The following is a 50097-nucleotide window of genomic DNA, read 5'->3' as shown; positions in this document are numbered from 1 at the left end:
TAAGCTTTGTTCCTTGACAATAGAATCGACATGAGGTTGTTGCGCTGAAATCCCGCGCAACGTAAAGTCGCTTGGGTGTCCTTGAGATAGGAAAATACCGAGAGCTTCGCTCTCATGGCCCGGACGGGGCCTTGTGCAGCGAACGTAACGGGTTGCCGTATGCGTTTGCACAGAAGCCGCTGCTGCTTTAGCTGGCGGAGTCGTCACACAGTATCCTCTTTCAGTCATTTAAAAAGTGCGGATTCATTATGACATACTTGCCGATCCAGCGTCATTTTATTGCCGTTGGAATTCAGTCAGAATTCAGAGCCTTGCTTGGCCTGAGCCAAAGAGCCGGGGCCTTGAGATAGGCCGCAAAACAGAGAACCAAAAGTAAAAACGTGAAGAATAAATCCTGAAGGGGCTCCCAAGTTCCACTTTGGGTCTTGAGCCCCCCTTGTGAAGCCAAAACAAGCAGCCCCCAAACCCACCCTGCATGCAGCCCCCAAGCCCAACCCAAATGGCTTGTCAGCAAACGGGTCTGTCCTAAAAAAAAGCCCAAAAGAAAAAGATTAAAGGCCACTTCAAAATGCTGCCAACTGGCTCCGTGAACAGCTGAAAAACACAGCGCCTGAAAAGCCAATGCTGGCAAAGGTTTGAAATCAAGAAAAAGATTCAGCAGCAAGCCGCGAAACAAAACCTCTTCGGCTCCCACCAAGGCCAAAGCTGGCAACAAAAAAATCAAGAACAGAGGCCCATCTTTGGCTAAAAGAAACGGAAAACTTAAGAGTCCTTGAGCAGAAGCACGCATACAAAAACCGAGAAAGAGCAAAAGCCCGGCTCCCAAAGCCAGCGGTAATTGACGCCAGACAATTCGTGAAAGGCCCCAATCAGACCATTTCTCTTTTCTCAAACGACGAAAAAGGGATAAAACAGCGATCAGCCCCCCATAAAGCCCCACAAGATAAATATTTTGCCAAAGTGTTGGAATAGGTCTTCCATTGAGCAGATCCTCAATGCTTATCTGCGAAAAATACAAAAGAGTCCCTCCCCAGCCCAAAATAAGCAAACAAAGAGTGAGAATAAATATCAGAAACTGAAATATGGCGGGATAACGGAAAAATAACATAGGTAAAAACTTTTCTTAGCAAGCTAGTTTTAGCGCCCCATCTCAACCGGGCAAAACAGCGACAACAAATTTCAAAGGGCACCAGCTATCGCTCTCCTGTTACAATAATATCAGTCTCGCCAGAGCTCAACTGAGAAATCAGTCTCGCCAGAGCTCAACTGAGAAATCAGTCTCGCCAGAGCTCAACTGAGAAACCCGTCTCACCAAAGCTCAACCGAGAAACCCGTCTCGCAAGAGTTCAACCGAAAGGAGAGGAAATGTCACAGGCAAAATCAGATTTGGAAATCAGCCGCTTGCTGGTAGCCAAAGGCTTGATTACCCAAAATCAATTGACCACCGCATTGGAGTATCAGTGTCGTTTACCTCCCGGTCAGTACGTGCTTTTGCCTCAAATCCTCGTCGACTTTGAATTTGTTACCGAAGCCCAAATTCGCAGCGCCCTGGGCGAAGAATATAACGCCATGGAAGACCCGATTGCGCAAATCCTGATTCAGGAAGGCATTATCTCTTCTCAGCAATTGGAACAGGCCATGGGCGTTCTCAATGCTTTTGCCACGCAACATGTGGTCGATATTCTGGTGGATTTGGGATTGGTTTCTGCGAAACAAATTGAACAGGCCATTTCAAATTATCAACTGACACAGAGTAAAAGCACGACCTTTAGCAGCCAATCAAGCCAAAAGGGCTTGGAACCCACCAAAGAGAAAACGCATTCAGAAACGCCTGAAAAGAATACGGTTCCCGATACCTCCTCCCCTATCCATTTACCCTTGGGCCGCATTCTCATGGCCAAAGGCTGGATTCGTCAGGAAGAACTTGATGACGCCTTGGAATACCAAAAACGCTTGCCCAAAGTCATGCACAAGCCCATTGGTGAAATTTTAATGCAACAGGGCTATATCACCCCCCAACAACTCGAAGAAGCGCTTGCTGAACAACCTCCCAAAACTCAAAACAGGGTAGGAGATCGTCTCGTTGAAGCCGGTATTATCGACAAAGCTCAGTTGGCACATGCCATGCGTTTACAGTTCAGTCCAGAACATGCGCATAAAAAATTAGGGGTGCTTCTATTGGAATTGGGATATACCACCCGAGAAGCGATTGAGGCCGTGCTGGTGCCTGGAAGCGCCCCCTCCCTCCCCCCTGTAGCTCCCCAAGTGCCGCCAAAACCCCCAGCAGTTCAGCCTCCTCCCTCCAATTCCCCCAAACCTTTGGGACAAATTTTATTGGAGAAAGGGGATATCAACCAAGCGCAACTCGACGCCGCCTTGAATTTTCAGAAACAGGAAACAGGCAAAGGGTACCGTCCACTGGGAGATATTCTCGTTTTAATGGGAGCGATTAACGAAACCCAATTGCAAGAGGCCCTCGCCGACCAGCCCGCCTTTCATCAGGAACCCATCGGCCAGATTTTAATCCGGCAGGGTGTGATTCAGGAATGGCAACTGGCCCATGCCCTCTGTGTTCAGCATGAGCCTGGCCGCCCACATCAAAACCTAGGCCCCTTACTGGTTGAATTGGGCTATACCAGCCAAGAAATAATCGAAGCAGCCCTGATCAAAAACCTGCGCCAAAAAAGAACTTAAACAACTGACTGACGGGCTCAAAGCCCTTTGCCCCAAAAGTTTGAGTTTGTTAAACGCTTTGCGATCAAATTCGCAGAATTCTTAATCAGGCTATAATAGACTCAGGATGTAATCCTTTTGAAAAGGTAAGGACTAGATTTTGCTGCCTAAACGAACTGAATCGATCGATCGTATTTTGCTGGAGAAGGGGCTCATCACCCCCGAACAACTAACCTCAGCTCTTCAGTATCAGTGTCGGCTTCCGCGAGGTCAGGAAATGACATTGGCTGAGGTCGTCGTCGCGCTTGAATTTGTTTCTGAAGATGAGATTCAAGTTGCTCTGGGCGAAAAACCCCCCATTGAAGATGTTCTTCTGCAACAGCTCATCAAAGACGGACTGATTCAGCAAAGTCAGCTTGAAGATGCCTTGAAAAACAGAGAGTCCAGTGGCGAAGAAAAACGCATGGGCACCGTCTTGCTGGAAATGGGTTATACCACCAAAGAAATGATTGAAGCCGCGCTTCAGCATTACTATAAAAAACAGCCGCATACATCCAGCACCCCCAGCTACAACACCCCGCCCACCGTCAACACAGCGGAACAATTCGTTCAGCCTCAAGCACCTCAACCCCCAACTTCTCAAAACGAAGAAGAAAACACGCCTTTGGGCCAAGCCTTGATCCGCAAAGGCTATATCACGGCAGAAGAACTTCAGGACGCCATTGATTACCAATTCCGCTTGCCGCGTATTCTGCATAAGCCGATCGGTGAAATTCTGGTCTTATTGGGTTATATCAGTCAATCACAGTTAAATGAAACCCTTAAAGAACAAAGTGCCCCCGCCAGTGATTCTCTTGGGCAAGTACTCGTGACCCTGGGAATTATTCAACAATGGCAGCTTTCCCATGTTTTAACGCTCAAATACCAACCCGAGCATGCCCACAAAAAAGTAGGCACCCTATTGGTTGAAATGGGCTATGCCCGTCGCCATGAAATTGAAGCGGGAATGAAAGAATATTTGGCACGTCAACAGCAAAGATCTAACTGATTCATGTTTTAAAACAGGCTCTACAGGGTAAAATTGAATCAGTAACAGGGTAAATGCAAGGACAGAAAATGACAAGCACACAAGGTTTAACCGACGAACAGGTAGAAGAATTACTCCACGCCCTCTTGGATTTTCACAGTTTGTTGGTGGGATTAACCGATCGCTTTCATTCCCGTTTGGCCCAACTTGAACAACAATTTTCACAGGAGCGTTCGGCAGCACCTGTTTTGGGCCAACCCATTCCAAGCGGCCCATTGCCACGCCCTGAAACAAGAGCCGCAGAACCCGAGACTCAAAGTACACCCGGTTCTATTTCACTTCTGAAAGAACTGGAAGATGAAGTTTTCGAACCTGATACGGGTGAGGAATTTGCAATCGTCGATTTCGATGACGACGAGTTCTAATTCCTGTCCCCGACGGTTTTAGTTCAAACAAAAAGATTTCTTTTGCTCTCTCAAGACATTCAGATCCAAATCCCAAATGAAAACCGACCCCCGAAAGGGTCGGTAAAACATGGAATTGGACAAAACGCCCAAAAACTATTTTTCTTCTTTGAAGTTTACATGGCGACGCACTACGGGATCGTACTTTTTGAGTTCAAGACGATCAGGAGTATTGCGCTTGTTCTTCATGGTGTAATAACAAAAGTGGCTCTCAGAACTTTTCAGTTTAATCTGTAATCGTGCCGCTGCTTTGGCCATGATCTGCTTTCCTTTCAGTAGGTTTGGGCGTTATGCCTGTTTATTTCTGGACCAGGGCAGAATCAGCCCCATACCGGCGAATCGTGGACAGCAAACCATATTTGGTAATGGTTTTCATGACCTTGGTAGAAACACGCAGGCGCACCCAGCGCTTTTCTTCAGGAATCCAGAAACGTTTCCACTGCAGGTTGGCTTGCTGACGATGCTTGGTCTTCCGGTTGGAGTGGCTGACTCGGTTGGCATTGTTATATCTTTTGCCGGAAATGTCACACGCTCTCATGATGCATCGTTCCTTTAAAAATTCATTAATTTGAAGTTAAAACTATAACACAGATTTTCTTTTTCGTCAAAAGGAAACACAGAAATCTTGGCGCTTTCGATCGGCGCTTCAGAGACGTAATTCCACCGTAGTTTTCTACGTATTTGGACACTTTCTGGAAATTCTTCGATGAGATCTTCATGTATGAGGATCTTCAAGCAGATTCTCCAGGCACTGTCCAAGCAACAAAACAGAATATCTGGAATGAAGTTTCAGATCAGGATACCAGATCCTGATCCAAAAACGGTAGCATTTGTAAAAGAATCTCGCAAAGATCAGCTTCCCTTTAATTTGGCAAGCCGCTTTTCTCTGCGCAAACGGCTGTCGATCTCTTCAATCGCAATCACGGCTTCTTCCCAAGCCGTATAAAGCTGCATCTTCGTGCCGGCGACCAGATCTCCCACTGCAAAGATACCGGAGACAGACGATTCAAATTTGGCCGAGGTATGGATCCGGCCATCGCTTTCAAGCTCGGCTCCCAAATCGGCCAATAGTCGATTGTAGACCAGACTGCCCAGGGCCACCAAAGCACAGGTAGTGGCAACAGAGGTTCCATCAGCCAGCACAAATCCCTCTAAGCCGGTTTTGGGATCGCCCAGAATTGCGTGAATGACCTCTGAATAGACCTCCATGCCATAGGCTTTGACGATTCGCCAGGCTTCTTCAGAAAAAATCGGCTCTGCACCATGGGTGAATAGCTTGATCTGCTCATGTCCATAGCGCTCATGCATCATGGCTGCAATATACACTCCCTTCTCCTGATGGGAAATGACCGAAAGCTGTTTACCCAAGGTGCGGTGTCCATCACAGCGAATACAGTACAAAACATGGCCTTGATTGGCGAAGGGCAAAATCGGTAGGATCGAACCGCCAATTTCAGGCTGAATATCCATCACCCCCGTCGCCAGCACCACATAACGGGCCAGGAGGGTGTGCTCAATTCCTTTCAGCTCATAGTGCAAGCAAAAAACAGAATCCTGCGGCACAATCCGGGTCACCATGCCATTGATCACAGTTCCACAGGCAGCCAGTTGAGGTTGAGATTCAATCCACTTTAAGGTGCCTCGGGCCGTCGTCGTGATCGGGTTTTTCATGCCATGCATTCCAGGAATATTATCCACCTCTGCCACCCAAGTGGCACGCCCTTTACGACGGGTTTCAGCATTGCCCTGAAAAAGTACGGCTTGATTGCAGTTGAGAATGGCTCGCAGATAGGCCATCATGCCTGCTCCGCCAGCGCCAATTACGGCAATTTCGGCAATTTCGTGAAGAGGTTTAGTCATTTTGGGATACGCTCGCTTCTTGATTTCAAATCATGAAAGCAAGCCCTTCAAGCTGGAGGGGATTTTCTTGCGATCACTTCAATTTCTAATTTCATCTGCGGATCTAAAAGCCCAGCGATCAAGAGCGTTGCCGCAGGCTTGACCTCCCCGAGATATTTTTTCAAAACAGGCTTACAGCGCTCAAAATCCTGACGATCAGTAAAAATATAGCGCACGCTGAGAATATCTGCAAAACAAGCTCCAGCCTGAGCCAGTGTTTTTTCAATATTTTGAAAGGCCTGCTCCGCTTGTTCTAAGGGATCTGCAGCAATCGAATGGGTTGCATAATCATACCCCGTGGTGCCTGAGACGAAGATCAAATCACCGACGATTACAGCCCGAGAATAGCCTATTTCAGACTCAAAGACCGAACCACTGGAAATGCGCTGCACTCAAATTAAACGATGCGCTTTAAGCGCAGTAAGATAGGCCTGTTGCAAACGCAAAAAGCGATCATGATGGCCGCCTTGATCGGGATGCAGTTTTTTGGCCTGTACTCGGTAAGCCTGTTTGATCTCTTTCAAACTGCAGGGATGATTCAAGCCTAAAATCTGCAAGGCCTGGCGCATCGCGGGCGTACAGTCTGCCAAACCCAACTCGGTGTGACGGAAGGTTTCCATCGAAGCCAGATAGGCTTCGCGTTCTGTGGGTTTCATTTCTGCAAGCAGCTTCAGTTCACGCACAAAAACTCGGCGGTTGCTTTCAGAAAGGGTTTCAAACTGGGTGCGCAGTTCAGGGCTGAGGTATTTTTCTTCATCGGCAAATTGCTCAAGTAAATCCTGCAATTCCTGCAATTGCAATTCTGGGGTCAGGTGCAGAGACAAAGCACGGGAATGCATTTCGAGCCGGTGACGCAAATGATCCGGCAAACGGCGGCCATGATGACGCACAAAGGTGCGCACATGATCTTTGGCAACAGGCCCAGTAGGAAGTGTTTTAATGCTACGACGCGACATGCTCTGATTATACCTGGACAGACACTGTTTTACGACAGCATAGCGCAAACCCGCTAAAAAAGCCGTAACCCATGCACATTCTCAAGGTTTAAACACGCCATTCCGGTTGTGCGGGCAAATGCAGTTCACGTCGCACCTCGTCAATCGGGCGCTCAAAATAATCTTCCCACTTCAGTCCCAAAAACACAGGACATTCTTTGCCCCGGCTCCAGCCCAGAAAGATCGCGTTCATCAATTCTTCAATCCTACGTGGCTCGCGCAGAATTGCGTAGAGAAAACCAAAGCCAATCAAAAGAGCCGAAAGCGGGATATTGTTCTGTGAAAGATAAAAAGCTGAAATGGCCATTTCCCCCGTATCAATGGCAGGAAACCCCAAAACCACATGGTGAATATCGTGGGTCTGGCGGGCCCGTTTGCGCAAATAGGCGATGTCATCATCCTGGGTATCTTCCAAAGGGGGATAAAAAACCACATCCAAATGATTTTCACGCATATGGCGTGCGTAGACATGGCCCAAACTCTGTTCAGGCAAGCGCAGCAATTCATCCAAGTCAAAGGGGGCGGGCGCAAGATAACGGGTGCGCATCAGTTCTGCACAGGCCGGATCGGCATATAAGGACTCAAGCGCCACCTGAAAACTCAGATGGTTGCGAAAACTGCCCCCCTTAAAAATCGGTGAAATATCATGGGGGTTGAGAATCAATTTTGAAAAGCGCAGCAGCAAAAGAACGATATCCAGCCCCAAGCGGCCTTTGCGCTGAAATTGAACAAATGCTTTCTGAAGCCCTTCTTCCAGTTCAGGAATTTGTCCAGCCTGTGGCTTAAAATAGACCTGTTTTAAAAATGCATTGCTCATTCATTTAACCCCATCCAATTTCAAGATGAAACAATCCGGGCCGGGCCGCACCGAAATCTGCGTTACTCAATAAATATAGATCAGAAGTCGATGCAATAAAATGTTTTAGCTCATGATTCAAGGGGTCCTGCAGATCCAATGCCATTCCCAATAAAAGCGCATCTTGTTTGCGCAAACCCGCCAAAGCAGAAGAAAGCAGCACCGACAAAGCCCGGCGATGCTCGGGCGCAACACAGAGATTGAGAACCTGACATACGGGCAAAATCTGGCCTGCCCCCGGCAAAAGCGGCAGTCCCCAAACACCGTGAAAGGTATTCCAAACCGTCCGCAGACTGCGCAAGGCAAAACCAGATTGAGTCAGGCGAATCCTGCGCAAAGCCTGCTGATTCCAGACCGCAAAAAAGCCACAGAGTTCCCCTGCCTGATTACGGGCCAATAAATAATCTGAGATCTCGAGCTCTGGAACCGCCTGAATCCAAGCCAGCCAATCGTCATAACTCCAAGCCCGAGCCAAGTTCTGGCCTCGTTTGACCCGAACCCACAGCGCGTGCATTTCACGCAGGTCAGAGACCTGGGCTGGGTGGCTCTGGTAGGCACCTGGCGCTTTCAAGCACGGCAAAGCCAGAAAAAAATAAAGCCGAATCTCAGCCACTTTGCGCATTTCAGCAATGCCATCGCGGGCCAGATTGGCATTCATTTTCAGCCCCACAGGATTGTCTTTCATGACCACGGTAAAAACCGGTTGATCTGAAGCACCACGGGCCAAAGCCATAGCGTTCTGCATCAAACGATCCCCCAACCCCAAACCACGGGCCCGCTGAGAAACCCGCAAATCAGCAGTATAGGCCACCGGCTGAGGTTGGCCGCGCAACCATACCCGATCATGCACCACAGAAATGGTTCCCAGAACCTCTTTTTCAGACGAATGCGCCACTTGAATCTGGGTTTTCTCGCCCTGAAAGCGTGAAAAAGCAAAATAATCGGGCGCACGATCCAAAATATAGCTAAAAGCGGGTGTGACAACAGGCGCTTCAGCTACCAGTGCCAAAAGGCCTGTATTGTCAGCACTTGAAGCTCGGTCTAGATACAAAGATGCATTTTCCAGCCTCATGGTTTCAACGGCAAGAGCCCTTCTTGAAATAGCTCTATTATAGTAGAAGAGCTTCCTGATTTAATGCGAAGGGGTTCTTGCGCGCGCCTGGCCCGTAACTCACTCAGACCAGATTTTGCTCTGGGTCACACCATGACAGGAATTGCATTGACCCGAACTTAAAGGAGAACTCATAAACTGAGTTTTTCCTGCTCCATTGCTGACAGAAGGATACAGATCCTGCTTCAAATCCAGTGCTTTGGCCGTATAAAAATTCCCTGTCGCATCCACTGGCATTTCAAGCACCAGTGTTCCCCCGCCATTGGGCTGGGTTCGCAATTGAATCCTCCCCCCGGTTTTAACCGCTGCGCCCGCTTGATCGTAAACCGTACCTGCGGCAAAAAAAGCGTGCTCCCCTGCTGGCTGACCCGCAGAATGGCATTTCATACAATTTTGGCCTGAATTGTGGCTCTTGCTGGAAAAGCCTGAGCCCCCCTCTTCTCCCTCCGGCCCTTCATTTTCAGACTCGCCCTGCTCACCTCGCTCAGCAAAGGACTGACGTGTCGCGCTCCCCGAGTCAGAGCCATTCTCTGCACGCAGAAGAGATCCCGGACTCAAGGGCGTACAACCCAATAATAAAAAAAGTGTTAAACCTATTTGATAGTTCAACTTCATTGCGTTCCTCCATAGATTACATCCCTATTGACTTCATTTTAGGCAAGAAAAACAGAGGTTTTGGCCTTGAATTTGAACTCATCGCCCAGGATCTTTTCCTGTTCTGATCCTGTTTCAGTTAAAATACCCAGCATGTTTATGCTTCAAGCCACTGCTCAACCCGTGCTTTTTCTTCAACCCCAGGGAAAACTGCTTTTGCTGGCACATGCCCTGATGGCGATCCTGCTTTTGGGCTCAATGACACATAATTGCTTGATTACGCTGCGCTATCTCGGCGGGCATTTTGCCAAAATCAGGCTGGAAAAGCTCTATGTCAAAGTCGCTTTCGTGGCCTATCTGCTGAGCTTTGGTCTGGGTTCCCTGATCTATCCCAATTACCGCTACCATGTCAGGGCCCGCTATTTCGATCAAACCATGCCTTGGGCCAGCCAGCTTTTTGATATCAAGGAACACTGGACCGGCATTGGCTTGGCTTTGTTTATCGTCTTTTTTCTGTTTAGCCTGATTCTGAACCCCAAAGAAGATCGCACCCCTCTGTTTGTATACGTCTTTCTCTCTTTGAGCCTGACTTTGATCGTGTGGTTTGCCCTGATCAGTGGTCTCTTGCTGAGCAGCTACCGGAGTGTTTAAAATGCAACGCGAAAATTATTTTTTACTGGGAAGTCTGGCCCTCTTCAGTTTTTGCCTGAGCTATTTTCTCTCGGAGGTCTTTCCCACTCCCCTGTGGTGGTATTACCCCTTAGACCAGCACTGGGAATATGGGGTGCTCACCACCCCAGGTCTGCGCATGGGCTGGTATGGAAAAGTATTGTTCAGCTTTGAGGTCAGTCTTGCCATCTCCACACTCAGCTTCTGCTTAGTCAAACTCACACGCCGACAGACTTCGGCAAGCTTATTACAGGGCCTGAACCTGGCAGCCATGAGCATAACCGTATTCATTCTTTATTATTTTGCCCGCACCCTGATTGCCCGTATGTAAATAAGCAGACGGCCTAAGCACAGGCTCCATTTGCTTGACAGGCACTAAGGGCTGTACTAAACTACTCTATAGCTGTCAAAAGTTTTCTACTTTAGAATAGCTCATGCCGAACAGCATGTAAGCGAGCATCTGTCTCCTCATCTTGACAGAGTCCAGATCTCCCTAATTCCTGAATCGTGGGTTATTAGCTCAGTTGGTAGAGCAGCTGACTCTTAATCAGCGGGTCGTAGGTTCGAACCCTACATAACCCACTTTTTCTGGTTATTTTTTATAGTTTTGTTCAGTACTTTTCAGATCTTGTTTTCAATTCAACCCACCGGAAAAACCGGTCTTCACGGAGATATCCAAACCAATGTCATTTACAGTACCCAAGAAGGATATGAGACGGAATAACAACAATAACAGGCCCTTCAAGAAGCGCCATCCGCAACAGCACCACCATCCGCATCATACAGCCCGGCCTCAGGAATCCTACCCAGAGCCGGATCTCTCTATCCTCATGGATAAGACCCTGAAAGATCTCTATGATATCGCCCGGGGACTGTCAATTCACAACCCTCTGAAACTTCGAAAAAGTGATCTCGCGCTGCGTATTGCCCAGGCCCAAGAAGCCAGAGCGAATACGCGCAAAGGAATTCTCGAAATCATGCCCGAAGGCTATGGTTTTTTGCGCGTAAACGGTTATTTCCCAAGTTCTGATGATGTTTATATCTCTCAAGCCCAGATCAAACGCTTCAGACTGCAAACAGGCCACAACCTGGTGGGTCAGATTCGCCCTGCCAAAGAGGGAGAAAAATACGCCAGTCTGGTCAAGATTGACTCTGTCAACGATCTGGAACCCGAAAAAATTCAGCATCTGCGCCCCTTTGACAGCCTGATTCCGGTTTACCCCGAAGGCCAGATTATGCTCGAAACCCCCCGCCATGATTTATCGATGCGCTTAATGGATATTTTCAGCCCGATTGGACGGGGGCAACGTGGCTTGATCGTTTCACCGCCCAAAGCCGGTAAAACCACCCTGCTCAAAGGCATTGCCCACGCCATTGAAGCCAATCACCCTGATATTGTGCTGATTGCACTGCTGATCGACGAACGCCCTGAAGAAGTCACCGATTTCGAGCGTTCGATCAAAGGCGAAGTCGTCGCCTCAACCTTCGATCGCCTGCCCGAGCACCATACCCGCATTACTGAACTGGTACTGGAAAAGGCCAAACGTCTGGTCGAAGCGGGGCGCGATGTGGTCATTCTCTTAGATTCGATTACCCGCATGAGCCGTGCCTATAACCTGATTATCCCCCCCAGTGGCCGTACCCTTTCAGGCGGTTTGGATCCCAATGCTATGCATTCTCCCAAGCGCTTTTTTGGGGCCGCCCGTAAAGTGGAATTTGGCGGCAGTCTGACCATTCTCGCCACCGCACTGGTAGATACCGGCAGCCGCATGGACGAAGTGATCTTCGAAGAATTCAAAGGCACCGGCAATATGGAGCTGCGTCTTGATCGTAAACTGGCCGAGCGCCGCCTCTTCCCCGCAATAGATATCAAGCTCTCTGGCACCCGCAAAGAAGAGATCTTGCTCGGCAGCGATGTCTTGCGCAAAGAACACCTCTTGCGGCGTATGCTTTCCAATGCAGATACTGTGGAAGCCACCGAATTCATTCTGGAACGCTTTAAAAAGAGCAAAACCAATGATGAGTTCCTGCAAACCATTGTTGATGACAGCCTGAACCCGCTTTAAAGCCTGCGTTCAAGTTTTCACATGAAAAAACATGAAATTCTGGAACTGGAAATCAAGGGTCTGGGTCCGGCAGGTCAAGGCTTGGCCCAGCACAAGGACTGGCAGGTGCTGGTGCCCTATGCCCAGCCCGGACAAAAAGTAGCAGCCCGAATTCTCAAACGCCGACAGAAAAAGGCAGAAGCCCGACTGACGGAAGTATTGGAAACCCGCCCGGATCAAATCAAGCCTGCCTGTGCCCATTTTGGGCAACCGCCAACAGAAGCAGGAACCGGTTGTGGGGGCTGCATTTGGCAATCTGCCAGCTATGCTTTGCAACTGGAGTGGAAACACCAGATTGTTACGCAGCTCTTAAGCCCCCTGCTCGGCCCAGAAATGCAGATTCAGCCGGTCTTGCCCAGCCCTCAGATTTGGGGTTATCGCAATAAGTTTGAACTCAGCTTTGGCGATAAAATCTACCTCTCAGACGAAAACTACCAGCGCTTCCGGGCAGCGGGAGAACCACTTCCACGTGGCTCCTATCTGGGTTTTCACGTGCCGGGCTCCTTCGGTACCCTGGTGGATATCACAAGCTGTCAGCTCATGCCTGAACCACTGCGCAAACTGCATCAACTGGTGCGGGAAGTTTTACCCGCTTTGGGGGGAGAAGTCTACAGCCCCCGCTTTCATACAGGCTATTGGCGCCATCTGGTTTTACGCCACGGGGTACGCAGCGGCGATCTGATGCTGCATTTAAATACCGCCGCCGGCCATGCCCCCGATTGGTCACTGCTTTTAGAGAAATTAGCGTCTTTTGAGTTTCCTGGCACCCAAATCCGCAGCGTGCTTCACAGCGAACATACCGGTGATGCTCAAATCGTGGGCTACCAACCGGTAACCGTTTTGCAAGGAGAAGCCCTGATTCAGGACAGCCTCTGTGGCCTGGATTTTGAGATCTCGCCCTATGCATTTTTTCAAACCAATACCCAAGCTGCAGAAGTGCTTTATACCCAAATCCAAAAAATGGCAGCCCAGGTTCAAGCTCGCACCATTTACGATCTCTACAGTGGAACCGGCACCATTGGCATGGTTTTATCAGGTCAGGCCGAGCAGGTCTTTGGCATTGAAGAAATCGAATCGGCTGTGGCAGATGCCAAAAAAAATGCAGCGCGCAACCAAATTCAAAACTGCCATTTTCAAGCAGGCAAAGTAGAACATCTCCTGCCTGAGTTGATCGAAAAACATCCCGCCGATCTCGTGATTATTGACCCTCCACGAGCAGGTTTACACCCCAAAGCCTTAAAAACGCTCTTGCAGCTTCAAGCCCCGGCCTTGATCTATGTCTCCTGCAACCCCGCTGCCTTGGCCCGCGATCTTGAAACCCTGCTGCCTCTTTACCAAGTAGAAGCCATTCAACCTGTCGATTTGTTCCCTCAAACAGGCCATATTGAAACCATTCTCAGCCTGCGCTTGAAAAACCCGTAAAGACTTCCTGGCTCCCCTCGCACGGGACATCATGACAGGCCCTTTGTCCTGTGTTAGGATAAAGCCATGAATACAGACCCCTTTTCTGAACTCTTTGATGAAGCACAAGAAAGCGTCTTGGCTCAGGAGGAGCCCATCCTGCTTGCGGCCCCCGAGCAAGAGCATGAACCCGTGCACCTCCTGAAAGCCCGGCTTGAAATTCTGGTGCGCCATCTGCAGGCTGGAATTGTCGTGGAAACGTCTGAGCGCCGTATCACTTTGGCAAACAACAGCTTTTGCAGAATTTTTGCCTTGCCTGACGCTCCTGAAAACTTGATGGGCAAAGATGGAAACAGAGCGGCCAAAGCCTCTGCCCCCTTGTTCGCAGAACCCGAACAGTTCTTAAGCCTGACAGAAACCCATCTGCGTGAACGCGTTCCTGTTCTCAATGAAACCCTGCCCTTAAAAAATGGCAAAATTCTGGAACGCGACTACCTGCCCATTATCGAAGCGGGCCACTACCTGGGACATTTTTGGGTCTACCGTGATATCAGCCCTTTTCAACAGGAAGCAGAAAATCTTTCCTCGCTTTCCCGTTTCCCAGAAGAAAATCCCAACCCTGTTTTTCGCGTCGATCATCAAGGGCTGTTGCTTTATGCCAACCCCCATGCTCAAAAACTTTTGGATACCTGGAACTGCAAGGTGGGCCAGCCTTTTCCTGAGCCTTGGCAAGGCCCTTTACAGGAAACTTTGAATACTGAAAGTACGCGGGAGAGTGAAATTCAGCTCGATAACCGTTTTTTTCATTTTTATTTCGTGCCCGTTCAAGAACAAGGTTATGTCAATATCTACGCTTCAGATATTACTGAAAGCAAACTGGCCGAAGCTGAATTGCAGCAAGCCCGTGACCAGGCGCTTCAAGCCTCTAAAGCCAAATCTGAATTTTTGGCCACCATCAGCCATGAAATTCGCACGCCCTTGAATGCCATGATGGGCATGCTCGATTTGCTTGAAGAAACCCAGCTGGATACAGAACAAGAAAAGTATCTGAATGTCTGTAAAAACGCCAGCAGTACCCTGCTCAATCTGATCAATGATGTGCTCGATCTTTCACGGATTGAATCGGGCAAATTCACACTTGAAACCCAGAATTTCAGGTTTCGTCCGATTGTAAATGGTATTCTCACCATGTTTGAGAAACAGGCTAAAACCAAAGGTCTGACCCTGCGCGTTCAGATCGCGGATAGTTTGCCTGAACAAATCAACGGAGACCCTGGTCGTTTTCGTCAAATTTTAATGAATTTAATTGGAAATGCAGTTAAATTCACATCAAAAGGCGGTGTTACCGTTGAGATATATGATTATCAGACGCTTTCACGGGAAGGTGAAATTTGTCTGATGGTCTCTGTCCGCGATACAGGGGTGGGCATTTCTGCAGAACAGCAATCCCGTATTTTTGAAAGCTTCCGCCAGGCAGATTCATCCACCACCCGGCGCTATGGCGGAACCGGCTTGGGCCTGGCGATTACGCGTCGGCTGGTCGAGCTCTTTCGGGGGCATATCTGGGTCGAAAGCACACCCGGTATGGGAAGCACCTTTTCATGCACCCTGCGCTTTGAAAATGGGGAGGGCACGGTGCGCACAGCTCCCAAACGCCAGGGCTTGCCCAAACCACCCGCAGCGATGTCAGGCACGGCACCCGACCGTGATTTGCGCTTGCTCTTGGTGGAAGACTCTCCCGATAACCGCCTCTTGGTGCATTTATACCTCAAGGGCACCCCCCATTACAAAATTACCGATGCCCAAAACGGAGAAGAAGCCGTCCAACTCTTTACCACATCTCCCTTTGATCTGGTCTTGATGGATATTCAGATGCCGATCATGGATGGCTATACTGCCACGCGAAAAATTCGTGAATGGGAGCAAAAACAAGGTCGAAAACCGGCTCCGATTGTCGCCCTGACAGCAGATGCCCTGACCAGTGTTCGGGACGCCATTCTGGCAGCAGGCAGCAATCTCTATCTGACCAAACCCATTCGCAAACAGGATCTGCTCGATACCCTGGCCTTTCTCTCCTGCGTGGCCACAGCTGGCAGCGAACCCGCTCCAACCAGCGCTCAAGAGCTTGAGATTCAGGAAATCGACCCGGATATTTTCGAGTTGGTGCCTCAATTTCTCGATAACCGTGCCGGCGATATTCCCAAACTACGAGAACATCTCCAAAATTCCAATTTTAAAGAACTGACACGCCTGGGGCACAGCATGAAAGGCAGTGGAACCGCCTATGGTTTTCCCAAAATCACGGCCCTGGGAAAAGAACTGCAAGAAGCAGGAGAAGCCTGCGATCGCAACAAAACGCATACCCTGCTGAATGAATTGGAAACTTACTTAAGCCAGGTCAAACATTATTTTGCGCAAAAACAAGGCTGAGTTCAACCCGGCAAAAGCGCCTGACTGGCCTGTTGAATAAAACTGGAAAACCTTCGGTTGGCCAAAGCATCCTGTTGAAAAATTTTAAGAATCTGCGCGCGTGTTTCGCGCTCTGAGGTCTGAAAAAAGAATTCACTGAGGGTTTCAAGAGATTGCTCTGGGCGCATGCGGTAGAGCACCCAAATCAGAAAAAGAGGCGAACTCTTAAACTGGGGCTGAAATAATTGCGTGATCGCCTCTTGATACAACGAAGCATCAGCCTCTGGGCGCAAATTGCGGGCAATTGCCAAACGCACTTCAGAATGCGTTTCGGGCTGAAACAGAATCTGACCGACACGCCGCCAGGCCACAGCAGAACTGCGGCGATAGGCTGAACGCAGCCATTGGGGAACCTTGCTGGCAAAGGCCGAAGAACGTGCTGCCAAAACCAGCTCAGCAGAGGAATCCTGATCATAGAGCACCTGCAAAGCCAATTCTGCATGTGGGTCTTCACTGTCAGCGAAACGCTCAAGCGCTTCCAAATCGCCAATCATTTTTAAAGCCTCTGCCGCCTGTAAAGCCACCCAATGAGAGGGATCGCGCAAAAGGGGCTCTAAAAGCGCTGCATCTGTCATATCTCCATTTTGTGCCAAGGCTTTAATCGCATGCAAACGAATCACAAAATCCGCATGTTCACATTTGCTGCGAATCAAGGGCTTGTAGTCACTTTGCCCCAAACGGGCCAAAAGCTGTAAAGCCGCAACCTGCACCTCTCGCTGCGCATCTTCACGCACCAATTGAGCCGCCAGCGGAACCGCTTCCACACAACTGAGCTGGGTCAAAGCCTTGAGAATAATCGCCTGAACCCAATCTGGATATTGTTGTTCTTTAAAAAAAGCCAAAAGTTGCGTAGGTGCGCTGCGAGCCAGAGCATCCAGCATCGAAGTCAGATAAGATGCGCTCCAACTGCGAAAAAGGCCAATTTTCGCCAAAACAATCTCGAGATAACGAATCGCCCCTGTGTCGGCCAAAGAGCGGGCAGCCAACATCGCAACCACAGGCGAGGTATCGTCCATGGCTTTGACAATCAGATCCTGGTAACGATCGAACCCCATGGTATTCAGGGTTAAAATCGCACGGGCCCGCTGTTCATCGTCACCAGTTTCCATTCTGGCCGCCAAACGATCCAGATAGGGAGCAGCCATTTCACACAGGGTGGCACGGGCCTCTCCCTCCAATTTCGGCACATAGCGCATCAAATAATCCACAAAAAAAAGTTGCTCATCTGGCCCGACTTTATCGAGCAAGGCTTGGGGGGTCATAAAGCCCGCAATAATGCTAGAGGTGAGGGGATCCCACTTGGCTTCAAGCGCTTTCCATTTTTCTGCCTTGTGCGTATTGGCTTTGTGCAGACGTACGGTCAAAACAACCAATCCCAGCGCCAAAACCAATAAAAGCAAGATATAGACAGTCAAGATCAGTAAGAACTGATGTGCCCAATCACCAAAAATCCATTTGGCTAAAAATTGCGTCCAAAGCTCATTCACAACTTAATTTTCCGTTATCCAGCGAATCGATTTTTAAATCAATTCTAAATCTTTTCATCTTAAACCACAGGGGGACAATGCTATCATTGTAAACGATTTCGCAAACGAGACAGAGCAATGAAACCGATTTTTATTTTCCTGATGGTCTTGAGCATTACCAATTTGCTCTATATGTTTTTCTTAAACAGTATGTATGTGGTGACCAGCATTCTGTCCTTTGGGGCCTTGCGCAAATATTCGCGCCGTTTAAAATCTGTCAGCATTGAGTATTTGCTGACTTCAGCAGGGGCTCCGCCCATCACCATGGTGGTTCCCTCTTATAACGAAGAATCCACCTGTGTAGAATCAATACGCGCTCTGCTCAACCTGCAATACCCTGAATATGAAGTGCTGGTCGTCAATGACGGCTCCCAAGACAAAACCCTGAAGCGTCTGATTGACGCCTACGATCTGGAACCCGCCTACCGCACGCCGCTTTCCAATCTGAAAACCCAAGAAATTCACGCGGTCTATCGCAGTCTGAAATTTAGCAATCTGTGGGTGCTGGACAAAGCCAATGGAGGCAAAGCAGATGCCTTGAACGCGGGCATCAATATGTGCCAAACCCCCCTTTTCTGTGCCATTGACGCTGACAGCCTGCTGGAGCAGGATGCTCTTCTGCGCGTGGTTCGCCCCTATCTTGAAGAGAGTAAAACCGTGGCGGTAGGAGGCATTGTGCGTATTGCCAATGGTTGTGTGATCGAAAGCGGGATTGTAAAACAGGTGCGTCTGCCCAAAACCTGGCTGGCCCGCTTTCAGGCCCTGGAATATTTACGTTCGTTTCTCTCGGGTCGTATGGGTTGGAGTGTAATGGGGGGCACCCTGATTATTTCAGGTGCCTTTGGACTGTTTAAACGCTCTTTGATCGTGGATATCGGCGGCTATGCCACCGATACGGTCGGTGAAGATATGGAGCTGATTGTGCGTCTTCACCGCTATTGCCTGGAACAGAAACTCTCCTACGATATTGCCTTTATTCCAGATCCCGTGGCCTGGACCGAATGTCCTGAAGACATGAAAACCTTGGCCAACCAGCGCGACCGCTGGCAAAGAGGCTTGATGGAAGCACTTTGGATACACCGGGGCATGTTTTTTAATCCCCGCTATGGACGGATTGGGCTCTTGGCTTATCCCTATTATTTTTTCCTGGAAATGCTGGGCCCCGTGATTGAGTTAACAGGCTATCTTTCTATTTTGGTCACAGGCCTTTTGGGCATGCTTTCGGGTTCTTTTATGATGGCCTTTTTTCTGGTCGCCTTCGTCTATGGCAGCATTGTCTCGATTTTCGCAATCGCGCTTGAAGAGTTGACTTTCCGCCGCTACCTGCGCATGAAAGATTTGCTCAATCTGATTCTTGCCTCTTTGCTTGAAAGTTTTGGCTATCGCCAATTGCTCACCCTCTGGCGCGCACGGGGCATGTGGCGAAAACTCACCCGTCGCAGCCACTCTTGGGGCAAAATGGAACGCAAGGGTTTTGGGGTGCGGCAAGCCAGCCCCTGATCCAAGGCCGAGAAAGCAGCTTTCTCAGCCATCGCCATACCCTTGAACAGAGGGTCTGTGGTATACTAATTCCTTGAAGATCTTTAATACCTCAGCGGGAAAATCAAGATGAATACACTCAAACGCGTTGGAACCTGGGCCTTCCTGATCAGCAGCACTCTTTTACTGGCTGCCTGTCGCGCCAACCTGGGAAATTTCTTCGACCTCTATTAAGTGTCGTCGCCTTCTCTGCAGCAGGATTATCACCTCTCTGCTGTTACTTATCAACTGCAACGCCTGTTTGAGCTAAAATCAGGCAATTTGCTTTTTTCTGAAACAGGCAAACTGCTCGACAGCCTCAATTCAAAACAGATCCAATCCCTGCTTACCTCCAATCAAGTACAGGGTCTACAGGAAATGGGCTGCATCTACCTTTTGGTCAGACACTTCGGCAAAGCCGGTTTGACAGGTCTGGATGTAGGAACTGAAACGCTCTTCAGTATTTTTGCCCGTGAATTTGTGCCCGTACTTTGCGCCGAATTGGAAGAATTGCTCAAACAGGCCAAATTAGGCAATTATCTCTTGGCCCGCAACCTGCTGCTGCATGAAATTCAGTTTTTGGAACAGGTGATGCAGCATTTTCAAATCAGTCCCTCGGCCCAGGAAGTCAAACGCCAATTCTTTTTAAACCACAGCGGCATGTATCTTGCGCTTTTACGCCAGAACAGTCCGCAGGCAGGGATTGGCCCTCTGCTTTGGCAACTGTTAAACGAATATGGCTGGATTCAACGCTGGCAAAGTGAAACCCCCATACAACAGAGCATGCCCACCCCTCATGCAGCCCCCAAACAGGAAATCGCCCGTTATAAACTGCCTGAAACGGGCAAACTTTTATTGGCTTCGCTCGAACCCCATGAAATGCTTTCACCCGCTTACCAAGAAGCGCTCCACCACCATATCAGCCAGCGTCTGAAACAGGTCAATCTCGGTCTGAACTCAGAACTGGAAGCCGACTTTCGCGAAATCACCCAGGTGGTGATGCAATTGGCTGCCCGCAAACACCCTGCGGTCGAAAAAATCACCTCCGATCTGTTTGATACCGCCCTGCACTATCTGCCCCATGAACAACCCGCAGCCCGTGCGCTTTTTCTTTTTTGTTTAACCCAAGAGCAGGTACTGGGCACGCAAAACCTAAAATACCGCCTCAACGACTGCACCCGAGGCATTGCCGTGAGCATGGCCCGCCTGCTGGATGCCCACCCCGAATGGGAAAGTGATTTGATTTGGCCGCTCAATGCCCTGCTCGATGGGGTGATTGAAATTTATGAATCCTTTAATCTGGCAGACAATGCCCTGCGCTCATTTTCTGAAGCCTTTGTGCAGGAGCGGGAAAAACTGCTTGACCAACGCTGGCAACGGGAAAAACCTGCTATTCAGGCTGTTTTGGCTGCGATTTAGTCAGGTTTTGGCCTTTGATTTTTCAAGCCCGTATAAGACCCTTTGAAATCAAGCTTGAAATCTATTGAAATTTAAAGCCCAGATCCGCTGAAAACTTCTGTTCCCAGGTACTGTCAGCTTTGCCGCCATATTGGTATTGCTGGGTAGCCCCCACCCAGATACTCTTCTTGTCATTGACATAATAACGGCCTGAAAGACGAACACCCACATCGGTATTGGCCCAATCTGCCCCATTCTGCATGGGGTTAAAGGCATTGACCTGGGCTGTACCCTCCAGGCGATCCAAAAAGGTGACGTTTTCTTCTTTAATGCCCGTGGCTTTCACAATCGGAGCTTTCATAAAGCCCATGCTCTGTTTGGCTTCAACCACCATTTCAACGCCAACTTCATTGTTCCACTGGCGGGTAGCGGGATCATTGGTCTGCTGTATCCCAGCCCCCACTTTAACTGAATACTCACCCTGCTTATCATCGGTGGTATAGGTCACCTTGGCGCCCGTGGTTTCACGGAACTTGCGGCCCTCAATCTCGGTCAGCGGGCCTTTGGTATAAAGTGAAACATAGGGAATTTCAACTTTCAGATTGCCCTGTTCACCAATTTTATGAGCCGCTTCAGTGGTCACTTCAAGATTATTCCGTGAAATCGCGCGCTCCTGCTCCCCTTTGACAAAGGTATTGCCATACTCTAGCAAAATCCGGTTTTTCCAGCTGGTACGGCCCTCTTCGTAATCTACCTGGGCTTGAAAAGAGCCTTCTACTTTGGTGGCTGTCTTTTCTGAACCATACTGATTGGTCCAGCCTGAACTCACGGAGGTATGGTTGAGATTGCCCTGAATCGAATATTCTTTTTTCCAGGGGCTGGCCTTTTTCTCGGCTTCAGGGGTCTTGACGGCCTCAGGCTTGGGGGCTTCAGCTGCTGGCGCAGCAGGTTGGGCAGGGGTCTGCAGGCCCTGAGAAACAAAAGAAATCACAGCGGGAACAAGACTGCCTTCAAACTGCCCTTGGGTCAGGGCATCCATCAGCATTTGATTCTCTTCAGGCGAGATTTTCTGATCTTTCAAAATCTCGGCTTTGATCGGCGCAAACTCAGCAGCATTGATCTTCTGATCATTCTGCAAAGCTTGGGTCATCATTTGTCTGAGCGGCTGCAATTCCATCGTCTATCTTCCATTACCGTGATACAGATCTTATAGCCTGTTTCGCACTCTGACTGCTCTAAAGACCCGATAAATCTTTATTAAATGTGTATTAAAGCTACTTGGCTTTGGCGTCAATTCGACCCGAGGTCAAACTCTGAATATCAAAACCGAACTTTTTCAGGCCTGCGTTTTCAGAGAGCAAATCCGCCAATTGATCGGCTTTGCCTGCATATTCAATTTCGTACTGTGCTTCCTGGTTACGATAGAGTTTGCGGGTCAGTTTACGAATCCCGCTGACCTTGCGCATGGCTTCCTGAAACTGCTTTTCACGGGCAAAGCTCAGGCCTTTGACCACCAACTGCACGTGCTGGGTGGTAGAAGCAGGCAATTTGGCGACCTGAACCGAAAAATAATGGCCCGCTGCGCTTGCCGCTTTTTCAATCGCCTTGGCTTCAGCAATCGCCTGAGTGGAACCCCCAGCCACGCCATTAAAGGATTTAGCCGCTAAAATCTCACCCGTATCGACCCGAATCGCGCGGGCATCGATCCGGCCTTCGGTCAGAATGGTCTTAATGCCGCCATAGGTTTCCATGGCACCGGTTTCAGTCGGACGGGTAAAAGTTTTGCCAGCCAGCAGCACGTCTACACCACTGTCACGTAAAACAGGCAGAGCCGCCATATAATTGCCCTTGAGAATCTGATTCATGATCGCTGGCTGGTTGAGTTGCACCAGAGCATTTTCATCTGCCACTTTAAAGCCCATTTCAAGAATAGAGCTATTGAGCTGGGTTCTGGCGGATTCTGTAGATTCCTGTGCGGTTTTGCCATCGGGGGGGGCCAAAACCACAGCCACTGTCCATTCACGCAGAAGGCCCATTTTCGCCAATTGTTCCACCAAAGGCTCAACTCCCACAGTCGCCTGAAGTTTTACCTTGTAGATCTGGCCCTGGGCCTGTTCAGAAATGATTTTATAACCGCTGACAAAACCACTGGCCTTGGTCAGGATATTGTCTTTGACCACCACAGCATTCTCAACCAGGGTTTCAGAAACCACATAGACGCCCAAAGCCTGTTCCACGGCCAGACGGTTGGCCTGTGCGATGGCCTGCTCACGGGCTGTCGCACGTGAGGATTCGATCGCAGCTTCGCCTTCAACCGTCACCACCTGACTTTCCTGCACTGCTGCCGTAACAGGCAGGCTGCAAGCCAAAACCAAGAGTGAAGTCATGAGCATCTTGTGGAGTTTTTTCATGGAGAAGATCCTTTTTAGCTTTTATAAAATACAGAAACGGTGGTGTTTCCGCAAAGATCACCGTCTTCATCGGCTACGGCACTTTCGCTCTGAGTAATACGGACGATTTCCAGCTCAGGATGTTCCCCGAACCACTCATTCAATGCCACTTGCAATTCTTCGGCGTCTCCCGCCTCAAAAATACGAACCTGATACATAACTTACCTTGCCTGTGCAGTCTTTAGCTTGAAGTATAACATATCCCGAAAAGGGCTCTGAGCACTCAAACACAAGCCTCTTCGCAGCCCAAAGCGAGCGCATTTATCGGCAAAAAATTGACATAGCTCATACAATTTCAGGGAACAGCAGAATAAAATCAAAATGGAGGCTCACAATGAATTTAAACAGTTTAAATGCCATTCAAAATCTCCGCCAATCCCAGCAGGATGCAAGAACTGAACGTTCAGAAAACTTCTGTAAAAGTGGTTTTGAGCATCTACAAAGCGCACTTGAAGCGAAAGAAGACCCCCTCAAAAGAGAACATTTGAAAGCTGCCAGCCAAGATTTTGGTGAGGCCATACAAAATGCGCGCAGTCATATCGACGCCTATATCGGCATGGCCTATCTTTTAATCAGTTTGCACGATTATCGTCGGGCCTTGGACTATCTCAAAGAGGGCCAACGCATCTCAGCCCAGGATCCAGATATTTTACTGATGCTGGATATCCTTCAGACAGGCTCAGCACTCTCCACGCAACCCTCTAAGCCCCTCATTTCTGCCCCTGTTTCTCAGTCTGAAAATCCTGAAGTTGTTTTACAGGCACTTGAAAAAACCATTGTTCAGGCGCTTCAAGCGCTGATGCAGGAACCTCCCTTGCCCCCACAGCCTGTACACAGCCCCAAAGATCTGCATCACCTGATCCAAAACTACCAAGCCTGGAAAAAACGAGAACAGCAATTGCGTCTTCAATTGCAAGCTCTTTCTGAGGAGATGGAAGTGCTCGCACTTGAGCAAAAACTTCATCCCTTAGAATTGGCTCTCAACCGTCAATTACAGTTTATCCGCCTCTCCAAACAAATTCTGCAACTGGAAGATCGAATCCGTTCAGAAGAAGAACGGGTACGCACCGATCTTGAAAAAGCACAGCTCTTGCTCTCTCCTGAAGAACACCAGCGTCTGAATCTCGATCTTGAAGAATTTTTTGACGATTGTGATCATTTTGCGGATGAACTGGATATGCTTGAACAACAGAAAATTCAAATTCCAGAAATTCTTCGGCATTATGAAGCCCTGCTCGAAGAAGTTGAAAACTTCCACGAAACCCTGGACAGAGTGGAAGAGGTAACCCCAGCACCCTAAAAAGAGGAGACTTTTAAAATGAGTGATCTCAGTATCAGCCGAAGCAGCAGCAGTTTTCAACTGAGAGGGTTAAGTCAGGTCTCGCGTCCCCGCCCCCAACCCTCCTCTCCCCCGGAGCATGTGCAGGCCTCCCCCAAATCCTTCAGCCAAACCCGAACCCCAGCACTGGGAAGCAAAGCTCAAATCAAAGATATTCTCAAAGAAATCGAAACCATTGATCTCAGAGCCCTCTCAGAACAATCCCCATCCTTGGGCAAGCTCAAAACCTTAAAAAAATATTTGGGCAAGCCCGTTGGCATGCTCGACAAAGGCGTTTTTGGTGGATTTTATCGCAATGCCGATCACCGCAAACTGGCCCAGAAAATTCAAGAGTCTGGACATCAACTCTCCAGTTGGATTGAAGGAATGCACGAAGACCGCAAAACCCTCGGTAGTCTGGTGGATGCAATCAGGCAGGAACGGGAATTGGATTCGCCTGATGAACTGAAAATTTCCCGCTTGCTGGGTGAAGGCCAGCAAATCCTGAAAAAACAGGGCCTCGATCCACAGGGCACGCTCTTGCTCGGAGCGATTAATTCCCCACAACTGCCCGACCGGGTACTGGATGCGCTCAGTATGCTGAGTTCAGCACAAGAGGTCCTTCAATTTCAGGCCCAGGGATTGAGCAAGGATCTGCGCCAGATTGCGGAAAGTGCAAGTCCACTCAAAAAAGAAAGCAAAGTGGGATTCACCAGTGAACGCGCTGGACTGCTTCAAAAAATTTCTCCGCTGACTTCTTTCGCCAATCTAATCGCCCAGATCAGCCGGGCCAAAAGCCACACAGACTCCTGGAAAGAGGCTCTTACCCACCTGGACAAAGCCGACAAATTGGTTAAAGGGGCCCCCCTCAATATCATCGCAGGTGTAGCCGGCGGCCTGCAAATCATCGCCGAAGGGGCCGAACTGGTCCAAAATTACTCCAAACGCAAACAAGCCCTCAGCCGCATGGAAACAGCCCGCCTCACGCTGGCCTCACCTGAAGAGCGTACACAGTATGTGAGCAAGCTGCAGAAACAGCTGGGTGAAGTACAGAGTGGTCATTGGTACACAAGCAAAAGCAGCCGTCTGAAAAAGGCAGAGGCCTTGCAAGAAAAAATTGCTGGCATTCAGCAACTGCATCGCCACCTGGAAAGCCACCCTCTGTCAGATCAGAGCAAACAGGTCGCCCAGCAGATTATCAGCCGAGGCGACACCAAATTCAAGGCCGCCAAGATCATCAAAAACCTGGTCGGCATGACCGCCGGTGCAATTGGGATTGCAGTCGCCGTGGGCGCGCTGGCCACACCCGTAGGCTGGATCGCAGCAGGGGTCGCACTGGCAGGAACCGTGGGCTGCTTCGCCTACGCCAAATACCGGATGGGACAACGCGAGAAAAAGATTGGGCATTTGATGCAGGGCCAGGCACAGGCCAAACTCAAAATTCAGGATGGTCAACAGGAACGGGGCAAAACCCAGGAACAGATCCAGAATTTGAAACACAATATCAGCCTGAAAATAGACCATTTGCATCAGGAGATGAGCCGGGGAATTCTTCCCCAGGATTCAGAAGAAGCACAACAGCGCAGTCAGGAAATTGATGCCATGAAAGAATTGCTGGGCCGACTGGAAGAACATGAGCAAGCACTGGGGGGCTCGATTGAAAAGCTTCAGGGCATGCAAACACAGTTAACCCTGTCGCTGCTGGCCACCTCACCCAAACATGCCAGTGAAGCCATCTATGAAGGCGCAACCGCTTCGCCACCAGATCAGGGCATGCTCTATCTGGCTCAAACAGTTCTGCATGTCAATCTTAAACTGCCCAAAGAACAGGCCATGGCTCTGATGCAACGCGGCATGACCCTCGATCCCCGTTTCTAATTCAACCCAAGGAGAAATCACCATGAACAGTTTATCCACAGTCGCCTCCCAAGGACACACTGAAACCCCTTTAAAACGTCTGCATCAGATTTTAAGTTATGTGGGCTTCAACAGCCATCTGATCCCCCAGGGGGAAGAAAATCATTTTGATGCCCTGCTGGTTGCTTTAGATGAGGATCAAGAGCCCGACCAAGAGGAGTTCAGTACCATTGCGCAAATTTTTTTCAGCGAAGATTTACTGCGCTCCGAAGCCTTGCCCGATATTCAAGAAGAACTTGAAAATTCTGTCACCTTGCAGTTTCTTGTGCATTCTTCTTTAGATGCGGCAAATCTGAACGCTGAACGCTTGCTTGGGCTCTATCAGTTTCTCACCCGCTGCAATCGCATCATGCCAATCGGCCATTTTGACCTGGATCCCGAACAAAAAATCTTTTTTCACTATGGCCTCAAAGCAGAAAACCGGAATATCCCTGCAGCCTTAATTATCGATAGCCTGGAAAACTTTGGTTTTTTTATCAACCGCATGGCTCCGCTGATTCAAGATTTTATTCAAAGCGAGCGCAGTCTGGAAGACCTCAGCACACAGCTTGAAGAAGACTTGAGCCATGCCATTCAACAATATTTGCCAAGGGCAGAGGAAGCCTAAGTACGGGGATACAAAAACCGGATCAAAAGCTCAAGGGCATCCAGTACTCGCGGTGCTGGCCGCGAGATCAAATCATCGTTGATACGCAAGATGCGTCCTTTTTTAACCGCTTTGAGGCGCTCAAAGGGAGGGCGCTCTAAGTGAATACGGGGGGCGACAGTTTCAGGAAGAATCAGAACATCGGGATCGCGGCGCAATAAGTGTTCCAAACTGACATGTGGAAAAGCGGCCTGGCTTGGGGGAGCGGCATTTTCAGCGCCTGCCAGGTTCAGAATATCTCCAATAAAACTGTGGGAACCTGCTGAAATCAAAGGTTGATCCCACAACAGATAAAAAACACGGGGAGCTGTTTTTTGATGCGGAATACGGGCTCTTAAACGCTGGAGACGCTCTTGAAAAGCCTGAGCCGCCTGTTTTCCCTGCGGTGCATGGCCTGTGACCTGCCCCATCAATTCAAGATTGCGTCCGATCTGAGCTACAGAGGGAGTTTCTAAAGCCAAAACAGGAACCTTCAAACGCTTTAAAGGCGCAAGCACCCGCTTCATATCAGCAGTGACAAGTATCAGATCGGGCTTGAGCTTGACCAAAGTCTCAAGCGGAACATTGCCAAAGCGCCCCAATTGCTTTTTTTGACGGGCCTGAACAGGATAATTACAATCAGAGGTAACCCCGATGAGCTGTGCCGAAGCTCCCACCGCATAGAGCATTTCGGTAGTAGCAGGCGAGAGCGAGACAACTCGCTGGGGATGGGCTGGCCAAACCAGCGAGCGCCCGAAAAAGTCATCAAACGCCCAAGCGGGAAAACTGATAAAAAGCCAAAGTCCGAAAACGATCAGAAAACGCATAAATTTACTTCCTGTGCGCGCAGAGTATTTCTCTTTGGCAGTCTGGCTTCCTTGGCAGGTTACAGTTGCGGCACAGCCCCGGATTTACACCGGTGTTCCCCAAAAGAGATGTGTATCAATCTTGCAAAAATTTTAAAAATTACTGGCACTCAGCACTTGAATACGGGAATTGCCCTTATCCAGCACAAAGATTTCGCCTTCATCACTAACGGCAATGCTTTCAGGCCCCCAGAAATCATTGGGACCACGGCCCTTCGAGCCAAAGGACTCAATAAATTCACCCTTGGGTGAAAAGACCTGTACACGGTGATTCAAGGTGTCGGCCACATAAATCCGGCCTTTCAGATCCACTGAAATACCACGAGGAATACTGAACTCTCCATCGCGCACCCCACGCTTGCCGAATTCAAGGCGACAAATCCCGTGGCGATCCAAAACCTGAATCCGAGGAATGCCATAATCTAAAACATAGAGGTTGTCTTTTGAATCCAGGGCAATCGCATAAGGGGTTTTGAACTCACCCGGTCGGGTGCCAGGGCGGCCAAAAATCTTGGAAACCTGACCATTGCTATCCAAAACCTGAATACGCGAGTTTTCTGTATCCGCTACATAGATTTCATCCTTGGAACTGATCGCCACTCCATAGGGGTTCGAAAACTCACCCTTGGCCTTGCCAGTGGAGCCAAAGGCTTTGATAAATCGGCCTGAAGTGTCAAAGACCGCAATCCGACAGGTTCCAGAATCGACGACATAAATCAATCCTTGCTTGCTGACTGCCACATTACAGGGGGCTTTGAGATACTCCTGCTGACTGCTTGAGCGGATCAGATACTGCCAGTCCCCCATTTTATTGAAGACCTGGATACGCTGATTCTGGGTATCCGCGACAAAAATCATGCCCTGATGAATGGCCAGACCACGGGGTTGGTAGAATTGACCTTTACCCGCACCGACTTGTCCAATTTTATGAGTAAAGCGTACCTGCAAAGAGGATTTGTCAACTTCGCCGCCGCCACCTACTCCGCCCACACTGCCAGGGTGCGTGGCCCGCAAAGTAGGAGAGGGGCCAGGCTGTGTTGCCCCAGTATTCAAATGAGCAAAAGGACTGGAGGTTTCAATCGTGGAACGTTGGGCGGCATGATAGGTTCGGCGTGCGCCCGGAGATTGATCCGCCTCCTGCCTGGGATCTTTGGGCCGGGCAGCAGCACTTTGCCCCATGACACGGGGCGTGCTTTGGAAGGTCGTCGCCAAATCCATTAAATGGGTAAGACGTGAACGGAAAGCGTTGGGCTTTTCTGTTTTCTCAGGCTTTTTGGCAGGCTCCTCTTCCGGGGTGCGCAGCATGGGGCGATTCATCGCGGCGGCACGATCAAAGTTTTCTTCACGGGGCGAAGGCACCGTTTGGATCACGGCCGGACTTGCAGGGGCCGCAGCCGCCATTTGATCCAGGTTCAGGCCACAATAGGGGCAAAACTTAGCCCCTGCAAAGATCATGTTTTTCTTTTCACAGGGGCAAACCACCATGCCGGAAGCATCAGGCATGCCTGAGGCGGGAGCTGCTGCGGCTCCACTTTTTAACTGACGGATTGCATTCGCAATTTCCCCAGCTGACTGATAACGATAATCAGGCAGTTTTTGCAGGGTTTTCATGATGATCGTTTCCATCCGAGGATCCATATCTGGATTCAGACGGGTTGGAGGTACGGGATCTTCTGAAACGATTTTAAGAATGGTTGCACCTAAATTGCCGCCATCAAAGGGCAATTTACTGGTATAGAGTTCATACATCATCGCGCCGAAAGAGAAGAGGTCGGCCCGGTGATCGACAGCGCTGGAATTTTGCAGTTGTTCAGGGGAGATATACCCCAAGGTACCCAACATGGTTCCATCCTGGGTCATTTGCATCATGGGATTGCTGGTCGACATACGGGCAATCCCGAAATCGGTAATTTTTACAACGCCCTTCGAAGTAATCGAAATATTATCGGGCTTGATATCGCGGTGAACGACCTTGCGTTCATGGGCGTGCTGAAGACCTTCACAAATCTGAATCAGAATATCGTAAAGCTGGTCTTGGGAAAAGGAATGACCATCTTCCATATATTCCTTGAGGTTCTTGCCCTCAATAAATTCCATGGCAATATAGTGCTTGCCATTGTCTTCGCCAAAATCATGAATAGTAACAATATTGGGGTGCTGGAGGCCGCCAGCAGTCTGGGCCTCACGGTGAAAACGGGCAATAATTTCCTCTGCCGCTTTGACCAGGGCCGGATTAATCAATAATTCTTTAATCGCAACAATACGATCAATCCGAACATCTTTGGCCTTGTAGACGACACCCATACCGCCACGGCCAATTTCTTCAATGATCTCGTATTTGCCGAGAATCAGACTGCTATTTGTCATTTACAATAAGACTTCTGGTTCAATTTTTCGATCCGCATCTTAATTCAATCAGTCATTATACAAGAGCAGAACAGTGATATTATCTGTCCCACCATTTTCATTGGCAAGGGCAATCAGTTTTTCACAGGCGGGAAGCGGATCTTCATTGGCCAGAACAACTTCTTGCATCGTTGCATTGGTGACCATATTGGAAAGACCATCCGAACACATCAAAATGCGATCGCCCGGTTGTAAAACAAGCTCCATGGTATCAGGCTCAACATTGGCCTGCATTCCCAAGCAACGGGTAATGACGTTTTTATAAGGATGAACAGCGGCTTCTTCTTCAGAAATCGCGCCAGCTCGCACCAATTGTTGAACAACAGAATGGTCTTCTGTCAATTGTGAAAGCTGTTGATTGCGTATTAAATAGGTTCGGCTGTCGCCTACATGGCCAATAAACACACTGCCATTATAGGCAATCGCGACAATCGCGGTGGTGCCCATACCTTGGAGATGCTGATTGCTGAGTGAAGCCAAAAGAATCTGCTCATTGGCTTCCTGCAGGGCATAGCGAATAAGTTCTTCAATTGCCAAAGGGCTGTTTTCTTCTGCATCCAGGGCTTCTGTCGAAAAATCATAGGCAGACAAAATTTCATTGATGGTTTTCACGGCAATCCGACTGGCTTGATCACCAGCGGCGTGCCCGCCCATGCCATCTGCGACAATATAGATATGCTGATCTTCCAGAATTTCAAAGCTATCCTGGTTAATTTGACGAACTTTTCCTACATCTGTAACTCCAGCCGCTCGTACCACGTTCTTTCCTCACTCATTCAGCAAATCATATTTTTTTTGAAGCGAACTTCCGTAAAGGAACCGGACTCTGAGGGCCCTGCTTCATAATTCCACCGATAAAAAGTATTTACATACAGTCATCAGTTAAAACGGTAACTGAATTATAGCATACCGTTAAAAGCAGTCAGAGTCCGGCATCCTGATCACAGGAGTTTCTTCAGATAATCAAACAATTCCTGCCATTGTTGCTGTGAAAAACTGGCAACCCGGCTTTTAAAACCATTGTGAGAAGCATCAGCCAACGCGACCTTAGAAAACTCTTGCACATTGACTTTCCAATGGCGGGAGTGTTTTAAGAGCGTCAGAGCGCGCTCAGGATCATAAACAGCCAATTGAAAAAGCTTGGCACCAGAGGAGGCAGATTGTCCCTTGATCTGATTCATGGCTTTTTCTACCGCTGCGCGTTCACCGGCAGCTTCAGCAACCAGTTTTTCCATGGCCACCGCCACAGGAATCACCTTGCTTTTACCACTGGAAGCCAAAGCTTTCGCCAGCCCAAAGTCTTGATCCAGCTTATTCACTTCTGTTTCAGACAAATCTGAATAAATGCTTTTGTTCAAACTGCGAATAAAGTGAATAATCGCCACGCGATCCCCTGCGGGAATATGCGCATAGGACGACATTGGACTTCCGGCAAGGCCTTCTTCCAGGGTTTTATACAAACCTGCAAAAGAAGTGCCATTCTTCCAGTTGGCGTTGGCGTGAAAATTACGGGGTTTGGGATTCAGGGCGGCTGCGGCCAAGCCATCGCCTTTGCCTTGATCCCCATGACAGGAATTGCAATTGTTTTTCAGAAACAATTCCTGCCCCTTTTTAACCTGGGCATCCGAAGATTGAACCTGTTTCAAGAGGGCCGCATCGGCCAAGGCTTGGCCACTACTCAGATGAGCAGCGCCAAGTATCGCGATGCAGGCCATCACAGCCGCAGGCAATTTGCGTGTCAGTTGAGATTTCAAAAGTTTCATATTTCGTTTCTCCTACAGACGGAATGCCAAACCACGTTGCAGCTTGGGATCTCCAATTGCGACCAGGTTTTTCTTTTTGGCCTGCTGGGTGACCAGCACGATCAGGAAGCCCACAGCGATGGCGATAAAACCAAATTCTGTCAGCGCCAGGGTAGGACCTTTGGGTTGGAAAACAGGAACCACAATCCAGTAGAGATCCAGCATATGCGCAAAGATGACCCAGGCGGCCATGAAAAGCATACGATGGGGATTGCGTTTGTTTTTACGTTGAATCAAACCAAACAGAGGCCCAATAAAATGCACAAGAATCAAGGCAATGGTAATGACCTTCCAGCTGCCTTCCCAACGATGCAGAAACCAGGGGGTTTCTTCAGGCAGGTTGGCATACCAAATCAGCATGCCTTGGCTGAAAGCGGTATAGGTCCAGAAAACACAACCCGCAAACATGCCAAAACCCAGACTGTAATAATGATCACCGATAATCCCCTTGATCAAATAGCCATTTTCATTGAGCAAAATGACAGCAATCGTGAGCACGCCCAGAGCTGCCACCAGGGAGCCAGCAAAGAAATTGACGCCAAACATGGTTGAAAACCAATGGGGCTCCAAACTCATCAAAAAGTCAATCGCCAAAGCCGTGATTGAAATTCCGAAAACAGGAATAAACAAAGCTGACATTTTGACATTTTTATGAGTCATTTGCTGATCGCCGGTCGTATCCTGTTTCAGCGAACGACTGGAATAAAGCTTATAGAAGAGAATCCAGATCCCCAAAATCAAAGCCAGACGAATCAGGAAAAAAGGCTGATTCAAATAGGCTGCTTTACGGGCCAGAATTTCATCGGTTTCATGGGTCCAGAGATAGAGATCCTGCATAAAGGGCAGAATCGGCAGGGCAAACAGTGGTAAGAACAGCACTGTCGAAGCCAGAATTTCAAAGACACGGCGCAGGGGAGTGCTCCAGACTGCACCAGCCAGATATTCAATCGCTACCATAAACAGGGAGCAAACACCCACACCGGCCAGAAACATAAACAACATGATGCTGCTGTATTTGGCACGCAGGGGATCCATGGCAAAAGAGGCACCAGCCACAGCAAGACCAGCGATCAGGACTCCCCAGCCGATGGTCCCGGCCAGGGCCGGAAGGTTTTTCTTTTCGTAGTGTATAGCGTGTGTTGTACTACTCATTGCACGTCAGTTTCCTTCGGCTTGAGAGATCTTTGGAGCGCGCGGACATAGTGAACGACCGCCCAGCGCTCATCACGGGTCAGTTGCTTAGCATAAGAAGGCATCAGATTCTGACCATTGGTAATCACGTGGTAAATATTCGCGTCTTCCCACTCTGTCACTTTTTTGGAGTGAAGGGTAGGCGGTGCAGGGAATAAACCACGCAAACGGCTGTCACCTTCGCCATAATAACCATGACAGGCACTGCATTTGGATTCAAATTGCATTTTACCGGTCTGCAAAACGGCTGCGGTAACAGGCAGGGGGTTGGCCATGTATTTACCGGCCATGGCCTGCGCTTGGTTGGGGTCATCCAACTTGAATGGATAGGGCATCAATCCACGGGCGACAGTCCCCTCAACAGGCAACTGCATTGAGCGGCCATCAGCAAAAATACCATTGGGCGTTTGTGCCACAACGCGTTCCTGCTGATTCATAAAGGTAAAGGGCGGCATAAACACCATGCGGTTGAGGGCGAAATAGGCCAGGGTCGCAATACCCACAGTCACAAAAGCGCTGACCACGAGAAAAACAGGGCTGGTCAAAGAAAGACCTGACTTTTCTTCAACGGGGTCAAAATAAACAGGCTGAACCTGCTTGGCACCTAATTGCTCAAGCAACCCTTTGGCTTCAGCTTCATCAAAAGCAGCATCTGCGGCTTCAAGACAAAGACCAAATTTATCGTCAGAGGTGCGTTGCATATAAGGCGTATCATGCAGGGGATGATTGTTCCGGGGAAAACCCGAGACAATGAAGAACAGGATCAGAACGGTTGAAACCGCTCCGGTCAAAACCGTTACTTCAAACAGAATCGGGATATAACCCGGCAGGTTGAAATAAGGCTTGCCAGCCCAAATATTGGGATAATTGACCAGAGAAACCCAGGCAATAAAGCCCAGGAAAAGGAGCATACAAGTGGTCCCAATAATCAAGGTAACCCAACCAATTGGTGACTCACCCAAGCCCATGGCATCATCCATGCCATGCACCGGATAGGGAGTATGCACATCAAACTTGCGATACTTTTTAGAAGCTTCGCTCGCGGCATGCATAATCTCGTCGGGCGTATCAAATAAGCCCGTCATTGCGAAGAGTTTATTGTTTTGTTTTTGTTCGCTCATAACTGTATTCTCAGTTTTCTTGCTCATCAGTGGTCACCTCCGTGGTGACTGGGTTTGGCTTCATCCGTCACACTCTTCACTTCCGCGATTGAGATAACGGGCATGAACTTCACAAAGAGCAGAGTCAAGGTAAAGAACATCCCAAAGCTGCCCAGCAAGAGACCGAAGTCTACCAGTGTCGGATTGTACCAACCCCAGCTGGAAGGCAGAAACTCACGGGCCAGTGAAGTTACGGTAATGACATAACGTTCAAACCACATCCCAATATTCACGAAGATGGAGGCAATAAACATTACAGGCACAGAACGGCGCAACTTACGGAACCAGAACATCTGTGGGCTGATAACGTTACAGCTGATCATGATCCAATAGGCCCAGGAGTAAGGACCAAAGGCTCGGTTGATAAAGGTGAACTGTTCAATCAGATTGCCACTGTACCAGGCGATGAAAAACTCCATCCCGTAGGCATAGCCGACGATGGTACCGGTCAAGAGAATAATCTTGTTCATCTTCTCCAGGGTATCAATGGTAATCAGGTGCTGCATATCAAAGATATAGCGAATAAACACCAAGACCGTAACCACCATGGCAAAACCAGAGAAAATCGCGCCCGCAACGAAGTAGGGGGGGAAGATCGTGGTATGCCAGCCTGGCAATCCTGAAACCGCGAAGTCGAAACTTACGATCGTGTGTACAGAAAGTACCAGCGGCGTTGAAAGGCCTGCCAGAATCAGGTAAACCCGTTCATAGTGGCGCCAGTGGCGGTTGGAAAAACGCCAACCCAAGCTGAGCACAGAATAAATGGTCTTTTTAATTTTGCTGATCAGGTCTTTGCCCAAGGTGCGATCCCGCAGGGTCGCAAAATCGGGAACCAGACCGGTATACCAGAAAAACAGAGAGACGGTGAAATAGGTCGAAACCGCAAACACGTCCCAAACCAAGGGAGAAAGAAAGTTTACCCAAACCGCATGCTTATTGGGATAAGGGAATAAGTAAAGCGGCAACCAGGGACGGCCGGTGTGAAAGAGCGGAAACAAGCCCGCGCACATCACCGCGAAAATCGTCATGGCCTCTGCGAAACGGGCAATCCCGTTCCTCCATTTCTGCCTGAACAAAAATAGAATCGCAGAGATCAAGGTTCCGGCGTGACCGATCCCGATCCAGAAAACGAAGTTAACAATTGGGAAGGCCCAGGCGACGGGGATATTATTCCCCCACATGCCTGTACCATAATAAAAGCTGATTCCCCAGCACACCATTTCAAGCATCAACAGGGAAGCGGAAATTGCCAGGGCAATATACCACTTCAGGGTCGCCTTGCTTTCAATCGGGCGGGAAATCACCTCAGTAATGTCATGAAGACTCGGACTTTTGCGAACCACCGAGGGTTCAACAGAAAAGTCCCGGATAGTGCCATCGGGATTGATGGCGTCTGAACTCGGTCTGTTTGCTACCTGCATGGTTGGTTTCCTACGCGTGTGTATTTCTATGGTCGTGTGTATTTCTAAGTTTTGCGACATAGGTCACGTTCGGGCGGGCATTCACCTCTTCCAGAACATGGTAACCAGTCACATGCTTGCGATATTTCATAATGGGAGACTCTGAATCATTCATATCTCCGAAGACAATCGCATGGCTCGGGCAACTTTCCTGACAGGCAGTCGTGACATCGCTGCCTTTCAATGCCCGTTTTTCACGAATGGCTTCCTGGCGAGCCCACATCAAACGTTGCACGCAGAAGGTACATTTTTCCATCACCCCACGGGAACGGACAGTCACTTCTGGATTGTGCTGAAGTTGGTGGACTTCTTGACGGTAATAGGCCTTGGCAAAGCGATTGCGATAATCAAAGAAATTAAAGCGGCGCACCTTGTAAGGACAGTTATTGGAACAATAACGGGTGCCTACACAACGGTTATAGGCCATCTGATTGAGGCCATCCGGGCTGTGATTGGTGGCATTGACCGGGCAAACCACTTCACAGGGCGCGTTATCACAGTGCTGACAAAGCATGGGCTGAATTGAAACCGTCGGTTCTTCCGGCGTACCAGAATAATAGCGGTCCAAACGCATCCAATGCATTTCACGGCCTTTGTCTACCTGCTCAGGCCCGACTACGGGAACGTTGTTTTCAACATTACAAGCCATCACACAGGTGCCACAACCTGTACATTTATTGGCATCAATTGCCATTGCCCATTTCACACCCTCATAGGTATGCATTTTGGTGACATTGATCAGATGGTGGGTATGCATCGCTGCAGAGTGGGGATCTTTGACATATTCAGGATAATTGGCCTCATGGACAATACCCCGTTTGATATGCAGATCCTGTTCGCGCTCCAGATCGAAGGCGTGGTGCAATTGGGTGCAAACAAGATGTTTCTTGCCATTGCCTTTGCTCAAAGCGCCTTTCAGAATCCAGGGATTGTTTTGATCGGCTTTGCTCAAAAGCTGATGGGCATTGAAACCCACCTCGGAGCCAATCATTCCAGCGACAGAACGGCCATAGCCCAACTCAATCGCAATCACCTTATCCGCCATACCGGGTTGAACCAGGGCTGGGAGTTCAAGGGTACGGTTACCGACCTGAACCTGAACCAAATCATCGGTTTTAATTCCCAATTCATTGGCTGCAGTCACAGAAATCGCAGCATAGTTACTCCATACCACCTTGCTGACAGGGTGAGGAATTTCTTGCAGCCAGCCATTGCCAGCGAACTCGCCATCTCCACCGACCGCATAGCTGCGGCCCAGCAAGACGACAAAATCTTTACCGGTTTCAGGGGCTTGAGCTTCTTTTAAAGCCGAGGCTTTAAATGCACCAGGCTTTGCAACAGGCTCGGCATATTGCACAAAGCCGTCATGCAAAGCAGAATTCCAGAAGGTTTTAAAATCAGCCAGCGGCTTGACTTTGGTATAAACCTGTTTTTGCCAATAGTCTTGAAGATAGTGAAGATACAGATCCTCGGAATAGCTTTCACCCTTCAGCCAGGCCAGGAAAAGACCTTCTGCTTGGCGAGAATCATGAATTGGGCGAATCACAGGTTGTTGCAAAAGATGCAAGCCGGTACGGGATTTGAAATCACCCCAAGATTCGAGATCATGGTGCACGGGTAAAACATGCGTGCTCTTGGCAGTGGTTTCACTGACCTGAGTGCCAAGGGTGGCAATCAGGGGAACCTTCGCAACAGCCTCTGCATAGCCCAAATCAGTGGGCAGTTCAAAGACCGGGTTAGAACCCAAATGCAGAACAGCCCCCACGGCTCCAGATTTCATATCTGAAACGAGCTTTTCCCAATCCTGAACAGAGCTGCCCTCAAGCTGAGCAACAGAACTTTCCTGACGGTAGAGTGCACTCGCCCCCAAATGATCATTCAGGGCATTGACTGCAATATGGACAGCCTCCGGCAAACGATCACCGGCATAGACCAAAGCCTTGCCGTGGGAATTTTTCAAATCTTCAACCAAATGTTTGAGCACAGCTTCTGAAAGGCCATGCGCTTTGGCGACAGAGGCCAAAGTCATTGAACTGAGTGAAGAACCCAGTTCATTCAAAAGCCCCATCACCAGAGAATACTGGGCATCGGGCCGCAAACGCAGACGATAATCTGCATTCATGCCTGTCTGGCTCAGATTGCCTTCGGCCACATAAAAGCGGTTAAAGCTGGCTTTGTTCATAATGTCACGGCGATCGGCAAAAAGTCTTGCCATTTCAAGATCGCCTTCAACACCCAGGAAATCAGACTCCAGGGCCAGAACAACATCGGCCTGATCCCACTGCAAAGCGGGAAAAACGCCCTGGCCATAAGATTTTTTCCAGGCAGCCTGCCGCATGCCATCATGGAAAGTATTGTGGGTATAAACCTTTACATTCGAATAATGCGCCTGAAAATCTTTCAGCAATTGGCTGAAAGCAGGAGATAAAATGCTGTGCGCAATCAGGGCGACCTGCTTGTCTCCCTGCAAGGCTTTCCGAATCGCATCATCCGCCTCTTGCCAGGACAGCTTGGAGCCATCGGGCTTATGGGGTTTGCTCAAACGCTCAGGATCATAAAGCGCGGTCACGGAAGCCAGGAACTGGCTGTTAATATGCCCTTGGTTAAAGGGGTTTTCAGGGTTGCCCGCCAAATTAATAGGGCGCCCTTCCCGTGTACGTACCAAAACGCTACAGGCGGCATCACGGGTGCGAACAGCAGAAGCAAAGAATGTGGGGCGGCCCACAATAACTTCTTCTGTCTGGTGATTGTAGGGAACCACCTTGCCGTGATCCATGTAGGATTTACAGCTGGTCAGGGCAAACGCTGCGGAAGCGCCCATCGCGGCAAGAAAACGACGCCGTGAAACGGCGCCCATTTCAGAGGGGTCAAAATCATCGGTGACCCCTTGTTTAAATTCATGGCCTTTGGCCTCTAAAACTTCAGGAGAATCCTGTAATTCTTCGAGGGCCTGCCAATATTTCAGTGTAGGTTTATTCTGCTGCATTTCTCAGTTCCTCATTTATTTCGCTTCACTGCCTTCGGATGCACAGCAATACGCGCAGCATATCTGTTATTCGGCAAAGAATTTGAACGTTTTTTTAAGGGCAGGGGCAAAGCCAAGGCTTCGGTAGGCAGGAGTTGCAGCAACCAAGCTCCCAAAGCAGTTTTGCCCATCAGGGCCAGAAACTTACGACGTCCCAGACCTGACGGGGATTTTCCGTTTTGAATGTTTTTTTCTTCCATGGTTATCTCCGTTAACGGTGGCACGCTGTACAGTTTTCCGGCCCTTTTTTCAGACCGGTCAAATTGACCAGATGCGGATATTTCTGGGGCGCAGTACGGTGGCAGGCCAAACAATCAGCCATCATAAACGGCTTGGCTTGAGCCACGACAGGCATGGTTTGAATCTGACCGTGGCATTCCTGGCAGGCCAGACCTTTGTTGACATGCACGCTGTGGTTAAAATAAACATGCTCTGGAAGCTTGTGAATTCGCTGCCAGGGGATCGGTTTATTTTCCTTATAGAAGGCCGTCAGCTTTTTAATCTCAGGACGATCCGTTCGGGCCACAGTATGACAGTTCATACAGGTTTCGACGGCAGGCACATTGGCATGGCGTCCTTTTGAAGCTCCTGTATGACAATACTGACAATCAATTGCCAACTGCCCTGCATGGAGTTCGTGGGAATAGTTAATGGGTTGAGTGGGTTGATACCCGACGTGGTAACGCTCATCTCGAGATACAAAATAAGTCACTGTATAAGTTACAACGACGATCAGGAGCGTTACAGGCAAGTATATCCGGAGGATATAATCAAGAACAGACTTTCTCATGGGTCACCTGAAACATCTTTTTTTCTTAAATATAGCTTCAAACTTGAGTGCGGTTTCGATCAAGAGACCGATATCAGGATACCATTAAATCATCTCTGCGCCAGTGTATTTCATTACAAAAGCTTGGATTTTGGCCTCGGTTTCCTGAACAAACTCTTTAAGGCACCTGAATTTTCTCAAAGATCTTCTGCACGATCTGTTCTGAGGTAATTTCCTCAGCTTCTGCCTCATAAGTAATACTGAGACGATGCCGTAAAACATCCAAACCAATCGCCTTTACATCTTCAGGAATCACAAAGGCCCGCTTGTTTAAAAAGGCGTGCACCTTGGCACAGAGCGCAAGATAGATCGAGGCACGGGGAGAAGCGCCACAGCGGATCAAATGCTGGAGGTCCAATTGGTAGCGCTCGGGCTCACGGGTGGCAAAAATCAGATCCACGATATAATCGGCGATGGCTGGATCCAAATAGATCTGTCTGACCAGGGTGCGTGCCCCCACAATATCCTCGGCTTTTAAAACCGGCTGAACTTCTAGTTTTTCATTCTGATTGACCTGCTGCAGAATAATCGCCTTCTCCTGCGCTGGCGTCGGGTAATTGACCTGAACTTTGAGCATAAAACGATCCAACTGGGCCTCAGGCAAAGGATAGGTTCCCTCCTGCTCCAAAGGATTTTGGGTGGCGAGCACCAAAAAGGGGGCAGGCAGGAAATAGGTTTCCTGGCCGATGGTCACCTGGCGCTCCTGCATGGCCTCAAGCAGCGCACTTTGAACCTTGGCGGGCGCACGGTTAATTTCATCTGCCAGCAGAAAATGGGTAAAGATCGGCCCCTGTTTGACCTCAAAACTGTTGTTCTGGGGATTGTAGATCCGGGTGCCAATTAAATCAGCAGGCAAAAGATCGGGGGTAAACTGGATCCGTTTAAACCCCACATGCACAGCCTGGGCCAAGGTACTGATCGAAAGCGTTTTGGCCAAACCGGGCACTCCCTCCAGCAAAATATGCCCATCCCCCAAGAGTGCAATCAGCAAGCGCTCTACCAGGTTTTCCTGCCCCAGAATCACGCGGTGGATCTGCTGGCGCAAAGCTTCAAAATAAGGAGTGACCTGTTGCAACTGATCCTGCAGGCCGGAGAGATCGGGATGTTTCATAAAAATGGCTCCAAAGGCAAAAAATTAATTAAAAGTTTGAACTGACTTAAACTGAATTTTAATTTGCCCTGACAAGTTTGGTCAATCAAAGCTGGATAATCATCCTATAACGATGACGGATGAGAGAGTAAGAGGAACGCAATCATGAAGAATATTAAATTTTGGGCACTCGGTTTAACCCTCGCGGCTTCATTGACCGCTTGCAGCCGCAGCAATACCCTTCCCCCTGTCCCCTATTACCCTACCAGTCTGATGAATGCCCAACAGAATGATCCCAATCTGATGAATGTAGCTCCGGTTGCAGATCCCCTCAGCAACAATACCCTGCCGACCGATGTCACCCTGGGTCAGGTAGGTTCGATTGTCGGTCAGGTGGTCAGCAGTGGTGGCCAGCCCTTGCACAATGTTGAAATTTCTCTCGAAGGCAATCCCGACATCAAAACCACCAGCCGTCAGGGCGCTTTTACCCTGATGAATATTCCCGCTGGCACACAAACCCTGGTTTTCCGTTTTGGACAACTGGAAACCAAAGCCCAGGTCACGGTTGTTCCCAACCGGGCTGTTCCTCCTCAAAATAACCCCATTCGCATGCAGGGTGAAATCGGCTCTAAAGCCCTGGAAGCCGCCCTGCCCAACAAACAGATTGGCGCCTTTAAAGTCGACCAGGATTCTCTGCTCAACCTCTGGCAACCTGTCGGCCTTGCCGCTTCAGGTGGCACCCTCTATGTCGCCGCGATTGATACCCGCAGCCTGATTAAAAAAGGCACCGTGATCAAAATGAACAGCAGCGATGGCTCCGGCTGGAAAAACATGGCTTCTACCTGGTTGGGGCTGCGTCATCCCCTCAATGCCACCACCCGTGGCCTGACCCTCAACAGCGCAGGCCAGATTCTGGTCGTCGACGAAAAAAGCGGCACCTTTACGATTGATACCAGCAATGGCAGTGTGACCAAAGCCGATTCTGATGGTGCTCTGGATATTGCCAGCGGCGGCAACAAAACCTATGTTTATGGTCTCGGCGGTGTGGCTGAATCTGATGATACAGGCGTCAGCCGTACCCTGGTTTCTGGAGTCAATGCCAGTGGCAATCTCACTGTCGATAAAACAGGCAATGCCTATGTACCCGTACAGAACAAAATTTATAAAATCGAAGGCAGCACACCCTCTGTCTTTATTCAGGAATACCTCAATGCGCCCAAAGATGTGGCCGTCGATCCCCGCAATGGCGATCTCTATGTTCTGGATGGTGGCGAAATCAAACGCTTTGATAAAAATGGTGAATTCATTGTCAATTTTGGCAGTGGTGCGCTCGATGCGGTTTCGATCTGCATCGATGAAGAAGGTACCCTGTTTGTGGCGGATTTCTCCCGCGATTACCGCTCTGCTCAGGTGATCAAATTTGAACCCGCCCCTGTGGTCGATGCCAGCAGCGTAACCGCTCCTGCTGCCATGGACAGTGGCATGACCGATACCCTGCCCACCGATACGGGCAGTGATCTCTCTCTGGATCTACCAGAACTGCCCCAGTAAAGACACAAAAAAACAGGTTTTGGAGAACTCCAAAGCCTGTTTTTTATTTTTTGCAGGGACAGAAACTTAGTCCAACCCCCAATTTTCAGCGCCATCGGGATCGATCATTTCAAGCTCATTATAGAATTCTTCAAGCAATTCCTCACGCGATCGCATGGCTCCGACATCTTCATAGCTGTCGTGATAGCCCATTTCCTCTTCTTCTTGATAGCCGGGCACCGCCTCGTCAAAATCACTGAGAGAGCCCAACATTTCCAAACTGAGTTGAAACATACGCAAGAACTGAAAGAAAGAACCCGCCATACGCAAATATTGGCGACCGGAGGCTTTGAATACCCCCGCATCCCCCTCTTCTGAATCAGAAAGTTTCAGCAAAAGCGGCTGTTCATCATAGAGCCCAATCACCAGAAAGCCATCCTGGCTGTAGTTTTTCGACTGCACCAACTCCAATTCATCCTGAAGATAAAAGGTCAGGGCATGGTATTGGGCAAAACGGATTTCAGCACCATTCGGCGCAAAATGTTCAAGAAACAGGCGATAGCTGACAGGCAGGTCAACCGAGCCTACCCGCTTCAGTCCACCAGCGGGATGCCTGATCAATGAATAATCATGGCCCAAACGATCTAATACAGCTTTCAGATCGTCAATAACATCTATCAGGACATTCTCCTGCATGGCATTTCACTCCTTGGCTTCGTCTAAACCATTGAAATATATATTTAAGGATTCAGCAAGCCAAACCGCTCAGAAATTACAAAGAGATTCTCTTTTTATGCACACCCTCTTCCTGAAATCAGCCCCCTCCCCTCTGAATTTCAAACAGCATGACTGCCCCCCAACTCTCAATCGAGAATTCAGAAATTATGCATAAATTTACGCCGAAGTCTGTTTAGCAGCTCTGAAGTTTGGGCATAATAGTCTGTATACACAGGGTAAAAAATTATAAATTTTGAGGGCTGCGCTCTCAAAATGAGCAGACAAAAAAAGCGTAGATAGCCAGGGAGTTAAAATGAGCATAAAAAAAACAGCAGCACAGAAAATACCCGCCAAAATCCTCTTAATTGATGATGACCCTATTCTTTGTCAGGTATTTCAGGATATGTTCGTGACTGAGCCCTGGAAAATTGAAACCGCTCTGAATGGCGCCCAAGGTTTGGCAAAAGCAGCCCAAAACACTCCTGATATCGCCATTTGCGATATCATGCTGCCGGATATTAGCGGTATGGAAGTCTGTCGCATGCTCAAGAAAAAGCATCCCCAAATGCAGGTGCTTTTTTTAAGTGGCCTGGATGCCACCACTGAGAAAGTGATTGGCCTGGAACTGGGGGCCGAAGATTATATAACGAAACCCTTTGGCATGCGGGAATTACGTGCCCGGCTTCGCGCCGCTGTGCGCCGCAAAGGAAAATATTTTCCAGAGCTGACAGCCTTTGCCCCGCCCCAAGCTCCCATTAAGCGCAAACTCTATGCAGCAGGCGAATTGGTCTTCAATACACAAACGCGCGAAGTTTCGGTTCGCAATAAAATCCTTCACTTAACCCAACGTGAATTTGAAATTTTTAAAATTCTGGCCCTGTCTCCAGATAAAATATTTACCCGTCTGGATCTCACTGATCTACTCAAAAACAAAAACATCAACGAACGCACTATCGACGCGCAAATTCGCAGGCTCCGTGATAAGATAAAGAGCGAAGACTTACCCCAATATATTCAAACCGTCCGGGGGATTGGCTATCGCTTTCACCCGGGTAGATAGAGGAACACTATGAAAATCTTGATGTTGACCTGGGAATATCCCCCACGCGTCGTTGGCGGCCTGGCCCGACACAGTGAAGAAATTTCAGAAGCTCTGGTACATGCCTGGGAACAAGTCGAAGTGGTCACTGCCGATCATCCGGGGACTCCCGCTTTCGCACAGGTCAAGGGTGTCAATATTCACCGCGTCAAAGATTTTCAATTTGAAGCGCCTGATTTTTTCTCTTGGGTTCTCCATTTTAATTTTGGGATCCTGCGTAAAGTTCAGGAACTCATGCAAACCCAAAGTTTTGATATCATTCACGCCCATGACTGGCTGGTGGCCCATGCCGCCATCACGCTCAAGCACATGTACAATCTGCCTTTGATTGCCACCATTCATGCCACTGAATCGGGCCGTTGGAGCGGAATTCACAATAAAATCCAAGCCTATGTGCACAGCATGGAATGGTATCTCAATTATGAATCCTGGCGCACGATTGTCTGCAGCCAGGCCATGAAAAGTGAAGTCATGGGCAATTACAACCTGCCCGCCAGTAAAATAGATATTATCCCCAATGGGATTAAACGCGATAAATTTCTGTTTCCCTTTCCCGATGCCATGGATTTTCGCCGCCGTCTGGCGGCCGATCATGAGCCCTTGATTGTCTCCGTAGGCCGCATGGTTCCTGAAAAAGGCTTTCAGATTCTGGTCGAAGCCGCCGCAGAGGTTTTGCGGGAAGTGCCCCATGCCCGCTTCGTAATTGCAGGCAAAGGCCCGATGCTCGAAGAGCTGCGCTACAAAGCACAAGCCCTGGGCATTGCCGATCGGGTGATTCTGCCCGGCTATGTTTCAGATGAAGACTTGCTCAAGCTTCTGCGTGTGGCCGACGTTGCCGCCTATCCCAGCCTGTATGAGCCCTTTGGCATTGTTGCACTGGAAGCCATGGCAGCCCATACCCCCGTCGTGGTTTCAGATACCGGCGGATTGGGAGGCATTGTTGAGCATGGCGTCACCGGCATGAAAAGCTATACTGGTTCACCGGATTCTTTGGCCTGGGGCATTAAACAGGTCCTCTTCCATCCTGACTGGTCCAAATGGATGGTGGATCAAGCCTATCAGCGCCTGATTGACACCTTCAACTGGGATATTATCGCCGATCAGACCAAACAGGTTTATCAGCGTGTTCATCAGGAATTTCAAGCCTAAATGCACATCTTAATAGCAGAGGACGATCCTGTCTCTCTGCGAACCACCAGCAATATGCTCCGCCGTTGGGGCTACCGTGTCAGTGAAGCAAAAGATGGGCAAGAAGCCTGGCAGATGCTGGAAGAAGATCCCGCTCCCCTGGTGATTTTTGACTGGCTGATGCCGGCTCCCGATGGTTTGGAACTCTGTCGTCGCATGCGTCTGAGTGAAACACACAAATCTACATATATCCTGTTATTAACAGGCATGGAGGGCACCCAGAACCTCATTCAGGGGCTGGAAGCCGGGGCCGATGACTATCTTTTTAAGCCCGTCGATCCGGGTCAGCTCAAAGCACGCCTGAATGTCGGCGAACGCATTCTCAACCTTCAGCAAACCCTCTTGCAGCGTTTGAATGAATTGGAAGAAGCACTGGCCAATGTCAAAGAATTGCGAGGTCTTTTGCCAATCTGTGCCTATTGTAAAAAAATTCGCAATGATGAAAATTACTGGGAAAAACTTGAACACTATGTCTCACATCATACCCATGCCCGCTTCAGCCATGGGATTTGCCCTGACTGCTATGAAGGGGTCTTAAGCCGTGAAATTCAAGCCATGCGTAAGGAAAACTCACAAGAAACGCCTTGAAGAAGTTTGCTCATGAATCCAAGCCAAAACCCCCTCGTCGTGATTGCGGGCCCCACTGCCTCAGGAAAAAGCAGTCTGGCCCTGGAATTGGCGCGCCACAATCAGGGTGAGCTGATTTGCGCCGATTCCCGCCAAATTTACCGCGAATTGAATATTGGCACCGCCAAACCCTCATTGTCTGAACAGGAAGAAATCCCCCACCACCTGTTTGACATCGCCGATCCACGTGAAACCTTTACCGTCACCCAATATCTCCTGGCGGCAGAGCAGGCCCTGCATGCGATCTGGCAAAGAGGCAAACTGCCGATCTTTGTGGGCGGAACCGGACTTTACCTGAAAACCCTGCTCTATGCATATCAAATTCCTGAGGTCGCTCCCCAGCCTGAACTGCGTGCTGAACTGCTCAAAGCTGAAAGCGAAAAGGGAGAAGGCTATTTACACACTGAATTGCATCGGATTGATCCCCCAAGCGCCGAAAGACTGCATCCCCATGACCTGCGCAGAATTATCCGGGCCCTTGAAGTTTACAGGGTGACAGGTCAAGCACTCTCTGAACAGCAAAGCCGTTCAAGTGAACTGCGTTATTCCTGTATTTACCTCGGTCTGAGCATGCCCCGTGCCTTGCTCGAACAGCGGATTGTGCGGCGGATTCAAGCCATGATTGATGGGGGTCTGGTCGAAGAGGTCAAAGCACTCAGAGAGCGCTATGGCGCGGATTTGCCCCTGCTTCAAACCTTAAACTACCGTGAAATCGCAGACTTTCTCGATAGCAAAACAGACCTGAAAACAGCTCAAGCAGAAATGCATATCCATACCCGTCAGTATGCCAAACGCCAGATGACTTGGTTTCGCAAAGATCCGGGGATTCACTGGGTGGAGCTGGAGCAGGAAGATCTTCGCCCTGCCCGAGAATGGCTGATAAAACAAGGGCTTCAATTTCCAGCCCGGAAAGCAGCTTGAGCATGGCCTCCTGGTTTCAAAAATCTGCCCCCCCGCCCGACAAAGAGCCTCAGGATTTTTCGCTGCGGATTGATGCCCACCCAGATACCCATTTGCTGCAATCGCTTCAGATCAATGAAACAGACAGTATTCAAATCCTGCAACTGGGAAAACACTACTATGCACAAAAAAAGACAAAATACCAACGTTCCCAGCCGCTTTTGATCCAAGATACTGCACTCTGTGAAAAAATTCGCAAGCAGCAAATTTTGCCCCTGCATTTGGAACCGCTTTTTGACACCCCGCCTGCCCATGCCCAATTGGATATTCTGCTGGATGATCACAGCCCTGCCCTCTCACTTTCGGCCCAAGGCAGTTCTCAACCCAAGGGGTCGGCCCAGCTCACCCTGCGTTTGAAAGAAGCCATGGCAGATTTCATTGAAAACAATCCCGAAACAGCTTCGGCGCTGAATCTGGGCAAAGTTCCGAAAGAGCGCACAGCGGCCCCGAAACAATCTGCGCTTTCCGCCTACGCTGAACACGGTTCGCTGGGGGGAAAAACGCCCGAACTCCCGGCCCTGAATGAACTGACTCGCCCGGTCGTGCTCGCCGCTCTGCAGCAAGCCAGTGAAAATCAACAGGCCCACTTGGAAAAGGCGCAAAAGCTCAAAACTAGGCTGACCGAACAGAGCCAAAAACTTGAAACCCTGCTTGAAGAATTGCCCAATCTGGAAGCCCGCCTCAACAAACTGAGCGAGCGTTTGGTGCAAATTCACCACCACTTTAAACTTGAAAAACTTGAACCCGAAAGTTTACTCCAAAAAACAGCGCAGGAACTGGCCCAATTACAAACCCGCATGGAAGAGATGCTGACCGAAGCGCTCAGTTTGCAAAACCTACTGGAACTCTATCCCCAGAATCACAACCCCCACCTCAAAACGGGTGTGGATCAACTCAAACGCCTGATCCATGAAATTGTTGAACAGCGGCACCAGGTCAATTATTTTTTACAGCAACACGCATTTCAGGAGCTTGAGCAGTTACGCCTGGAACACCTGCTCAAACGCCAGAGCGAACTCGAAAACGCCATTCAGGAATTAAAAACCTCAATAGAACAATTGGAGCGTATCAACCAGGAAATTCTGAACCAGGATCCTTTGGCTGTGCCAGAACCCATTCCCGCCCTGGCGCTGCATGAACTGAGCCGCCTGGAAACCGAACTCGGGTATCTGCGCCAGGATCCAGTATGGAGATTGAAACCCCGAGAAAAAAGTGCAGCTCAACAGGAGCCCCTCAAATGAAAGACAAACTCAAGCAAATCCTTTTCCTTTTTCTGACCTTTCTGGGTTTAACCCTGCTCATTCCCACGCTGTTTAAACACCACCCCTTTGTGATGCTGCCGTTTTTGGGAATTCTTGCGATTTTATTGATGCGGCAAAGTCTGTTTGCCCCTCAAGAGCCACCCGCATGAGTTGGCGTCTGCTTCTCTTGCTCAGTATCCTGTTGGGCAGCTCGCAAGCCCAGGCCGTGCCCAACAGCCCGTCTCCCTGCCAGGAAAAAATCATTATTCAAGCCGTGGAACCCGTTGTTTTGCTGGGCAAGCCCCAAGTCAAAATTTTAGCCCGGATAGATACAGGCGCAACCCTTTCCAGTATTGATGCAGATCTGGCGCAAAGACTGGGCTTCAAAACGCCCATTCGCCAGACCACCGTGCGCAACGCCCATGGCATCAGCCACCGACAGGTGGTTAAAATTCCGTTTCTGATCAAAGGGCTCAAACGCGAAGCCGAGTTTACCCTGGCCGAACGCAGCCAGTTGGATTACGAGGTTTTGTTGGGGCGCACCAGTTTAAAGGGCTTTCTGGTCGATCCTGGTTCTGTGTCACAGCCATGACCCTCCCCGCCCGTGGGCTTTACCTGCATCTGCCTTTTTGTTTGCGCAAATGCCGCTATTGTGATTTTACCGTGCGGGTTTTGCAGAAACGCACCCAAATCACCCGCTATCTGGAAGCCCTCGGACACGAACTCAAGGCCTTGGGCCAAATTCCACAGACCCTTGAAACGCTCTATCTGGGAGGAGGCACCCCCTCCCTGCTCAATCAGGCAGAATTGTCAGTGCTGATCGCCGCCCTGCGCCAGCATCTCGATCTCAGCCAGATCAAAGAATGGACCCTTGAGGTCAACCCCGAAACTGGCTCAAAAGCTTATTTTGAATTCTGTCGGACCCAGGGCATCAACCGCATCAGCCTGGGTATTCAAAGCTTCAACCCCGCTGAGCTGGAAGCCTGTGGGCGCAGCCACCGCCTTGAAGATATTCAAACCTGCCTGCAGGCTTTGCGTGAGAGTGGCTTTGAAAATATCAGCTTTGATCTGATCTTTGGCCTGCCAGGCCAAAATTTGGCAAGCTGGCAAAATACCCTGGAACAGGCCCTGAACCATCGGCCCAGCCATCTTTCACTCTATGGGCTGGAAGTGCATGCTGGCACAGAATTTGGCTGGTTGGAACAAAAGCAAAGGCTGAGCCGCCCCCACGAGGACGAAGAAGTGGCCATGTACCAATGGGCCTGTGAACGGCTGCAACAGGCAGGGTATGATCACTATGAAATTGCCAATTGGGCCTTGCCCGGCAAAGCCTCACAGCACAATCAACTCTATTGGCTGGCAGCCCCTGTGCTGGCCGCCGGAGTGGGCGCACATGGCTACTGGCAAAACAGGCGCTATGCCAATTCAGAGGATCTGCTGCACTATTATGCACAGATTGAAAACGGGCACTGGGCCTGGGAACACACCCCAGTACAAAGCCCCCAGGAAGCTGCCGCCGAACGGATCATGCTCGGCCTGCGTTTGCTGCAGACCGGGCTGGATGCCCAGCGCTTTGAAGCGGATTTTGGCCTGCCCCTGACCCAAGCCAGCCCTGAACTGCTGGCTTTGCAAGCAGAAGGGCGCCTGTTCTGCGAGCAGGGCCATTGGAAGCTCGCGCCTGAGAGTGTGATGCTCAGCAATGAGATTTTTGCACAGTTGCTTGAGCCTCGGCTCTGATCGGGCCGCCTCTGAGAGGCCTTTCAATTGCCAGAGCATTTTCTTGATCAGCACAGCACATATTTAAAATAAATCGGGCTGCCGATCATCCAACTGAGTGGGTCTCCTGAGGCCCCATTGGGGGTGATATAAGCAATATCTTGTGTTCCTGCAA

At 49.4% G+C, this 50097-nt stretch carries 47 protein-coding genes, 1 tRNA gene and 1 riboswitch; of the genes, 22 read left to right on the top strand and 26 right to left on the bottom strand.

All coding sequences use genetic code 11. From position 1 onward, the window contains the following. Nucleotides 1–292: 292 nt before the first annotated feature. The gene (locus COW20_11835; GenBank protein ID PIW47726.1) at nt 293–1108 is read right to left on the bottom strand and encodes a hypothetical protein; all 816 of its coding nucleotides are present in this window, start codon (nt 1106–1108) and stop codon (nt 293–295) included. 257 nt (nt 1109–1365) lie between these two features. Here COW20_11835 and COW20_11830 point away from each other — a divergent pair, with 257 nt between their 5' ends. The 3 genes from COW20_11830 to COW20_11820 all read left to right on the top strand — a co-directional run bounded on the left by COW20_11830 (nt 1366) and on the right by COW20_11820 (nt 4125). Beyond that, on the top strand, nt 1366–2694 hold the full coding sequence (locus COW20_11830) for a hypothetical protein (protein PIW47725.1): 1329 nt from the start codon (nt 1366–1368) through the stop codon (nt 2692–2694). 139 nt (nt 2695–2833) lie between these two features. Further along, nucleotides 2834–3721 (top strand): hypothetical protein, encoded by an 888-nt coding sequence (locus COW20_11825; GenBank protein PIW47724.1) that lies wholly within the window; start codon nt 2834–2836, stop codon nt 3719–3721. A gap of 53 nt (nt 3722–3774) precedes the next feature. Continuing rightward, complete coding sequence (locus tag COW20_11820; GenBank protein ID PIW47723.1) at nt 3775–4125, top strand: hypothetical protein; 351 nt, start codon at nt 3775–3777, stop codon at nt 4123–4125. A gap of 135 nt (nt 4126–4260) precedes the next feature. Here COW20_11820 and rpmG read toward each other — a convergent pair whose 3' ends face one another. The 9 genes from rpmG to COW20_11775 all read right to left on the bottom strand — a co-directional run bounded on the left by rpmG (nt 4261) and on the right by COW20_11775 (nt 9640). Continuing rightward, a complete protein-coding gene (rpmG, locus tag COW20_11815; GenBank protein ID PIW47722.1) occupies nt 4261–4422 on the bottom strand; it encodes a 50S ribosomal protein L33 in 162 nt (53 codons plus the stop codon). A gap of 40 nt (nt 4423–4462) precedes the next feature. Then, nucleotides 4463–4705 carry a 50S ribosomal protein L28 gene (gene rpmB, locus COW20_11810; protein PIW47721.1) on the bottom strand — a complete coding sequence of 81 codons (243 nt, stop codon included), beginning with the start codon at nt 4703–4705 and terminating at the stop codon, nt 4463–4465. 11 nt (nt 4706–4716) lie between these two features. Then, nucleotides 4717–4899: a hypothetical protein gene (locus COW20_11805; GenBank protein ID PIW47720.1), complete on the bottom strand. Its 183-nt coding sequence runs from the start codon at nt 4897–4899 to the stop codon at nt 4717–4719. A gap of 117 nt (nt 4900–5016) precedes the next feature. Beyond that, the gene (locus COW20_11800) at nt 5017–6024 is read right to left on the bottom strand and encodes an NAD(P)/FAD-dependent oxidoreductase (protein ID PIW47719.1); all 1008 of its coding nucleotides are present in this window, start codon (nt 6022–6024) and stop codon (nt 5017–5019) included. Nucleotides 6025–6071: 47 nt separating this feature from the next. After that, complete coding sequence (locus tag COW20_11795) at nt 6072–6455, bottom strand: hypothetical protein (protein ID PIW47718.1); 384 nt, start codon at nt 6453–6455, stop codon at nt 6072–6074. Beyond that, nucleotides 6456–7019 (bottom strand): hypothetical protein, encoded by a 564-nt coding sequence (locus COW20_11790; GenBank protein PIW47717.1) that lies wholly within the window; start codon nt 7017–7019, stop codon nt 6456–6458. It abuts the gene before it with no gap. An 88-nt stretch (nt 7020–7107) separates the two neighbouring features. Continuing rightward, on the bottom strand, nt 7108–7875 hold the full coding sequence (locus COW20_11785) for a hypothetical protein (protein PIW47716.1): 768 nt from the start codon (nt 7873–7875) through the stop codon (nt 7108–7110). A gap of 4 nt (nt 7876–7879) precedes the next feature. Beyond that, nucleotides 7880–8986, bottom strand: a complete 1107-nt coding sequence (locus COW20_11780) for a hypothetical protein (protein ID PIW47715.1) — start codon at nt 8984–8986, stop codon at nt 7880–7882. Nucleotides 8987–9085: 99 nt separating this feature from the next. Then, nucleotides 9086–9640, bottom strand: coding sequence for a hypothetical protein (locus tag COW20_11775; protein ID PIW47714.1), 555 nt, complete (start codon nt 9638–9640; stop codon nt 9086–9088). Between the two features lie 132 nt (nt 9641–9772). Here COW20_11775 and COW20_11770 point away from each other — a divergent pair, with 132 nt between their 5' ends. The 6 genes from COW20_11770 to COW20_11745 all read left to right on the top strand — a co-directional run bounded on the left by COW20_11770 (nt 9773) and on the right by COW20_11745 (nt 16224). Further along, a complete protein-coding gene (locus COW20_11770; GenBank protein ID PIW47713.1) occupies nt 9773–10270 on the top strand; it encodes a hypothetical protein in 498 nt (165 codons plus the stop codon). 1 nt (nt 10271) lies between these two features. Next, nucleotides 10272–10619, top strand: coding sequence for a hypothetical protein (locus COW20_11765; protein PIW47712.1), 348 nt, complete (start codon nt 10272–10274; stop codon nt 10617–10619). 178 nt (nt 10620–10797) lie between these two features. Further along, a tRNA-Lys gene (locus tag COW20_11760) sits at nt 10798–10870 on the top strand. A gap of 128 nt (nt 10871–10998) precedes the next feature. Further along, the gene (locus COW20_11755) at nt 10999–12354 is read left to right on the top strand and encodes a transcription termination factor Rho (protein PIW47711.1); all 1356 of its coding nucleotides are present in this window, start codon (nt 10999–11001) and stop codon (nt 12352–12354) included. Between the two features lie 21 nt (nt 12355–12375). After that, nucleotides 12376–13815 carry a 23S rRNA (uracil(1939)-C(5))-methyltransferase RlmD gene (locus tag COW20_11750; protein ID PIW47710.1) on the top strand — a complete coding sequence of 480 codons (1440 nt, stop codon included), beginning with the start codon at nt 12376–12378 and terminating at the stop codon, nt 13813–13815. Nucleotides 13816–13881: 66 nt separating this feature from the next. Next, complete coding sequence (locus COW20_11745) at nt 13882–16224, top strand: hypothetical protein (GenBank protein PIW47709.1); 2343 nt, start codon at nt 13882–13884, stop codon at nt 16222–16224. A gap of 2 nt (nt 16225–16226) precedes the next feature. On the opposite strand, the gene COW20_11740 is transcribed toward COW20_11745, so the two are convergent. Next, complete coding sequence (locus COW20_11740) at nt 16227–17750, bottom strand: hypothetical protein (GenBank protein ID PIW47708.1); 1524 nt, start codon at nt 17748–17750, stop codon at nt 16227–16229. A 141-nt stretch (nt 17751–17891) separates the two neighbouring features. Between COW20_11740 and COW20_11735 the strand changes: the two genes are divergently transcribed. Together COW20_11735 and COW20_11730 are read left to right on the top strand one after the other, a co-directional pair. Continuing rightward, on the top strand, nt 17892–19289 hold the full coding sequence (locus tag COW20_11735) for a glycosyl transferase (protein PIW47729.1): 1398 nt from the start codon (nt 17892–17894) through the stop codon (nt 19287–19289). Nucleotides 19290–19502: 213 nt separating this feature from the next. Then, on the top strand, nt 19503–20726 hold the full coding sequence (locus COW20_11730) for a hypothetical protein (protein PIW47707.1): 1224 nt from the start codon (nt 19503–19505) through the stop codon (nt 20724–20726). Nucleotides 20727–20787: 61 nt separating this feature from the next. Here the strand turns inward: COW20_11730 and COW20_11725 are convergent, their stop codons facing one another. The 3 genes from COW20_11725 to COW20_11715 form a co-directional block, all read right to left on the bottom strand. Then, the gene (locus COW20_11725; GenBank protein ID PIW47706.1) at nt 20788–21882 is read right to left on the bottom strand and encodes a hypothetical protein; all 1095 of its coding nucleotides are present in this window, start codon (nt 21880–21882) and stop codon (nt 20788–20790) included. Nucleotides 21883–21979: 97 nt separating this feature from the next. After that, a complete protein-coding gene (locus COW20_11720) occupies nt 21980–23116 on the bottom strand; it encodes a hypothetical protein (GenBank protein PIW47705.1) in 1137 nt (378 codons plus the stop codon). 14 nt (nt 23117–23130) lie between these two features. Next, a complete protein-coding gene (locus tag COW20_11715; GenBank protein ID PIW47704.1) occupies nt 23131–23313 on the bottom strand; it encodes a hypothetical protein in 183 nt (60 codons plus the stop codon). Between the two features lie 176 nt (nt 23314–23489). On the opposite strand from COW20_11715, the gene COW20_11710 reads away from it, so the two are divergent. The 3 genes from COW20_11710 to COW20_11700 are packed head-to-tail and all read left to right on the top strand — an operon-like array spanning nt 23490 to nt 26997. Continuing rightward, complete coding sequence (locus COW20_11710) at nt 23490–24455, top strand: hypothetical protein (protein PIW47703.1); 966 nt, start codon at nt 23490–23492, stop codon at nt 24453–24455. A gap of 18 nt (nt 24456–24473) precedes the next feature. Further along, the gene (locus COW20_11705) at nt 24474–26351 is read left to right on the top strand and encodes a hypothetical protein (protein PIW47702.1); all 1878 of its coding nucleotides are present in this window, start codon (nt 24474–24476) and stop codon (nt 26349–26351) included. Between the two features lie 22 nt (nt 26352–26373). Then, nucleotides 26374–26997 (top strand): hypothetical protein, encoded by a 624-nt coding sequence (locus COW20_11700; GenBank protein PIW47701.1) that lies wholly within the window; start codon nt 26374–26376, stop codon nt 26995–26997. Here the strand turns inward: COW20_11700 and COW20_11695 are convergent. The 11 genes from COW20_11695 to COW20_11645 form a co-directional block, all read right to left on the bottom strand. After that, nucleotides 26994–27842, bottom strand: a complete 849-nt coding sequence (locus COW20_11695) for a hypothetical protein (GenBank protein ID PIW47700.1) — start codon at nt 27840–27842, stop codon at nt 26994–26996. The genes COW20_11700 and COW20_11695 overlap by 4 nt on opposite strands. Before the next feature lie 18 nt (nt 27843–27860). Further along, nucleotides 27861–27986, bottom strand: a riboswitch (cobalamin riboswitch). Beyond that, nucleotides 27975–30248: a hypothetical protein gene (locus COW20_11690; protein PIW47699.1), complete on the bottom strand. Its 2274-nt coding sequence runs from the start codon at nt 30246–30248 to the stop codon at nt 27975–27977. Its footprint overlaps the riboswitch before it by 12 nt. A gap of 48 nt (nt 30249–30296) precedes the next feature. After that, nucleotides 30297–31046, bottom strand: coding sequence for a serine/threonine protein phosphatase (locus tag COW20_11685; GenBank protein ID PIW47698.1), 750 nt, complete (start codon nt 31044–31046; stop codon nt 30297–30299). 182 nt (nt 31047–31228) lie between these two features. Further along, nucleotides 31229–32002 (bottom strand): hypothetical protein, encoded by a 774-nt coding sequence (locus COW20_11680; GenBank protein ID PIW47728.1) that lies wholly within the window; start codon nt 32000–32002, stop codon nt 31229–31231. 60 nt (nt 32003–32062) lie between these two features. Continuing rightward, a complete protein-coding gene (locus COW20_11675) occupies nt 32063–33124 on the bottom strand; it encodes a quinol:cytochrome C oxidoreductase (protein PIW47727.1) in 1062 nt (353 codons plus the stop codon). 113 nt (nt 33125–33237) lie between these two features. Further along, a complete protein-coding gene (locus COW20_11670; GenBank protein PIW47697.1) occupies nt 33238–34428 on the bottom strand; it encodes a hypothetical protein in 1191 nt (396 codons plus the stop codon). Then, nucleotides 34428–35861 (bottom strand): hydrogenase, encoded by a 1434-nt coding sequence (locus COW20_11665; protein ID PIW47696.1) that lies wholly within the window; start codon nt 35859–35861, stop codon nt 34428–34430. The genes COW20_11670 and COW20_11665 overlap by 1 nt, the downstream gene beginning before the upstream one ends. Before the next feature lie 10 nt (nt 35862–35871). After that, a complete protein-coding gene (locus tag COW20_11660) occupies nt 35872–38886 on the bottom strand; it encodes a molybdopterin oxidoreductase (protein ID PIW47695.1) in 3015 nt (1004 codons plus the stop codon). Between the two features lie 11 nt (nt 38887–38897). After that, the gene (locus COW20_11655) at nt 38898–39125 is read right to left on the bottom strand and encodes a hypothetical protein (GenBank protein ID PIW47694.1); all 228 of its coding nucleotides are present in this window, start codon (nt 39123–39125) and stop codon (nt 38898–38900) included. Between the two features lie 11 nt (nt 39126–39136). Beyond that, nucleotides 39137–39715, bottom strand: a complete 579-nt coding sequence (locus COW20_11650) for a cytochrome C (protein ID PIW47693.1) — start codon at nt 39713–39715, stop codon at nt 39137–39139. Between the two features lie 157 nt (nt 39716–39872). Then, complete coding sequence (locus tag COW20_11645; protein PIW47692.1) at nt 39873–40865, bottom strand: ATPase; 993 nt, start codon at nt 40863–40865, stop codon at nt 39873–39875. A 144-nt stretch (nt 40866–41009) separates the two neighbouring features. Between COW20_11645 and COW20_11640 the strand changes: the two genes are divergently transcribed. After that, nucleotides 41010–42395, top strand: coding sequence for a hypothetical protein (locus COW20_11640; protein ID PIW47691.1), 1386 nt, complete (start codon nt 41010–41012; stop codon nt 42393–42395). A 66-nt stretch (nt 42396–42461) separates the two neighbouring features. Here COW20_11640 and COW20_11635 read toward each other — a convergent pair whose 3' ends face one another. Further along, nucleotides 42462–43070, bottom strand: a complete 609-nt coding sequence (locus COW20_11635) for a hypothetical protein (protein ID PIW47690.1) — start codon at nt 43068–43070, stop codon at nt 42462–42464. Between the two features lie 334 nt (nt 43071–43404). Here COW20_11635 and COW20_11630 point away from each other — a divergent pair, with 334 nt between their 5' ends. The 7 genes from COW20_11630 to COW20_11600 all read left to right on the top strand — a co-directional run bounded on the left by COW20_11630 (nt 43405) and on the right by COW20_11600 (nt 49943). Beyond that, nucleotides 43405–44151 carry a hypothetical protein gene (locus COW20_11630; GenBank protein ID PIW47689.1) on the top strand — a complete coding sequence of 249 codons (747 nt, stop codon included), beginning with the start codon at nt 43405–43407 and terminating at the stop codon, nt 44149–44151. A gap of 9 nt (nt 44152–44160) precedes the next feature. Then, nucleotides 44161–45339 (top strand): glycosyl transferase family 1, encoded by a 1179-nt coding sequence (locus COW20_11625; protein ID PIW47688.1) that lies wholly within the window; start codon nt 44161–44163, stop codon nt 45337–45339. Then, nucleotides 45340–45966, top strand: a complete 627-nt coding sequence (locus COW20_11620) for a response regulator (GenBank protein ID PIW47687.1) — start codon at nt 45340–45342, stop codon at nt 45964–45966. It abuts the gene before it with no gap. 12 nt (nt 45967–45978) lie between these two features. Further along, nucleotides 45979–46926, top strand: coding sequence for a tRNA (adenosine(37)-N6)-dimethylallyltransferase MiaA (locus tag COW20_11615; protein ID PIW47686.1), 948 nt, complete (start codon nt 45979–45981; stop codon nt 46924–46926). Nucleotides 46927–46928: 2 nt separating this feature from the next. Continuing rightward, entirely contained in the window at nt 46929–48206 is a 1278-nt protein-coding gene (locus COW20_11610) for a hypothetical protein (GenBank protein ID PIW47685.1), read from the top strand. 166 nt (nt 48207–48372) lie between these two features. Further along, a complete protein-coding gene (locus COW20_11605; protein ID PIW47684.1) occupies nt 48373–48798 on the top strand; it encodes a hypothetical protein in 426 nt (141 codons plus the stop codon). Further along, complete coding sequence (locus COW20_11600) at nt 48795–49943, top strand: coproporphyrinogen III oxidase (protein PIW47683.1); 1149 nt, start codon at nt 48795–48797, stop codon at nt 49941–49943. Before COW20_11605 ends, COW20_11600 begins: the two co-directional genes overlap by 4 nt. Nucleotides 49944–50097: the final 154 nt, after the last annotated feature.

Source organism: bacterium (Candidatus Blackallbacteria) CG13_big_fil_rev_8_21_14_2_50_49_14, assembly GCA_002783405.1.
Taxonomy (GTDB): domain Bacteria; phylum Cyanobacteriota; class Sericytochromatia; order UBA7694; family UBA7694.
The sequence above is the reverse complement of the archived record's forward strand: the minus strand, read 5'-3'. Positions and strand labels throughout refer to the sequence as shown.

Bases quoted from the DNA above. Each gene is read 5' to 3' on its own strand.
- COW20_11835 (PIW47726.1), bottom strand. From the start codon at position 1,108: ATGTTATTTTTCCGTTATCCCGCCATATTTCAGTTTCTGATATTTATT.
- COW20_11830 (PIW47725.1), top strand. From the start codon at position 1,366: ATGTCACAGGCAAAATCAGATTTGGAAATCAGCCGCTTGCTGGTAGCC.
- COW20_11820 (PIW47723.1), top strand. From the start codon at position 3,775: ATGCAAGGACAGAAAATGACAAGCACACAAGGTTTAACCGACGAACAG.
- rpmG (PIW47722.1), bottom strand. From the start codon at position 4,422: ATGGCCAAAGCAGCGGCACGATTACAGATTAAACTGAAAAGTTCTGAG.
- COW20_11800 (PIW47719.1), bottom strand. From the start codon at position 6,024: ATGACTAAACCTCTTCACGAAATTGCCGAAATTGCCGTAATTGGCGCT.
- COW20_11790 (PIW47717.1), bottom strand. From the start codon at position 7,019: ATGTCGCGTCGTAGCATTAAAACACTTCCTACTGGGCCTGTTGCCAAA.
- COW20_11785 (PIW47716.1), bottom strand. From the start codon at position 7,875: ATGAGCAATGCATTTTTAAAACAGGTCTATTTTAAGCCACAGGCTGGA.
- COW20_11780 (PIW47715.1), bottom strand. From the start codon at position 8,986: ATGAGGCTGGAAAATGCATCTTTGTATCTAGACCGAGCTTCAAGTGCT.
- COW20_11775 (PIW47714.1), bottom strand. From the start codon at position 9,640: ATGAAGTTGAACTATCAAATAGGTTTAACACTTTTTTTATTATTGGGT.
- COW20_11770 (PIW47713.1), top strand. From the start codon at position 9,773: ATGTTTATGCTTCAAGCCACTGCTCAACCCGTGCTTTTTCTTCAACCC.
- COW20_11765 (PIW47712.1), top strand. From the start codon at position 10,272: ATGCAACGCGAAAATTATTTTTTACTGGGAAGTCTGGCCCTCTTCAGT.
- COW20_11755 (PIW47711.1), top strand. From the start codon at position 10,999: ATGAGACGGAATAACAACAATAACAGGCCCTTCAAGAAGCGCCATCCG.
- COW20_11750 (PIW47710.1), top strand. From the start codon at position 12,376: ATGAAAAAACATGAAATTCTGGAACTGGAAATCAAGGGTCTGGGTCCG.
- COW20_11745 (PIW47709.1), top strand. From the start codon at position 13,882: ATGAATACAGACCCCTTTTCTGAACTCTTTGATGAAGCACAAGAAAGC.
- COW20_11735 (PIW47729.1), top strand. From the start codon at position 17,892: ATGGTCTTGAGCATTACCAATTTGCTCTATATGTTTTTCTTAAACAGT.
- COW20_11725 (PIW47706.1), bottom strand. From the start codon at position 21,882: ATGGAATTGCAGCCGCTCAGACAAATGATGACCCAAGCTTTGCAGAAT.
- COW20_11720 (PIW47705.1), bottom strand. From the start codon at position 23,116: ATGAAAAAACTCCACAAGATGCTCATGACTTCACTCTTGGTTTTGGCT.
- COW20_11715 (PIW47704.1), bottom strand. From the start codon at position 23,313: ATGTATCAGGTTCGTATTTTTGAGGCGGGAGACGCCGAAGAATTGCAA.
- COW20_11710 (PIW47703.1), top strand. From the start codon at position 23,490: ATGAATTTAAACAGTTTAAATGCCATTCAAAATCTCCGCCAATCCCAG.
- COW20_11705 (PIW47702.1), top strand. From the start codon at position 24,474: ATGAGTGATCTCAGTATCAGCCGAAGCAGCAGCAGTTTTCAACTGAGA.
- COW20_11700 (PIW47701.1), top strand. From the start codon at position 26,374: ATGAACAGTTTATCCACAGTCGCCTCCCAAGGACACACTGAAACCCCT.
- COW20_11695 (PIW47700.1), bottom strand. From the start codon at position 27,842: ATGCGTTTTCTGATCGTTTTCGGACTTTGGCTTTTTATCAGTTTTCCC.
- COW20_11690 (PIW47699.1), bottom strand. From the start codon at position 30,248: ATGACAAATAGCAGTCTGATTCTCGGCAAATACGAGATCATTGAAGAA.
- COW20_11680 (PIW47728.1), bottom strand. From the start codon at position 32,002: ATGGCCTGCATCGCGATACTTGGCGCTGCTCATCTGAGTAGTGGCCAA.
- COW20_11675 (PIW47727.1), bottom strand. From the start codon at position 33,124: ATGGATCCCCTGCGTGCCAAATACAGCAGCATCATGTTGTTTATGTTT.
- COW20_11670 (PIW47697.1), bottom strand. From the start codon at position 34,428: ATGAGCAAGAAAACTGAGAATACAGTTATGAGCGAACAAAAACAAAAC.
- COW20_11665 (PIW47696.1), bottom strand. From the start codon at position 35,861: ATGCAGGTAGCAAACAGACCGAGTTCAGACGCCATCAATCCCGATGGC.
- COW20_11660 (PIW47695.1), bottom strand. From the start codon at position 38,886: ATGCAGCAGAATAAACCTACACTGAAATATTGGCAGGCCCTCGAAGAA.
- COW20_11655 (PIW47694.1), bottom strand. From the start codon at position 39,125: ATGGAAGAAAAAAACATTCAAAACGGAAAATCCCCGTCAGGTCTGGGA.
- COW20_11650 (PIW47693.1), bottom strand. From the start codon at position 39,715: ATGAGAAAGTCTGTTCTTGATTATATCCTCCGGATATACTTGCCTGTA.
- COW20_11645 (PIW47692.1), bottom strand. From the start codon at position 40,865: ATGAAACATCCCGATCTCTCCGGCCTGCAGGATCAGTTGCAACAGGTC.
- COW20_11640 (PIW47691.1), top strand. From the start codon at position 41,010: ATGAAGAATATTAAATTTTGGGCACTCGGTTTAACCCTCGCGGCTTCA.
- COW20_11635 (PIW47690.1), bottom strand. From the start codon at position 43,070: ATGCAGGAGAATGTCCTGATAGATGTTATTGACGATCTGAAAGCTGTA.
- COW20_11630 (PIW47689.1), top strand. From the start codon at position 43,405: ATGAGCATAAAAAAAACAGCAGCACAGAAAATACCCGCCAAAATCCTC.
- COW20_11625 (PIW47688.1), top strand. From the start codon at position 44,161: ATGAAAATCTTGATGTTGACCTGGGAATATCCCCCACGCGTCGTTGGC.
- COW20_11620 (PIW47687.1), top strand. From the start codon at position 45,340: ATGCACATCTTAATAGCAGAGGACGATCCTGTCTCTCTGCGAACCACC.
- COW20_11615 (PIW47686.1), top strand. From the start codon at position 45,979: ATGAATCCAAGCCAAAACCCCCTCGTCGTGATTGCGGGCCCCACTGCC.
- COW20_11610 (PIW47685.1), top strand. From the start codon at position 46,929: ATGGCCTCCTGGTTTCAAAAATCTGCCCCCCCGCCCGACAAAGAGCCT.
- COW20_11605 (PIW47684.1), top strand. From the start codon at position 48,373: ATGAGTTGGCGTCTGCTTCTCTTGCTCAGTATCCTGTTGGGCAGCTCG.
- COW20_11600 (PIW47683.1), top strand. From the start codon at position 48,795: ATGACCCTCCCCGCCCGTGGGCTTTACCTGCATCTGCCTTTTTGTTTG.